The sequence below is a fragment of the Streptomyces sp. NBC_00016 genome (assembly GCF_045040885.1).
In the GTDB taxonomy this organism is placed as follows: Bacteria; Actinomycetota; Actinomycetes; order Streptomycetales; family Streptomycetaceae; genus Streptomyces; species Streptomyces coriariae.
On record NZ_CP108304.1, the window covers coordinates 2,115,969 to 2,173,639 of the forward strand.

The 57,671-nt window shown below is 70.3% G+C and carries 43 protein-coding genes and 1 pseudogene (1 of these 44 only partly in view); 14 read left to right on the forward strand and 30 right to left on the reverse strand.

The genetic code is table 11. The features are described 5' to 3' along the window. Positions 1 to 99: 99 nt before the first annotated feature. The 3 genes from OG933_RS09490 to sucC form a co-directional block, all read right to left on the reverse strand. On the reverse strand, positions 100 to 1,641 hold the full coding sequence (locus OG933_RS09490; protein ID WP_405626484.1) for an aldehyde dehydrogenase family protein: 1,542 nt from the start codon (positions 1,639 to 1,641) through the stop codon (positions 100 to 102). Positions 1,642 to 1,745: 104 nt separating this feature from the next. Further along, positions 1,746 to 2,639, reverse strand: a complete 894-nt coding sequence (gene sucD, locus OG933_RS09495) for a succinate--CoA ligase subunit alpha (protein ID WP_405626487.1) — start codon at positions 2,637 to 2,639, stop codon at positions 1,746 to 1,748. Between the two features lie 12 nt (positions 2,640 to 2,651). Beyond that, on the reverse strand, positions 2,652 to 3,782 hold the full coding sequence (gene sucC, locus OG933_RS09500) for an ADP-forming succinate--CoA ligase subunit beta (protein ID WP_405626489.1): 1,131 nt from the start codon (positions 3,780 to 3,782) through the stop codon (positions 2,652 to 2,654). A 198-nt stretch (positions 3,783 to 3,980) separates the two neighbouring features. On the opposite strand from sucC, the gene OG933_RS09505 reads away from it, so the two are divergent. The 4 genes from OG933_RS09505 to OG933_RS09520 all read left to right on the forward strand — a co-directional run bounded on the left by OG933_RS09505 (position 3,981) and on the right by OG933_RS09520 (position 10,587). Next, a complete protein-coding gene (locus OG933_RS09505) occupies positions 3,981 to 5,663 on the forward strand; it encodes a thiamine pyrophosphate-binding protein (protein ID WP_362527003.1) in 1,683 nt (560 codons plus the stop codon). Positions 5,664 to 5,682: 19 nt separating this feature from the next. Continuing rightward, complete coding sequence (frc, locus tag OG933_RS09510) at positions 5,683 to 6,924, forward strand: formyl-CoA transferase (protein WP_362527037.1); 1,242 nt, start codon at positions 5,683 to 5,685, stop codon at positions 6,922 to 6,924. 4 nt (positions 6,925 to 6,928) lie between these two features. Further along, positions 6,929 to 9,073: an acetate--CoA ligase family protein gene (locus tag OG933_RS09515; RefSeq protein WP_362527040.1), complete on the forward strand. Its 2,145-nt coding sequence runs from the start codon at positions 6,929 to 6,931 to the stop codon at positions 9,071 to 9,073. Positions 9,074 to 9,195: 122 nt separating this feature from the next. Continuing rightward, on the forward strand, positions 9,196 to 10,587 hold the full coding sequence (locus OG933_RS09520) for an OFA family MFS transporter (protein ID WP_405626491.1): 1,392 nt from the start codon (positions 9,196 to 9,198) through the stop codon (positions 10,585 to 10,587). Between the two features lie 248 nt (positions 10,588 to 10,835). Here the strand turns inward: OG933_RS09520 and OG933_RS09525 are convergent, their stop codons facing one another. The 19 genes and pseudogenes from OG933_RS09525 to OG933_RS09615 form a co-directional block, all read right to left on the reverse strand. Then, positions 10,836 to 11,882 (reverse strand): sugar phosphate isomerase/epimerase family protein, encoded by a 1,047-nt coding sequence (locus OG933_RS09525; RefSeq protein WP_405626493.1) that lies wholly within the window; start codon positions 11,880 to 11,882, stop codon positions 10,836 to 10,838. Between the two features lie 70 nt (positions 11,883 to 11,952). Then, positions 11,953 to 13,401 carry a nucleotide pyrophosphatase/phosphodiesterase family protein gene (locus OG933_RS09530; RefSeq protein ID WP_405626495.1) on the reverse strand — a complete coding sequence of 483 codons (1,449 nt, stop codon included), beginning with the start codon at positions 13,399 to 13,401 and terminating at the stop codon, positions 11,953 to 11,955. Beyond that, entirely contained in the window at positions 13,398 to 14,567 is a 1,170-nt protein-coding gene (eboE, locus tag OG933_RS09535) for a metabolite traffic protein EboE (protein ID WP_362522882.1), read from the reverse strand. Before eboE ends, OG933_RS09530 begins: the two co-directional genes overlap by 4 nt. 3 nt (positions 14,568 to 14,570) lie before the next feature. Next, the gene (locus OG933_RS09540) at positions 14,571 to 15,419 is read right to left on the reverse strand and encodes a TatD family hydrolase (protein ID WP_405626499.1); all 849 of its coding nucleotides are present in this window, start codon (positions 15,417 to 15,419) and stop codon (positions 14,571 to 14,573) included. Next, on the reverse strand, positions 15,389 to 16,249 hold the full coding sequence (locus OG933_RS09545) for an EboA domain-containing protein (protein ID WP_405626501.1): 861 nt from the start codon (positions 16,247 to 16,249) through the stop codon (positions 15,389 to 15,391). Before OG933_RS09545 ends, OG933_RS09540 begins: the two co-directional genes overlap by 31 nt. A gap of 179 nt (positions 16,250 to 16,428) precedes the next feature. Further along, positions 16,429 to 17,406, reverse strand: a pseudogene (locus OG933_RS09550) (sugar phosphate isomerase/epimerase family protein); the annotation flags it as partial. A gap of 83 nt (positions 17,407 to 17,489) precedes the next feature. Beyond that, on the reverse strand, positions 17,490 to 18,488 hold the full coding sequence (locus OG933_RS09555) for an SCO3242 family prenyltransferase (RefSeq protein ID WP_405626503.1): 999 nt from the start codon (positions 18,486 to 18,488) through the stop codon (positions 17,490 to 17,492). Positions 18,489 to 18,775: 287 nt separating this feature from the next. Further along, complete coding sequence (locus tag OG933_RS09560; protein ID WP_405626505.1) at positions 18,776 to 19,987, reverse strand: inositol-3-phosphate synthase; 1,212 nt, start codon at positions 19,985 to 19,987, stop codon at positions 18,776 to 18,778. A gap of 192 nt (positions 19,988 to 20,179) precedes the next feature. Beyond that, positions 20,180 to 21,562, reverse strand: a complete 1,383-nt coding sequence (locus tag OG933_RS09565; protein WP_405633312.1) for a ThuA domain-containing protein — start codon at positions 21,560 to 21,562, stop codon at positions 20,180 to 20,182. A gap of 14 nt (positions 21,563 to 21,576) precedes the next feature. Next, the gene (locus OG933_RS09570) at positions 21,577 to 24,075 is read right to left on the reverse strand and encodes a carbohydrate-binding protein (protein WP_405626508.1); all 2,499 of its coding nucleotides are present in this window, start codon (positions 24,073 to 24,075) and stop codon (positions 21,577 to 21,579) included. 129 nt (positions 24,076 to 24,204) lie between these two features. After that, positions 24,205 to 25,203 carry a sugar phosphate isomerase/epimerase family protein gene (locus OG933_RS09575; RefSeq protein WP_405626510.1) on the reverse strand — a complete coding sequence of 333 codons (999 nt, stop codon included), beginning with the start codon at positions 25,201 to 25,203 and terminating at the stop codon, positions 24,205 to 24,207. A gap of 21 nt (positions 25,204 to 25,224) precedes the next feature. Next, complete coding sequence (locus OG933_RS09580) at positions 25,225 to 26,433, reverse strand: Gfo/Idh/MocA family protein (RefSeq protein ID WP_405626512.1); 1,209 nt, start codon at positions 26,431 to 26,433, stop codon at positions 25,225 to 25,227. 518 nt (positions 26,434 to 26,951) lie between these two features. After that, entirely contained in the window at positions 26,952 to 28,013 is a 1,062-nt protein-coding gene (locus tag OG933_RS09585) for a substrate-binding domain-containing protein (protein WP_405626513.1), read from the reverse strand. A 17-nt stretch (positions 28,014 to 28,030) separates the two neighbouring features. After that, the gene (locus tag OG933_RS09590; RefSeq protein ID WP_362522901.1) at positions 28,031 to 29,047 is read right to left on the reverse strand and encodes an ABC transporter permease; all 1,017 of its coding nucleotides are present in this window, start codon (positions 29,045 to 29,047) and stop codon (positions 28,031 to 28,033) included. Further along, positions 29,044 to 30,615 (reverse strand): sugar ABC transporter ATP-binding protein, encoded by a 1,572-nt coding sequence (locus tag OG933_RS09595; RefSeq protein WP_405626515.1) that lies wholly within the window; start codon positions 30,613 to 30,615, stop codon positions 29,044 to 29,046. Before OG933_RS09595 ends, OG933_RS09590 begins: the two co-directional genes overlap by 4 nt. A gap of 161 nt (positions 30,616 to 30,776) precedes the next feature. Next, the gene (locus OG933_RS09600) at positions 30,777 to 31,958 is read right to left on the reverse strand and encodes an ROK family transcriptional regulator (RefSeq protein ID WP_142268154.1); all 1,182 of its coding nucleotides are present in this window, start codon (positions 31,956 to 31,958) and stop codon (positions 30,777 to 30,779) included. A 195-nt stretch (positions 31,959 to 32,153) separates the two neighbouring features. Then, positions 32,154 to 32,831, reverse strand: coding sequence for a GntR family transcriptional regulator (locus OG933_RS09605; RefSeq protein WP_020125645.1), 678 nt, complete (start codon positions 32,829 to 32,831; stop codon positions 32,154 to 32,156). Positions 32,832 to 33,058: 227 nt separating this feature from the next. Further along, on the reverse strand, positions 33,059 to 34,006 hold the full coding sequence (locus OG933_RS09610; RefSeq protein WP_020125644.1) for a beta-ketoacyl-ACP synthase III: 948 nt from the start codon (positions 34,004 to 34,006) through the stop codon (positions 33,059 to 33,061). Between the two features lie 293 nt (positions 34,007 to 34,299). Further along, the gene (locus tag OG933_RS09615) at positions 34,300 to 35,637 is read right to left on the reverse strand and encodes an OFA family MFS transporter (RefSeq protein ID WP_405626516.1); all 1,338 of its coding nucleotides are present in this window, start codon (positions 35,635 to 35,637) and stop codon (positions 34,300 to 34,302) included. 299 nt (positions 35,638 to 35,936) lie between these two features. Between OG933_RS09615 and OG933_RS09620 the strand changes: the two genes are divergently transcribed. Genes OG933_RS09620 through fdhD form a run of 5 tightly spaced genes read left to right on the forward strand, consistent with a single transcriptional unit; the run spans position 35,937 to position 42,423 of the window. Beyond that, positions 35,937 to 36,908 carry a 2-dehydropantoate 2-reductase gene (locus tag OG933_RS09620; RefSeq protein ID WP_405626518.1) on the forward strand — a complete coding sequence of 324 codons (972 nt, stop codon included), beginning with the start codon at positions 35,937 to 35,939 and terminating at the stop codon, positions 36,906 to 36,908. Positions 36,909 to 36,924: 16 nt separating this feature from the next. Further along, complete coding sequence (locus tag OG933_RS09625; RefSeq protein WP_405626519.1) at positions 36,925 to 38,850, forward strand: molybdopterin oxidoreductase family protein; 1,926 nt, start codon at positions 36,925 to 36,927, stop codon at positions 38,848 to 38,850. A 4-nt stretch (positions 38,851 to 38,854) separates the two neighbouring features. After that, a complete protein-coding gene (locus OG933_RS09630; protein ID WP_405626520.1) occupies positions 38,855 to 40,678 on the forward strand; it encodes an NAD(P)H-dependent oxidoreductase subunit E in 1,824 nt (607 codons plus the stop codon). 28 nt (positions 40,679 to 40,706) lie between these two features. Continuing rightward, entirely contained in the window at positions 40,707 to 41,567 is an 861-nt protein-coding gene (locus tag OG933_RS09635; protein WP_362522914.1) for a 2Fe-2S iron-sulfur cluster-binding protein, read from the forward strand. Positions 41,568 to 41,574: 7 nt separating this feature from the next. Further along, positions 41,575 to 42,423 (forward strand): formate dehydrogenase accessory sulfurtransferase FdhD, encoded by an 849-nt coding sequence (gene fdhD / locus OG933_RS09640; RefSeq protein WP_405626521.1) that lies wholly within the window; start codon positions 41,575 to 41,577, stop codon positions 42,421 to 42,423. 71 nt (positions 42,424 to 42,494) lie between these two features. On the opposite strand, the gene OG933_RS09645 is transcribed toward fdhD, so the two are convergent. Then, positions 42,495 to 43,022 carry an isochorismatase family protein gene (locus OG933_RS09645; RefSeq protein WP_405626522.1) on the reverse strand — a complete coding sequence of 176 codons (528 nt, stop codon included), beginning with the start codon at positions 43,020 to 43,022 and terminating at the stop codon, positions 42,495 to 42,497. Between the two features lie 19 nt (positions 43,023 to 43,041). Beyond that, positions 43,042 to 43,479: a MarR family transcriptional regulator gene (locus OG933_RS09650; protein ID WP_362522918.1), complete on the reverse strand. Its 438-nt coding sequence runs from the start codon at positions 43,477 to 43,479 to the stop codon at positions 43,042 to 43,044. An 83-nt stretch (positions 43,480 to 43,562) separates the two neighbouring features. On the opposite strand from OG933_RS09650, the gene OG933_RS09655 reads away from it, so the two are divergent. Then, complete coding sequence (locus OG933_RS09655; RefSeq protein ID WP_405626523.1) at positions 43,563 to 44,480, forward strand: zinc-binding alcohol dehydrogenase family protein; 918 nt, start codon at positions 43,563 to 43,565, stop codon at positions 44,478 to 44,480. 142 nt (positions 44,481 to 44,622) lie between these two features. Here the strand turns inward: OG933_RS09655 and OG933_RS09660 are convergent, their stop codons facing one another. Continuing rightward, positions 44,623 to 45,615 carry a bile acid:sodium symporter family protein gene (locus OG933_RS09660; RefSeq protein WP_405633314.1) on the reverse strand — a complete coding sequence of 331 codons (993 nt, stop codon included), beginning with the start codon at positions 45,613 to 45,615 and terminating at the stop codon, positions 44,623 to 44,625. Positions 45,616 to 45,796: 181 nt separating this feature from the next. Between OG933_RS09660 and OG933_RS09665 the strand changes: the two genes are divergently transcribed. After that, positions 45,797 to 46,708, forward strand: coding sequence for a LysR substrate-binding domain-containing protein (locus OG933_RS09665; RefSeq protein ID WP_405626524.1), 912 nt, complete (start codon positions 45,797 to 45,799; stop codon positions 46,706 to 46,708). 80 nt (positions 46,709 to 46,788) lie between these two features. Here the strand turns inward: OG933_RS09665 and OG933_RS09670 are convergent, their stop codons facing one another. Next, a complete protein-coding gene (locus OG933_RS09670) occupies positions 46,789 to 47,829 on the reverse strand; it encodes an Lrp/AsnC family transcriptional regulator (protein WP_362522925.1) in 1,041 nt (346 codons plus the stop codon). A gap of 120 nt (positions 47,830 to 47,949) precedes the next feature. Here OG933_RS09670 and OG933_RS09675 point away from each other — a divergent pair, with 120 nt between their 5' ends. The 3 genes from OG933_RS09675 (at position 47,950) to OG933_RS09685 (ending at position 52,569) form a co-directional block, all read left to right on the forward strand. Next, positions 47,950 to 49,449, forward strand: a complete 1,500-nt coding sequence (locus tag OG933_RS09675; protein ID WP_362522927.1) for an MFS transporter — start codon at positions 47,950 to 47,952, stop codon at positions 49,447 to 49,449. A 287-nt stretch (positions 49,450 to 49,736) separates the two neighbouring features. Then, positions 49,737 to 51,563, forward strand: a complete 1,827-nt coding sequence (locus tag OG933_RS09680; protein ID WP_405626525.1) for an AMP-dependent synthetase/ligase — start codon at positions 49,737 to 49,739, stop codon at positions 51,561 to 51,563. A gap of 169 nt (positions 51,564 to 51,732) precedes the next feature. Beyond that, a complete protein-coding gene (locus OG933_RS09685; protein WP_327185949.1) occupies positions 51,733 to 52,569 on the forward strand; it encodes an aldo/keto reductase in 837 nt (278 codons plus the stop codon). A gap of 67 nt (positions 52,570 to 52,636) precedes the next feature. Here the strand turns inward: OG933_RS09685 and OG933_RS09690 are convergent, their stop codons facing one another. The 4 genes from OG933_RS09690 to OG933_RS09705 all read right to left on the reverse strand — a co-directional run. Beyond that, the gene (locus OG933_RS09690; RefSeq protein WP_405626527.1) at positions 52,637 to 53,356 is read right to left on the reverse strand and encodes an SDR family oxidoreductase; all 720 of its coding nucleotides are present in this window, start codon (positions 53,354 to 53,356) and stop codon (positions 52,637 to 52,639) included. 163 nt (positions 53,357 to 53,519) lie between these two features. Beyond that, positions 53,520 to 54,485, reverse strand: coding sequence for a class I SAM-dependent methyltransferase (locus tag OG933_RS09695; RefSeq protein ID WP_405626528.1), 966 nt, complete (start codon positions 54,483 to 54,485; stop codon positions 53,520 to 53,522). A gap of 324 nt (positions 54,486 to 54,809) precedes the next feature. Beyond that, positions 54,810 to 56,534, reverse strand: coding sequence for a glycoside hydrolase family 6 protein (locus OG933_RS09700; protein WP_362522936.1), 1,725 nt, complete (start codon positions 56,532 to 56,534; stop codon positions 54,810 to 54,812). Between the two features lie 169 nt (positions 56,535 to 56,703). Beyond that, on the reverse strand, positions 56,704 to 57,671 hold the 3' portion of the coding sequence (locus OG933_RS09705) for a cellulase family glycosylhydrolase (protein WP_405626529.1). Its footprint extends 544 nt past the window's final position; 968 of the gene's 1,512 nt are visible here — the last part of the coding sequence; its start codon lies off the right edge, out of view — the gene reads right to left on this strand; it ends in the stop codon at positions 56,704 to 56,706.

A 57,671-nucleotide genomic window follows, 5' to 3' on the forward strand; every position in this document is an offset into this window, starting at 1 on the left:
GGACGGCCGAGGCACCATCGCAGCCTCGCTGTCCGGCTGTCCGGCTGTCCGGCTGTCCGGCCGTGCGGCCGTGCGGCCGTGCGGCCGTGCGGTGCTTGGTCAGGGCATCAGCTGGTAGTCCGGGAAGTTCCCGGGCAGCCTCTCCCCCGTCGGCCCCTGTGTCACCGCGCGCACCAGCAGCTCCCCGCCGACGAACGCGCCGCGCCAGGACGCGCCGAAGCCGCCGAAGAGCTCGTCGCGGTCGCCTCGGGAGCGGGCGGTGCCATGGCCGACCTTGAACGCGCGGATCTGCGGTGCCAGCCGTTCGTAGGTGCTCCGGTCGTCCGTGGACAGTGTGGCGACGAGTGCGCCGTTGGACGCGTTCATGGCGGCCAGCAGCTCCGCCTCGGTGTCGACCAGGACGATGGTGTCGACCGGGCCGAACGGCTCCGCGTGGTGCAGCGGCGAGGACGGCGGTGGTCCGAGGAGCGTGACGGGCTGGACGTAGGCCGAGGTGTCCTGGCCGGGCAGGAAGCGGGCGTCGGCCGGCCTGCCGCGGTGCAGCGGGACCGCGCCCCGGTCGACGGCCTCGGCGATCTGGTCGTGCAGCTCCTTGGCCTTGGCCGCGTTGATCACCGGTCCGAAGTCCAGTCGGGGATACGGGTCGTCGCGCTTCTCCACGGCCAGCGGGTGCCCGAGGGTCAGCGTGCGCACCGCCGGGAGGTAGGCCGCCAGGAACTCGTCGAACAGGGCCCGCTGGACGACGAATCGCGGATACGCCGTGCATCGTTGTTTGCCGTAGTCGAAGAGCTTGGGCACGACCGCGGAGAGGGTGTCCCAGTCCGAGTAGTTCCAGATGCCCCAGGTGTTGAGTCCTTCCTGTTCGAGTACGTGTCGCTTGCCGAGGTCGGCGACGGCCGCGGCCACCGCGGCGCCGGTGTCGCGGCCGCCGACGAAGGAGACGCAGCCGATCTCGGGCGCCCGGACCAGCGCCCGGGACAGCTCGCCGCCGCTTCCGCTGACGAGGGTGATCGGGACGCCCTCGCGTGCGGCGAGCGCACAGGCCAGCGTCAGACAGGCGACACCGCCGTCGGTCGGGGTCTTGGCGATGACCGCGTTGCCTGCCAGTGCCTGGACCAGCAATGCGTGAACGAGCACGCTCATCGGGTAGTTCCAGCTCGCGATGTTGGACACCGGGCCGTCCAGTGGTGCCCGCCCGTCCAGCATGGGTTCGATGCCGTCGACGTACCAGCGCACGCCGTCGACGGCCCGGTCGACATCGGCCTGCGCGAGCCGCCAGGGCTTGCCTATCTCCCAGACGAGGAGGAGGGCGAGGAGTTCGCGGTGTTCGGCGAGGGCGTCGAGGGTGGCGGCGATGCGGGCGCGCCGCTCCTCCAGCGGGACGTGCCGCCAGGCGCGGTGCTGATCCAGCCCGGCGCGGACGGCTCGGTGGGCGGTGACCCCGTCCAGCCGCGGCGGGCCGGCGATCGGGGCGCCGTCGACCGGGCTGGTGGCCGGCAGCGTCCGGCCGTCGGCCTGCCAGGAGGCGTTCCAGAGGTTGAGGACACGGTCCTCACGGAAGGCCTCGGGGGCGACGGCGAGGCACCGCTGCCAGGCGTCGGGCCAGGACGTGCCGGATTTGAGGGTGAGGGTGGTTGCCATGTGGGCTGCTCCGCTCTCGGTGCACGGTCGGGGGCGGGATGGTGCGTGGCCACGGAGGACGCCGGCCGGGCACCCGGCTCCGTTGGGTGACGAACCGTCATACTTCAGCGACGTCGGGCTCCTTCGTCCAGGAGGGCGAGTGCGAGACGCGCGGTCTCGGTCGGTGTGGCGCCCACCCGTACCCCCGCCGCTTCCAGCGCCGCCTTCTTGGCCTGCGCGGTCCCCGAGGAACCGGAGACGATAGCGCCCGCGTGTCCCATGGTCTTGCCCTCGGGCGCGGTGAAGCCGGCGATGTAGCCGACGACGGGTTTGGTGATGTGCTCGCGGATGTGGGCGGCCGCTCGCTCCTCCGCGTCGCCGCCGATCTCTCCGATGAGGACGACGAGTTCGGTGTCGGGGTCCTCCTCGAAGGCGGCCAGGCAGTCGATGTGGCTGGTGCCGACGACCGGGTCGCCGCCGATGCCGACGCAGGTCGAGAAGCCGATGTCACGCAGCTCGTACATGAGTTGGTAGGTGAGCGTGCCGGACTTGGAGACCAGGCCGATGCGGCCCGGCTTGGTGATGTCGGCCGGGATGATGCCCGCGTTGGACTGGCCGGGGGTGATCAGGCCGGGACAGTTGGGGCCGATGACGCGTGTTCCGCGTGCGGCGGCATGGGTGGTGAAGGCGACGGAGTCGTGGACCGGGACGCCCTCGGTGATGACGACGGTGAGACCGATCCCCGCGTCGGCTGCCTCGATGACGGCGGCCTTGGTGAAGGCGGGCGGCACGAAGACGACGGTGATATCGGCGCCGGTCGACTGCATACCGTCGACGACCGACCCGAAGACGGGCACCGCACGGTCGTCGAAGTCGACGGCCCGGCCCGCCTTGCGCGGGTTGACGCCGCCGACGATGTTCGTGCCGGCCGCGAGCATGCGCCGGGTGTGCTTCATGCCCTCGGCGCCGGTCATGCCCTGGACGAGGACCCTGCTCTCCTTGGTGAGGTAAATGGCCATGGCGTCGTCTCCTCAGACTGCGGTGGCGAGTTCGGCGGCACGGCGGGCGGCGCCGTCCATGGTGGTGGCCTGCTGGACCAGCGGATGCCGGTGCGTGTCGAGGATCGCCCGCCCCCGGGCCGCGTTGTTCCCGTCGAGCCGGACGACGAGCGGCTTGGTCAGCCGTACGGTGTCCAGGGCGCGCACGATGCCCTCGGCGACCGCGTCGCACGCGGTGATGCCGCCGAAGACGTTGACGAAGACCGACTTGACGGCCGGGTCGGAGAGGATGACCGACAGCCCGTCGGCCATGGTCTCGGCGGACGCGCCGCCGCCGATGTCGAGGAAGTTGGCGGGGCGGGCGCCGCAGCCCGCGACGACGTCGAGGGTGGACATGACGAGTCCGGCGCCGTTGCCGATGATGCCGACCTCGCCGTCGAGCTTCACGTAGTTGAGGCCCTTGGCCGCGGCCGCCGCCTCCAGCGGGTCGCCGTGCCCGGCGGATTCCGCTCCCCAACGCGACTGCCGGAAGGACGCGTTGTCGTCGAGGGTGACCTTGCCGTCGAGGGCGAGGATCTCCCCCTGCCGGGTGCGGACGAGCGGATTGACCTCGACGAGGAGGGCGTCCTCCCGGATCATCACCTGCCACAGCCGGACGAGGACGTCCGTGGTCTGCGCGGGCAGTCCGGCCGCGGCGGCGATCTCGCCGGCCTTCGCCGAGGTGACGCCCTCCGCCGGGTCGACGGGGATACGGGCGACCGCCGCGGGCCGGGTGGCGGAGACCTCCTCGATCTCCATGCCCCCCTCGGCGGAGGCGATCGCGAGGAAACGGCCGGCCGCGCGGTCCAGCACATAGGAGACGTAGAACTCCGTCTCGACGTCGACGGGTTGGGCCAGCATCACCGTGCCGACCGTGTGCCCCTTGATGTCCATGCCGAGGATCTGTCGTGCCGTCAGTTCTGCCGCGGCCGGGTCGGCGGCGATCCTGACGCCGCCCGCCTTGCCTCGGCCACCCGTCTTGACCTGGGCTTTCACCACCGCCCGCCCACCGAGCCGCCGAGCGATCCCACGTGCCTCCTTGGGCGAGTCGGTGACCTCGGCCCGTGGGACCGGGATGCCGTGCTCCGCGAAGAGTTCCCTTGCCTGGTGTTCGTACAGGTCCATCTCGGCTCCCGTCTGTGAAGTCGAATCCCGAAGTCCGCCGAGCCGTCGCGAGGCCGAACTCCGATGACCGAAAGTGCCGCACACCCCCTGGACACCACCCACCGGATGCGGGATAACAAGCTTCATACAGTATTCGTCGACTGTATGCAATGTACCGCGAGAGCCTTCCACCCCCCTACGAAGGGACGGGACTTCGCCATGCCCGACGACACCCAGGACGTGATTTCCGGTGGTCATCTCGTTGCCAAGGCACTCAAGGCAGAGGGGGTCGACCGCATCTACACCCTGTGCGGCGGCCACATCATCGACATCTACGACGGCTGCGTCGACGAGGGCATAGAAGTCGTCGACGTACGCCACGAACAGGTCGCGGCCCACGCCGCCGACGGCTATGCGCGCATCACCGGCAAGCCCGGCTGCGCGGTCGTCACGGCAGGACCCGGCACCACCGACGCCGTCACCGGTGTCGCCAACGCCTTCCGCGCGGAGTCCCCGATGCTGCTGATCGGCGGCCAGGGCGCGCTCACCCAGCACAAGATGGGGTCCCTCCAGGACCTGCCGCACGTCGACATGATGACGCCCATCACCAAGTTCGCGGCGGCCGTGCCGGACACGGCGCGCGCGGCCGACATGGTGTCGATGGCGTTCCGTGAGTGCTACCACGGTGCGCCCGGCCCCGCCTTCCTGGAGATCCCGCGCGATGTCCTCGACGCCAAGGTGCCGGTGGCGAAGGCCCGGGTGCCGCGGCCCGGTGCCTATCGCGCCTCGACCCGCTCGGCCGGCGACCCCGAGGCGGTCGAGAAGCTCGCCGATCTGCTCGTGCACGCCGAGAAGCCCGCGATCCTGCTGGGCAGCCAGGTGTGGACGACCCGGGGCACCGAAGCCGCCATCGAGCTGGTGCGCACCCTGAACATCCCCGCCTACATGAACGGCGCCGGCCGCGGCACCCTGCCCCCCGGCGACCCGCACCACTTCCAGCTGTCCCGCCGCTACGCCTTCTCGGGCGCCGACGTCATCGTGATCGTCGGCACGCCCTTCGACTTCCGCATGGGGTACGGCAAGCGGCTGTCGCCGGACGCGACGGTCGTCCAGATCGACCTCGACTACCGCACCGTCGGCAAGAACCGCGACATCGACCTCGGGATCGTCGGCGACGCCGCACTGGTGCTGAAGTCGGTGACCGAGGCCGCCTCCGGGCGCCTCAACGGGGGTGCGTCCAAGCGCAAGGAGTGGCTCGACGAACTGCGCGCGGCCGAGCAGAGCGCCCTCGACAAACGGCTGCCGCACCTGCGGTCGGACGCCTCGCCCATCCACCCCTACCGCCTGGTCAGCGAGATCAACGACTTCCTCACCGAGGACTCGATCTACATCGGCGACGGCGGCGACATCGTCACCTTCTCCGGTCAGGTCGTGCAGCCCAAGTCGCCGGGCCACTGGATGGACCCGGGGCCGCTGGGCACCCTCGGCGTCGGCGTCCCGTTCGTGCTGGCGGCCAAGCAGGCACGGCCCGACAAGGAGGTCGTCGCCCTGTTCGGCGACGGCGCGTTCTCGCTCACCGGCTGGGACTTCGAGACCCTCGTGCGCTACGACCTCCCCTTCGTCGGCATCGTCGGCAACAACTCCTCCATGAACCAGATCCGTTACGGCCAGGCCGCCAAGTACGGCCCTGAGCGCGAGCGGGTCGGCAACACCCTCGGCGACGTCCACTACGACAAGTTCGCCCAGATGCTGGGCGGTTACGGCGAGGAGGTGCGCGACCCCGCCGACATCGGCCCCGCCCTGCGGCGCGCCCGTGAGTCCGGGAAGCCCTCGCTGATCAACGTCTGGGTGGACCCCGACGCGTACGCCCCCGGAACGATGAACCAGACGATGTACAAGTGAGGTGCCCCGGATGACAGGGATGACAGGAACGGCGACCAAGGCTCTCGAAGGCGTTCGCGTCCTCGACATGACGCACGTCCAGTCGGGCCCGTCCGCGACCCAGCTGCTCGCCTGGCTCGGCGCGGACGTCGTCAAGCTGGAGGCGCCGTCCGGTGACATCACGCGCAAGCAGTTGCGCGACCTCCCGGACGTCGACTCCCTCTACTTCACGATGCTCAACTGCAACAAGCGGAGCATCACCCTCAACACCAAGACCGAACGCGGCAAGGAGATCCTCACCGAGCTGATCCGGCGCTCCGACGTCATGGTCGAGAACTTCGGTCCGGGCGCGGTCGACCGCATGGGGTTCACCTGGGACCGCATCCAGGAGATCAATCCGCGGATCGTCTATGCCTCCATCAAGGGGTTCGGGGACGGCCCGTACACCAACTTCAAGGCGTACGAGGTCGTCGCGCAGGCCATGGGCGGGTCGATGTCGACCACCGGCTTCGAGGACGGGCCGCCGCTGGCGACGGGGGCCCAGATCGGGGACTCGGGGACGGGTGTGCACGCCGTGGCGGGGATCCTCGCGGCGCTGTACCAGCGGGAGAACACCGGGCGCGGGCAGCGGGTCAACGTGGCCATGCAGCACGCCGTACTCAACCTGTGCCGGGTGAAACTGCGGGACCAGCAACGCCTGGCACACGGACCGCTCGCTGAATATCCCAACGACGACTTCGGCGACGAGGTTCCCCGGTCCGGGAACGCGTCCGGCGGTGGCCAGCCCGGCTGGGCGGTCAAGTGCGCGCCCGGCGGCCCCAACGACTACGTGTACGTCATCGTGCAGCCCGTCGGCTGGCAGCCGCTCAGCGAGCTGATCGGCCGCCCCGAGCTGGCCGACGATCCCGAGTGGGCGACGCCGGAGGCCCGGCTGCCCAAGCTCGGCAAGATGTTCCAGCTGATCGAGGAATGGTCCTCGACGCTGCCCAAGTGGGAGGTGCTGGAGCGGCTCAACGCCCACAACATCCCGTGCGGGCCGATCCTGTCCACCAAGGAGATCATCGAGGACGAGTCGCTCGTCGCCAACGAGATGGTGGTCCGCGTTCCGCACCCGCGGCGCGGCGAGTTCGTGACCGTGGGCAGCCCCCTCAAGCTCTCCGACTCCCCCGTCGAGGTGACCGGCTCACCGCTGCTCGGCGAGCACAACGAAGAGGTCTACGTCGGCGAACTCGGCCTCGGGGACGAGGAGCTGCGCCTGCTCAAGTCGAACGGGGTGATCTGACGTGATGGCCGAGGACCGGATGCTCAGGGTGCGTGCGCTGCTCGACGCCGTGCGGTCCGAAGGACGGACCGCGCTGACCGCGCCCGAGGGCAAGGTGGTCGCCGACGCGTACGGAATCGCCGTACCCGGCGAGGAGCTGGCGAGGGACGTCGAGGAGGCCGTCGCGTACGCGGCGCGCTTCGGGGGCCCCGTCGTGATGAAGATCGTCTCGCCGGACATCCTGCACAAGACCGACGCCGGCGGAGTGATCGTCGGGGTGGAGGGCGCGACGGACGTACGGGCGGCGTTCCACCGGATCGTCGAGAACGCGCGTGCGTACGACACCGGGGCCAGGGTCGAGGGCGTACAGATCCAGGAACTGCTGCCGAAGGGCCAGGAGGTCATCGTCGGGGCGGTCACGGATCCGACGTTCGGCAAGGTCGTGGCGTTCGGGCTCGGCGGGGTGCTCGTCGAGGTGCTGGGAGACGTCACGTTCCGGCTGGCTCCGGTGGACGCCGACGAGGCACTGTCCATGCTGGACTCGATCCGGGCGGCGGAGATCCTGCGCGGCGTGCGCGGGCAGGCCGGGGTGGACCGGTGGGCGGTCGCCGAGCAGATCCGCCGGGTGTCCCAGCTGGTCGCGGACTTCCCGGAGATCGGCGAGGTGGACCTCAACCCGGTGATCGCCACGGCCGAGGGCGCGATCGCCGCGGACATCCGCGTGATCCTGTCCGACACGCCGGTCACGGCGCGCCGACGCTACACGCGCGCGGAGATCCTCACCTCGATGCGCCGTCTGATGGAGCCGCGCTCCGTCGCCGTGATCGGTGCCTCCAACGAGCAGGGCAAGATCGGCAACTCGGTGATGCGCAACCTCGTCGACGGCGGTTTCGCCGGGGACATCCATCCGGTGAATCCCCGGGCCGATGACATCTTGGGCCGCAAGGCGTACAAGAGTGTCACCGACGTTCCCGGAGAGGTGGATGTGGCGGTCTTCGCGATACCCGCCAAGTTCGTGGCCTCGGCCCTGGAGGAGGTGGGACGCAAGGGGATCCCCAACGCGGTGCTGATCCCCTCCGGCTTCGCGGAGACCGGCGAACACGCCCTCCAGGAAGAGATCGTGGCCATCGGCGAGCGCTACGGCGTCCGGCTGCTCGGGCCGAACATCTACGGCTACTACTCGACCTGGCAGGACCTGTGCGCCACCTTCTGCACGCCGTACGACGTCAAGGGCGGGGTCGCGCTGACCTCGCAGTCCGGTGGCATCGGGATGGCCGTGCTGGGCTTCGCACGCACCACGAAGACGGGTGTGTCGGCGATCGTCGGGCTCGGCAACAAGTCGGACCTCGACGAGGACGACCTGCTGACCTGGTTCGGCGAGGACCCGCACACCGACTGCATCGCGATGCATCTGGAGGACCTCAAGGACGGCCGCGCCTTCGTCGAGGCCGCGCGGGCGACCGTACCGAAGAAGCCGATCGTCGTCCTCAAGGCGGGCCGTACGGCGGCGGGCGCGAAGGCGGCCGGCTCGCACACCGGGGCGCTCGCGGGTGACGACGCCGTCTACGACGACATCCTCCGCCAGGCGGGTGTCATCAGGGCGCCGGGGCTGAACGACATGCTGGAGTACGCGCGCGGGTTGCCGGTGCTGCCCACCCCCAAGGGGGACAACATCGTGATCATCACGGGCGCCGGCGGCAGCGGTGTGCTCCTGTCGGACGCCGTGACCGACAACGGCCTCACCCTGATGGAGATCCCGCCGGACCTCGACACGGCGTTCCGCGCGTTCATCCCGCCCTTCGGGGCGGCGGGCAACCCGGTCGACATCACCGGGGGCGAGCCGCCGTCGACGTACGAGGCGACCATCCGGCTGGGGCTCGAGGATCCGCGTGTCCACGCGCTGGTGCTCGGCTACTGGCACACGATCGTCACTCCCCCGATGGTCTTCGCGGAGCTCACCGCGCGCGTGGTGGGCGAGTTCCGCGAACGCGGTGTGGAGAAGCCCGTCGTGGCATCGCTCGCGGGTGACGTCGAGGTCGAGGAGGCCTGCCAGTACCTCTACGAACGGGGCGTCGTGGCCTACCCGTACACGACCGAGCAGCCGGTGGCGGTGCTCGGCGCGAAGTACCGGTGGGCGCGTGCGGCGGGACTGTTGGGGGGCGGTTCATGACGTGACCCAGGCGCGGGGCCGGCCGACGGTGCGCGTCGGCCGGCCCGGGTCCCGAGCGCACACGAAAGGCATTGGACAGGGGGCGCTGGCCAGAACTTTCGACGCAAGGGGTGCTGAGCGACATGACAACCACCGACTACTCCCCGTCCCTCCCCTACCGGGAGGTGACGGACCGCAACGGCCGTGTGTACCGGATCGGCGAGAGCGACCGGGACATCATGGGGCGACCACGCTGGACCATGGTGCTCTTTCCCTGGATGGGCATGCTGGGCATCAGCTCCTCGGAGTACGCGTTCACGTCGGCCGAGGACACACTGCACGATGCCCACCTGTGGAGCAGCGGGCACATCTTCTGGCTGATGGGCGTCTGGGTGTTCTTCCAGGCGGCCGTGGCCTTCCCGGCCGGGCAGCTGCGGGAGAGCGGCAGGCTGCCCGCGCGGTACGCGATGATGCTCGGCGCGCTGGGCACGGTCCTCGGCTATCTGTCCCTCGCGTACGCGCCGCATGTCGCCGTCGCCTATCTCGGCTTCGGCATGTGCAGCGGCATCGGCGCCGGCCTCGTCTACGCGACCTGCGTGAACATGGTCGGCAAGTGGTACCCGGAGCGCAAGGGCGGCAAGACCGGCATGGTCAACGGCGGTTTCGCCTACGGCTCGGTGCCCTTCGTGTTCCTGTTCACGTCGTACATGGACCTGAGCAACTACAAGGGCGTACTGGTGATGGTGGGCCTCACCTGCTGCACCGTCGTGGCGGTCGCGGGGTGGTTCTTCAAGGACCCGCCGAAGAACTGGTGGCCCGCGCACGTGGACCCGCTCAAGCTCACCGACGACCCGAAGATCCGCCGGGCACTGCAGAAGAACCCGCCGGCGGTGAAGCAGTACACCCCCAAGGAGGCAGCGCGTACCCCCGTCCTGTGGATGATGTGGTTCTGTCTGCTGTGCACGGCCGGGATCAACATCTTCGGTATCGCCTTCCAGGTGCCGTTCGGCAAGGACATGGGCTTCGCCGGAGGGATCGTGGCCACGGCCATGTCCCTGAAGGCGATCGTCAACGGCACCGGGCGCGGCATCATCGGCTGGATCTCCGACCGTTACGGACGCCGCCACACCCTGATCATCGTCTGCCTGGTGCTCGGTACCGCACAGTTCGGGGTGCTGGTCTCCGGCCAGATGGGCAGCATGCCGTTCTTCCTGTTCTGCTCCATGGTCTCCGGCTTCGGCGGCGGCGCGATCTTCCCGCTGTTCGCCGCGATGACCGCGGACTACTTCGGTGAGAACAACAACGCCAGCAACTACGGCATGGTCTACAGCTCCAAGCTCGTCTCGGGCCTCGTGGGCTCCGGAGTCGGCTCGATCGTGGTCGGCGCGTGGGACTACGAGGGCGCGTTCGTCCTGGCGGGCTGCATCGGGCTCGCCTCCTCGGTACTGGCGCTCTTCCTGAAGGCACCGGACAGGCCGGCGGCCGGTCGTCGAATCGTCCCCAACCCGCATCCGCTCGGCGAGGAAACGGCCTGACATGGCGACCGATCCCCGCGCGACCGACAGCTCTTCGTCATCGTCGTCCTGGGGATCGCGCGGTTCGGCGTGACCCGGGCGGGTTCCGGGCGGGTTCCGGGCGGATGAGGCCGGGGGCGAGCGGCTCGGCTGCTCAGCCCCGGCCCGCGGGCTGACGACGCACGCGCGCGTGGAGGCCCACCCCGTCATCTGCCGGGGTGGGCCTCCACGCGCGCGTGCGCCCGGTCAGCGCGGGTGGCGTCAGGCGCTCAGCACTTCTCACGCAACGAGTGCAGGTGCGCGCTCGACTTCCGTGCGAAGGCGAACGACTCGACCGGGTTGTCGTGCTCGGCCTGCCAGTGGTGGGCCGACCGCTCACCGCGCAGCCGGGTCACGGCGGAGATGAACCGCTGGTAGTCGATGTCGCCGTCCCCGACGTCGGTCATCCGGTACCCGAACTGGTTCGAGGGGTCGCTGACGCCGTCCTTGACGTGGAAGAGCGGATAGCGATGCGGCTGCCTCAGTACGTAGTCCAGCGGCTCGAAGGGCGCGGCCGTACCGTCGGCCCGCTTCGAGAAGCGGAACTGTCCGGCGTACGCCCAGAAGATGTCCATCTCCAGGAACACCAGGTCGGGGTCGGTCTCGGCGAGCAGTACGTCGTAGAGACGGACCTTGGGGTTGTCGGTCGCGAAGCCGAACTCGTCGGAGTGGTTGTGTTGGTAGAACTTCATGCCGCGGGCCCGCGCCGCCGCTCCGTACGTGTTGAACTCCTCGGCCGCGCGCTTCCACGCGTCGACGGTGGAGCCGTAGCGGAACGGCCCCGAGGCGGTGCCGATGTGCTTGAGGCCGAGGGCCTGGGCGTCGTCGAGGACCTTGGTGAGGTTCTGGGCGAAGGTGTAGGCGTTCGGGTCGTCGGCGTAGTAGCCGACGTGGCTGCCGATCGGCGTCAGTCCGTTGTCGCGTGCCAGCCGCTTGAGCTGGGCAAGGGTGATGGGGCCCGCGGAGCCCTGGGTGTAGCCGGCGAACTCGACCTCGTCGTACCCGTACTTCTTCAACTCGGCGAAGACGGGGGCGAATCCCAGCGTGGAGACCTTGTCGCGCAGGCTGTAGAGCTGGATGCCGAGCCGGCCGGGGGGCAGGACGGGACGGCCGCGGCCGGTGGTGGAGGCACCGGTGCCGGTGGCGGGTGCCGCACCGGCGGGCGAGGCGGCGGCCCCCAGCAGTGCGGCCGCGGGGGCTCCCGCGGCGACGCCGAGCATGCCTCGTCTGGTCAGGCGGTGGGTGAGTTCGGGGTCGATGTCGGAGATGCGGCTCATGTCTGGAACTCCTCGGGATCGGAGGGCGTTGTCAGTGGTGAGTGCTTCACTTGTGACAGTCGGCAACCGGTCAGCACAGACCGGCCAGTTGGAGCAGCAGTGCTTTCACGTCGGTGGCCGCGACGCGGTCGCCGAGCGAACGGGGGGTGGAGCAGATGAGGAGCGGACCGTCGTCGTCGCTCGCGGGAAGGCGGCCGTGGCTGCCGCGAATAGGTGACGGATCGAGGGGCACCACCGTCATGCGGTAGCGCAGACCGAGCTTCTTGCGGGCCAGCGCACCCGCCGCCTTGACCTTCACGTACGGGTCCAGGGGATCCATGAACAGCTCGGCCGGGTCGTAGCCGGGCTTGCGGTGGATCTCCACCAGCTGCGCGAAGTCGGGCGCGCGGGCGTCGTCGAGCCAGTAGTAGTACGTGAACCAGGCGTCCGGCTCCGCCACGGCGACGAGTTCGCCGGAGCGCGGGTGGTCGAGACCGTGCTCCTTCTTGCCCTCGTCGCCGAGGAGTTCACCGACCCCGGGCAGTTCCTCCAGCACCTCCCGTACACGGGGCAGGTCCTCGGGACGGCGCACGTAGACGTGGGCGAGCTGGTGATCGGCGACCGCGAAGGCACGGGACACCATCGGGTCGAGGTACTCCATGCCGTCCTGGGTGTGCACTTCGAGCAGACCCGCGCGGCGCAGGGCACGGTTGATGTCGACAGGCCTGCTCACCCGGGTGATGCCGTACTCGGACAGCGCCACGACGGTACGGCCCTGGGCCCGGGCGTCGGCCAGAAGGGGGGCCACGGCCGTGTCCAGGGCGGCGGCCGCCCGGAGGGAGCGGGGGTCGTCGGGGCCGAAACGCTGGAGGTCGTAGTCGAGGTGAGGGAGGTAGCACAGGGCCAGGTCGGGGTTGCGGGTGCGCAGGATGTGGCGGGTCGCGTCGACGATCCACCGGCTGGAGACCAGGTCCGCGCCCGGTCCCCAGAAGTGGAAGAGGGGGAAGGTGCCGAGTTTCTCGGTGAGTTCGTCGTGCAGGTCCGCGGGGCGGGTGTAGCAGTCGGGTTCCTTGCGGCCGTCGGCGTAGTAGATCGGACGGGGGGTGACGGTGTAGTCGGTGTCGGCGCCCATGGCGTACCACCAGCAGATGTTGGCGACCGTGTAACCGGGGTACGCCCGCCGGGCGGCGTCCCACAGCTTGTCGCCGGCCACGAGACCGTTGTGCTGACGCCACAGCAGGACGTCGCCGAGCTCGCGGAAGTACCAGCCGTTGCCGACGATGCCGTGCTCCGCGGGGAGCGTGCCGGTGAGGAAGGTGGACTGCGCGGCACAGGTGACAGCCGGCAGGACGGTCCCGAGCGGTGCGCGGGAGCCCGCCTGGGCGAGGGTCTTGAGGTGGGGCATGTGATCGAGCAGACGGGGGGTGAGACCGACGACGTCGAGGACGAGCAGGGGCACGGGCGTCTTGGGGGCAGAGGCGTGGGCGCGGGGTCCGGGCGGGTCCTGGGGCCCGGTGTCGCCGGATGCCGGGCTGCTCATGGGAGCTCCTTGAGGCCGAGGTCGGTCAAGAGGTCGCGTGCCAGGGCGAGTTCGGCGGCTATGCCGTCGGCGAGCTGGGCTCGGGCGCGGGGCCGCAGTTCGGGTGGGAGGGCCTGCCAGGTGTAGGTCTCGACCTCGAGGTGACGGGTCAGCGGGTGCGGGCCGCCGACCAGGCGGGTCAGCGCGGCTTTGAGGACGGGGAGCGTGGAGGTGAGGGGCGCGGCGGGGGCCGCGTGCAGAGGGACGTGGAAGTGGGCGCGCCAGGGTCCGGTGTCGGGCAGAGCGGCGGCGCCGAGTGCCTCGCCGAGGTCGTCGGTGCCGCGCAGGCCGGTGGCCGTGAGGGTGCGGGTCTGGTGCAGGAAGCGGGGTTCGTCGAACGCGGCGAGGGCTTCGCGGACGGCGGGCAGACGGGGGCGGTCGGCGTGCAGGGCGGCCGACAGCTGGGATTTGACGACGGGGACGCCGGCTTCGGCGAGCGCGTCCAGGGCGGTGTCCGGGTCTTCGAAGGAGGTGGCGAGATGGCAGGTGTCGACGCAGACACCGATACGGGGGTGGCCGACGGCCGCGAGCGGGGCGAGGGCGTCGGCGGTGGTCTCGACGGTGCAGCCGGGTTCCGGTTCCAGGCCGACCCGGACGGAGCGGCCGGTCAGCTCCTCCAGCGCGTCCAGCCGCTCGGCGAGGGTGCGCAGGGCGGAGTGGGCCGTCGCGGCGCGTGCCGCGTTCCAGGCGGTGCGCCAGCCGAGCGGGAGGGTGGAGATGGTGCCCTCGGTGACATCGTCGGGGAGAAGTCCGGCCAGGACACGGGCCAGTGCGGTGGTGTGCTCCAGGCGTTCAGCGTCCGCCCAATCGGGCTTGTACACCCGGTACTTGACCTCCTCGGCGCCGAAACCCTCGTACGGGAAACCATTGAGGGTGACGACCTCGAGCCCCCGCCGGTCGAGTGCGGTGCGCAGACCGCGCAGGGCCGACGGATCGGCGTCGAGGGACCGGGCGGCATCCCTGGCGAGCCACAGCCCGACACCGAGCCGGTCACGGCCGAGGCGGCGCCGGACGGGTTCGCAGTGGTCGCGGAGTTGTGCGAGGACGCCGTCGAGGGTCTCGGCGGGGTGGACGTTGGTGCAATAGGCGAGGTGGACGGTCGAGCCGTCGGGGTGACGGAAGCGCATCGTTCACTCCCCGCCGCGCAGGATGGAATTGCCCTCGTGGGTGGGGTCGGGGGCGGTCACCTCGAGGGCGAGACGGCCGCTGAGCCCGTAGAAGGCGACGGGGTTGCGCCACAGCACGAGATCGACGTCGTCCTCGGTGAAACCCGAAGCGAGCATGAGGTCGGCGACCCTGCGCGTCTTGAGCGGGTCGCTCCTGCCCCAGTCCGCGGCGCTGTTCACGAGGACCTTCTCCGGCCCGTACAGACGGAGGATCCCGATCATGCGGGTCTCGTCCATCTTGGTGTCGGGGTAGACGGAGAAGCCCAGCCAGCAGTCGGCGTCCTTCGCCTCCTTCACGGTGGTCTCGTTGAGGTGGTCGAGCAGGACCCGGTCCGGCGGCAGGGCGGATTCACGGACGACATCGAGGGTGCGGCGCAGTCCGGCGAGCTTGTCGCGGTGCGGGGTGTGCACGAGGGCCGGCAGGGCGTGGTCGGCGGCCAGCTGGAGCTGTGCGGCCAGGGCGGTGTCCTCGGCGGGGGTCATCGAGTCGTAGCCGATCTCGCCGACGGCCACGACGTGGTCCTTGACGAGATAGCGCGGCAGCTCCTCCAGGACGGCGGCGCAGCGCGGGTCGTTGGCCTCCTTGGGGTTGAGGGCGAGCGCGCAGTGATGGGCGATGCCGTACTGCGCGGCCCGGAACGGTTCCCAGCCGAGAAGGGAGTCGAAGTAGTCGAGGAAGGAGGCGGTCGAGGTACGGGGCTGCCCCAGCCAGAAGGCCGGCTCGACGACGGCACGGACGCCGGACGCGTGCATCGCCTCGTAGTCGTCGGTGGTGCGCGAGGTCATGTGGATGTGGGGGTCGAAGATGCGCATCTGGACTCCTTGCCGTGGGGGTGGGCCGGACGGTGGGAACCGCCCGCGCCAGGGGGGTCCGTGCGGTGGAGGTCTGGGGTGGGTTCGCCCGAGTCGGTCGAGGCCGCAGCCGTCGGATCGGTCAGAGCCGGCGGGTCGGTCAGAGCTGTCGGGTGGCTCAGGTCGGTCAGACCGGTCAGACCGGTCAGCGTCAGGACGCGGTGCAGATCGCGGGGTACGGGGCGGCCCGCGGCGGTGCGTTCGGTGGCGTAGTCGCCGAGCATGCGGGCGAGTTCGGCGTCGGCGCGCTGTTCGAGGCCCGCCACCTCGTCGACGGGCACTCCGGCGAAGAGGCACTTCAGGACGGCGTGGCGCCAGGCGTGGGCGTCGAGGTGACGGGCGGCGTAGGGGCCGACGGCGGCCGCGACGAGCCGGGTGTCATGGGTGCGCAGGGCGTCCTCGACCAGCGGGAGGGCGTCGGGCCCGGACACGAGGTGGGGCAGCGCGTGCAGGACCGCGCGACGTTCTTCGGCGGTGCCCTGGAAGTACACGCGGGCCAGGGACTCCGGGTCGGCGCGGGCCGCGCGGAGGATGAGGACGCGGGCGGCGTCGGCGTAACGACCGCCGCACCGTCGTCCGGCCTCCGCGAGGCGCAACTCCCACACCGAGATGGGCCCATGGGTGCCCGGATGGGCGGCGGCCTCGTCGAGAGCTCGGCGGAACCAGACGCGGGCGGTCGCCTCGAGATGGGTGTCGAGGTGGCGGTGCAGGACGTCGAGGGGTGCGCGGGCCGGGGTGGTGCCCGCGCGTTCCGCTTCCGGGATTGCCGGGGCGGCGTGGGGGTGGGTCATGGAGTACTCCCTTCTGGGGTGGCGGAGGGCTCGCCAGGTGGCGCGACGGGCAGGTTCGCTGCCCGGGACGGGCGGCTCGGGAGGGGGACGACGGCAGGTGGCCGCTGCCGGTCGGGAGGCCCGACGGCAAGGCCGTTGGCTGGGACGGCGGTGGGGCCGACGGCGGGCCCGACGGTGAGGCCGACGGTTGTGCGTGCGGTCGTACCGACGGTCGGGACCGGGGTGCAGGGTGACGTCGGATCGGCATGGTCGGTGACGGTGACTTGAGCGGATGCCGCCGCCTGGCGGAGGAACGGGAGGGAGGCTTCGGCGTGGTGGGGGCCGGCGTGGGAGTGGCGGGGCAGTTCGACGACCGTCAGCCCGCGGTAGCCGGTGTCGGCGAGAGCGGCCAGGACGGGCGGGAAGTCGATCTCGCCCTCCCCGAAGGGAAGGTGTTCGTGGACATCACGGCGCATGTCCTCGATCTGGACGTGGCGCAGCCATGGGGCCGCTGCGCGTACGCAGTCGGCGGGCGGGAGTGGCTCGAGGCACTGACAGTGGCCGATGTCGAGCGTGAGGCCGAGGAACGCCGGGTCGTCCAGAGCTCGGCGGAGCCGGTGGAAGTCGGCGAGGGTGGCCAGGAGGTGACCGGGTTCGGGTTCGATGGCGAGGGGGATGCCGGCGGACGCGGCGGCGTCCAGGACGGGGGCGAGACTCTCGGCGAGGCGCTGCCATGCGGTCTGCGGCGCTGTACCTGGCGGGAGGGTTCCGCTGAAGCAGTGGACGGCGTGCGCGTCGAGGTCACCGGCGATCCGGACGGCGCGGAGCAGCAGGTCGACGCGGCGGGCGCGATCGTCCTGCTCCGGGTCCAGGAGGGAGGGGCCGTGCTTGCGACGCGCGTCGAGGACATAGCGGGCGCCGGTCTCGATGGTGACGTCCAGCCCGAGGGCGTCCAGTCGGTGCGCGAGGTGTCGGACGCGGACGGCGAGGTCCGGGGCGAACGGGTCGAGGTGCATGTGGTCGAGCGTCAGTCCGACACCGTCGTAGCCGAGGTCGGAGAGCAGCGCGAGGGCGTCGTCGAGGCGGAGATCGGCGAGGCCGTTCGTGCCGTAACCGAAACGGAGCGGGAGCGAAGGAGGGCGCGAGGGCGAAGGCGGGGGCGAAGGCAGCGATGCCAGGGGCCGCGGCGAGGGTGGGAGCGGGGTGATCGCGTTCGGGGCCTTCTCGTCGGGGCCGCTCTCGCGGCTCGTAGGTCCGAGGCTCACGTGATGCTCACCCGCCTCGCGAGTCTCCGAGCGACCGGTGCCAGGGCGGCCGTCAGCAGCGCGGTGGCAGTGCCGGCGGTACCTCCCGAGCGGGCGATGAGAGCGGCCTGGAGGGGAATGGTGCCGCGGATGCCGGCGCCGACGGCTTGTTGGGTGAGAGGAGGGGACGGGTTGAGGGAGGCGTGCAGGTAGGAGCGGGCCGTGGTGCCGGCGTAGGTGGCGGCAAGCGCTGCGGTCAGCGGCGCGGGCGAGCGGTGTGCGGATCCTGGCTCCGGCCTCCCACGACGACCGTGCACCTGCCCGTCTGGTGACCGTCGGTTGGGTGGCGGGCCCAGTGTCGGCCGACGCTGCACCAGCCAGGTCAGTGCGCCTGTCGTGGCCAGGGCGGCCAGGGCTGCCGTCGGCGTGCCCTCGCGGGTCTCCTGGCGGGACAGGGTCGTGACCGCGAGCGTGTGCGTGGCCAGGAGTGCGGCGGAGGGGAGGGCCGGGCGTGCGCGCCCGCCGGTGGCCGCGGCACCGAGGAGGAGGTCCAGGCCACGGGCGGCGGCCATGGTGAACGGGCCTGCGGGCGTGTGCTTCAGGGCCAGGTCGTAGGACCAGACGGTGGCCGCGAGCGGAGCCGCGATCGTCAGGGCCGGGCGGCCCGCCCGGGCGGCCAGGGCGAGACCGGCGGCGGTGAAGGCGCAGGCCGCCGTGAAGGCGGCGGCGGGGCTCACGCGGCCGGAGGGGAGAGGGCGGTGGGGGCGATCGGCGGCGTCCTCCGCGCGGTCCGCCCAGTCGTTGAGAACCATGCCGGCCTCGTACAGACAGCAGGAGGAACCGATGGCGAACAGGATCCGGTGACCGGGGCACCGGGTGAGCGCGGCGGCACCCGCCAGCGCGTCGCCGGGGACGGTGAAGAGGGCCGGCAGCCGCAGCAGTTCGGCCCAGGCCCGCACGCGAGCGCGGCTCCGCTCGGAGGCACCGGCCACCGCGCCGGCCGGCCCGCCCGGCATACCGGCCTCCGAAGCCGCCCACCCGTCCGATGTGCCGGCCCCCGCAGCCACCTTCCCGTCCGAGACACGGGCCTCCGAAGCCGCCCTCTCCTCCGAGGCACCGGTCTCCGGAGTCGCCCACCCGTCCGACGTGTCGGCCTCCGAAGCCACCCTCCCGTCCGACATACCGGTCTCCGGAGCCACACAACGGCCCGACGCACCGGCCTCCGCAGACATCCCCCCGTCCGGTACGGTGGCCGACGCGTCCGCTCGCCTCTGAACTCCTCGCACCATGTCGCCCCCGCTCATCACGCCTCCTCGCCCGACCTCGTCGTGTGATCGGGTCGTGCCCCGGGCGTCTGGCGTTCGCCGGTTTCGCCAGTCCCGTCGCCCCCTCCCCCGCCGCCCCTCAGCCGTCGGGCGAACCGCTCCAGTTGCGCGTGCTGCTCAGCCAGGGCCGACGGCGCTTCGCCCACGGGGTCCTTGAAGAAGAAGGCGAGTTCGCCGAGCGGGCCGGACAGGCCGGCTTCGTGGGCCCGGGCGGCGAGGCGGGCCAGGTCGAGGACGAGCGGTGCCGCGAGCGCGGAGTCGCAGCCCTGCCAGATGGTCTGGAGGATCATGCGGGTGCCCAGGAAGCCGTCGAAGGCGACGTGGTCCCAGGCCGTCTTCCAGTCCCCCAGTACCGGAACGTCGTCGATGTGGACGCGGCCCTCGGGAGTGGTCCCGAGGGTGTCGGCGAGGACGCGTTCCTTGCCCGCGTTCTTCGCCTCGGCGGCGGCCGGGTCGGCCAGGGCGGCTCCGTCACCGCCGCCCAGGAGGTTCGTGCCGGACCAGGCCCGGACGGCCAGTGCCCGCTGGGCGAACATCGGCCCGAGGACGGAACGCAGCAGCGTCTGCCCGGTCTTGCCGTCACGGCCGGCGTACGGCAGCCCGCTCGACTCCGCCACGGGGACCAGCGCGGGGTGGTGCAGTCCCGTGGACGGGGTGAAGTTCACGTAGGGGCAGCCGGCGCGCAGGGCCGCGGCCGCGTAGAGGGAGCTCGGCGGCAGCTCGGAGCCGGTCGCCGCCGGTTCGGTCGAGGCCACGTTCACCACCACCGCACGTGCGAGACCGTGCCGCCGTACGAAGTCGCGCATGTCGGCGGCGAAGTCGCCGATCAGCCGCTCGTCGCTGCGGGTGTCTCCCGGAACGGGGCCTCCGGGTCTGATCTCCTCATCGGCAAGGGTGAGTTCGGCCTCGACCGCCGCGGGGAGGCCCGCCGGGAGGACTCCTCCGGCCGCCAGTTGCTCAGCACGCTTGGGCAGAGGGCAGCCGGTCGTGTCGTGTCCGCCGAAGACGAGGGAGGACAAGGTGGGCAAGCCGCTGTCGGCGAACGTGGGCATCTCGGTGACCAGGCCCGTCGGCGGGTGCAGGCCTGCCGTGACGGCGGCGCTGCCCGCGACCACGGTGGTGGCCACGGAACCGCGGGCCCCGATCAGCCAGACGCCGACGCGCGGGGGACGGGAGAGGGACGCGGACATGGGCTGCCTCCTTGTCGTGCGCGAACCCCGGAGTACGAGGCGGGAGGAAGGGAGAAGAACGGAGAGGAACACGAACGGGCCGCAACCGCAGGGAAGTTCGGCGCGGCGAAGGCCGGGGTGGTGACGGCCGGGGTGGTGACGGCCGGGGTGGTGACGGCGGGCGGGGGTACGGCGTCCCCCGCCCGCCGCCGTTCAGTGGCCCTGGCCGGGCAGTTCCCTGATCCGGACGTCACGGAAGGACACCTGGTCGTCGGCTCCGTGGTTCTGGAGGCCGAGGTGGCCGTCGCGCAGACTCCGCGCCGGATCGGTGTTGGTGAAGTCGTTGATCTTCACGCCGTTGAGCCAGACGCGCAGACGCTCGCCCTCCACCCGGATCTCGTACGTGTTCCACTCCCCCGGCGGGTTCAGCGCGCGGTCCCGCTTCTTCAGGTCGGCGGACCGGAAGCCGTAGACCGACCCGGTGGTCTTCTCGGGGACGTCGGTGGCGTCGATCTGGATCTCGTAGCCGTTGTCCACCGCGGACCACGGGTCGTCCGACGGCGGGAAGCCCACGAACACACCGGAGTTGTCGTCGCCGGGGTCGCTCGGGCCGGCGGCTGTGGTCCTCCAGTCGAGCTTCACGGAGTACGCCCCGAAGCTACGACCGGCATACCAGAGCAGACCCATTCCGCCCGTGGACGTCAGCGTGCCGTCGTCGGAGAGGGTGAAGGAGCCGGGTCCGGCCTGCTGCCAGCCGTCCAGGGACGTGCCGTCGAAGAGTGGACGGTATCCGTTCTCCGGTCGGCAGTCGGCCTGCACATCGGCGACCGCATACAGTATCCCGCCCAGCAGGTGTCTACGGAATGCAGGATCCGCGTACGACTCCTTCGTGTGACCGCCCCCGGTGTAGAAGGCGCGGCCGCCCTGATAGTTCTGACACCAGGCGATCGGGTGGTCGCCGTTCATGGTGCCGCCGGTGTACGACTGCTCGTCGAGCGAGGCCAGGACGTGTGCCCGCTCGCGCGGGTTGGAGCGGTAGTTGTACCACTCGTCGGTGCGGTTCCAGGTGCGGGCGAGCCCCGAGGTCGCCGGGTGGGCCCGGTCCTCGACGTCGACCGTCGCCGGCTGGATCGCCGGATGCGACTGGAACCAGGCGCCGGCGAGGCCACCGTAGAACTCCCAGTCGTACTCGGTGTCGGCCGCCGCGTGGACCCCGACATAACCGCCGCCGTGCCGGATGTAGCCCTCGAAGGCGGCCTGCTGTGCGGAATCCAGGACGTCCCCGGTCGTCGACAGGAAGACGACGGCCTCGTAGCGCCGCAGGTTCCCCGGCGTGAAGGCGCCCGCGTCCTCGGTGGCGTCGACCCCGAAGCCGCCCGCCGCGCCGAGCTCTCGCACCGCGGCGACGCCGTCCGGGATCGAGTCGTGCCGGAAACCGGCCGTCTTGGAGAAGACCAGTACCCGTTTCCCGCTGTTTCCCTTCCCCATGCCCTTGCTCCCACTGTCCTCGGAGTGCGAGGCAGCCGGGCCCGAGACACTGCCGAGGAGCAGCGCCGCGCCCACGACGACGGTGGCCAGTCGGCGGGTTGCATACATCACGTGCCCTCCTCTCAGCCGGTCGTGAAGGTGAAGTCGTCCACGTCGAAGAGGGCGCCGGAGCCGCCCTTGAAGACGAGGTGGAGCGTGGTGGTGCCGCGCGGGGTGCGGGACAGGTCGGCGCTGACGTCCTGGAAGGTCTCCCAGCCGCCGGTCACCGGGACGGTGGCCTTGCCGAGCAGGGTGCCGGTCGGCGAGCCGGCCCGGATCTCCAGCGTTCCGCCCGCGCCGCCCGAGGAGACACGTGCCGTGACCTTCGTGGCGTTGCCGAGGACGTACGGCGTGAAGGAGACCCAGTCACCGTTGTCGATGTCGCCGACCGTCTTGCCGCCGTGGGCGACGTCCTTGGTGATGACCGTGACACCGGACGAGTCACCGAAGTGCTCGGCCTGGCGGTGGCGGGGCTGAAGGACGTTCTGGTCGTGCGAGGTGAGCGGGGCCTGGCCGCCGCCTCCGCCGTCGGTGTACTCGGCGTCGAGGACTCCGAAGATGTTGGCGTCCTCGTCGTGGCCGCCGTCGGCGCTGGTCTGGAGGGTGCCGGTGCAACCGGTTGCCGACGTTACCGGGTGACCGTGGCTGTCGTGGCCGAGGACGAACGTGACCTCGACCTTGGAGCAGTCGATCGCCTTGCCGTCCTCGGGATCGGTGACCCGCACCTTGAACGGGATCGCGTCACCGAAACTGAACAACTGGCCGTCCTTCGGCGTTTCCAGCACCACCTTCGGCGCCGTGTTCCCCACCACGATCTGCACACTCGCGCCGCCGGTACGGCCGGAGCCGTCCTCGACGGTCAGGGTCGCGGTGTACGTGCCGTTCTTCTTGTACTTGTGCGTGGGGTCGGCCGCCGTCGAGGTGCCGCCATCGCCGAAGTCCCAGTGGTAGGTGAGCGCGTCGCCGTCCTGGTCGGCCGTTCCGGCGGAGGAGAAACGTACCTTCAGAGGGGCCTGTCCCGACGTGCGGTCGGCTGCGGCCTGGGCGACCGGGGAGTGGCCGTCGGTGGCGTTCTCGATGCGGTACAGACCGGAGTGCTCGTCGCCGCCGAACCAGGCGGTGCCGTAGTCGAGGACGTACAGCGCGCCGTCGGGCCCGAACGCCATGTCCATCACCTGGGTACCGGTCCACGGGACGTTGTTGATCGACTGCACGGCGCCGTTCGCGTCGCCGACGATGCGCTTGATCCAGCGCCGGCCGAACTCACCGGCGAAGAAGTTCCCGTCGTAGGCCTCGGGGAACTTCACCGGCGAGTCGAGCGCGGCGTCGTAGTGGTAGACGGGGCCGCCCATCGGAGACTCGGAACCGTCGCCGAACTCGGGTACCGACGGGCCGTTGTACGGAATCCAGGCGGGCTGGGCCGGGGGCAGGTCGGTGAGGCCGGTGTTGTGCGGCGAGGTGTTCTTCGGGGCGGCACAGTCGAAGGGCGCACCGGATACACCGGTCGCGAAATCGTATGCGATATACGGGTCATTGTCGCCCGTGCAGAACGGCCACCCGAAGTTCCCGGGCCCGGTGACCCGCGCGAACTCGACCTGACCGGCCGGTCCACGAGCAGGATCGGCCGCGCCGGCATCGGGGCCGTAGTCGCCGACGTAGAGGATGCCGGTGGCCTTGTCGACGCTGAAGCGGAACGGGTTGCGGAAACCCATCGCGTAGATCTCGGGCCGCGTCCTGTCCGTACCGGGCGCGAACAGGTTGCCGTCCGGGACCGCGTACGAGCCGTCGGTGTTCACCTTGATGCGCAGGATCTTGCCGCGCAGGTCGTTGGTGTTGCCGGAGGAACGGCGGGCGTCGAACGCGGGGTTGCGGTTGTCGCGCTCGTCGATGGGCGTGAAGCCGTCCGACTGGAAGGGGTTGCTGTCGTCGCCGGTGGACAGGTAGAGGTTCCCTGCCGCGTCGAAGTCGATGTCGCCGCCGACGTGGCAGCACAGGCCGCGCGAGGCCGGTACGTCGAGGATCTTCGTCTCGCTCGAGACGTCGAGCGTCCCGTCCGTCCCGAGCACGAAGCGGGAAAGGCGGTTGACGCCGTCGAAGGGAGCGAAGTCGGCGGCCGTTCCGGTCTCGGGGGCATCGCCCGCCGGGGTGTTCAACGGCGGCGCGTAGTAGAGGTAAATGAAGCGGTTGGCCGCGAACTCCGGGTCCACTCCGATGCCTTGGAGACCCTCCTCGTCGTGGGAGTAGACGTCGAGCTTGCCGGCCAGTCGGGTGTTGCCGGCGGCGTCGGTGAGCCGGAGTTCGCCGTCGCGCGAGGTGTGCAGGACGGAGCGGTCGGGCAGCACGGCGAGCGACATGGGCTCGCCTACCTCGGCCTCGCCCTTGGCGAGGGTGACCTGCTGGAAGTCCTCGGCTGCCGCGACCACCGGGTCGGCGACGGCTGCGCCGACCCGGGGTGCGGTGAGGGTGAGCGACGCGCCGGCCAGCAGGGCGCCGCTCAGCAGGGCGACGGCTCTGCGCAGCGATGGACGTCGTCCGCGGGTCTCGGCTCTGCGGGTGCCGGTGGTGGGGTCGTTCCCGTGCACGGATGCCTCCAGAGTGGGGCTGGTTGTACGGGCGGGTGCGAATGCCGGGATGCGCCGTCATCCCGGTGACGGATGAACAGTCGGGTGAGCCTGTGGGGGGGCTCGGTTGCCGCGCTTGGCTAAGCCGGCTCAGTTGCCGAACGCCGCGTCGAAGGACGCGGAGGGCGGCTCGAAGTCGAAGGCCCGCAGGCGTGCGAGGGCCTCGGGGGCGCCCTGGAGCCGGTCCATCCCGGCGTCCTCCCACTCGACGGAGATCGGGCCCTGGTAGTCGATGGAGCGCAGCATGCGGAAGACGTCCTCCCAGGGGACGTCGCCGTGGCCGGCGGAGACGAAGTCCCAGCCGCGTCGCGGGTCGCCCCAGGGCAGGTGGGAGCCGAGGCGCCCGTTGCGGCCGTCCAGTCGCTTGCGGGCCTCCTTGCAGTCCACGTGGTAGATGCGGTCGCGGAAGTCCCAGAGGAAGCCGACCGGGTCGAGGTCCTGCCACACGAAGTGGCTCGGGTCGAAGTTGAGGCCGAAGGCCGGTCGACGGTCGACCGCCTCCAACGTGCGTACGGTCGTCCAGTAGTCGTATGCGATCTCGCTGGGGTGCACCTCGTGCGCGAACCGCACTCCCTGCGCGTCGAAGACGTCGAGAATGGGGTTCCAGCGCTCGGCGAAATCCTCGTAGCCCCGCTCGATCATCGACTCGGGCGCGGGCGGGAACATGGCGACCAGATGCCAGATGGCGGAGCCGGTGAAGCCGATCACCGTGTCGACGCCGAAGGCGGCCGCGGCCCTGGCGGTGTCGGCGATCTCGGCGGCGGCTCGCCGCCGGACGCCCTCCGGTTCGCCGTCGCCCCAGATACGGGCGGGCAGGATGGCCTGGTGGCGCTCGTCGATGATGGCGTCGCAGACGGCCTGCCCCACCAGGTGGTTGGAGATGGCCCAGCACTTCAGGCCGTACTTGTCGAGGAGTTGGTGACGCGACTCCACGTATCCGGGATCCGCGAGTGCCTTGTCGACTTCGAAGTGGTCACCCCAGCAGGCGAGTTCGAGCCCCTCGTAACCGAAGTCGCGGGCGAGGCGGCAGACCTCCTCCAGGGGCAGGTCGGCCCACTGGCCGGTGAAGAGTGTGAACGTACGCGGCATGCTCCAGGCCCTCCTTGGTCCTCAGTCCGCTATCGGGGTGTAGACGGAGTTCTTCTCGGCGCTCTCCTCGACCGCCGCCAGGACGCGCTGAACCTGTAGCCCGTCGGCGAAGGAGGGTTCGGGGCGGCCGCCCTCGGCGACGGCGTGCACCAGGTCGCGGACCTGGTGGACGAAGGTGTGCTCGTAGCCGAGCCCATGACCCGGCGGCCACCAGGCGTTCAGGTAGGGGTGGTCGGGTTCGGTGACGAGGATGCGGCGGAAGCCGGCGTGTGTGCTCGGTTCGGTGGCGTCGTGGAACCAGAGCTCGTTGAGGCGTTCCAGATCGAAGGCCAACGAGCCGCGCTCACCGTTGAGTTCGAGACGCAGGGCGTTCTTGCGTCCCGTGGCGAACCGGGTCGCCTCGAAGGAGGCGAGCGCGCCGGAGGCGAAGCGAGCGGTGAACAGGGCTGCGTCGTCCACGGTGACCGTTCCGGTGCCGTGGGCGGAGACCGCGCTCAGGCCGCTCGTCGGACCACCGGGCAACGGCCGCTGCCGTACGAAGGTCTCGGTGATCGCGGAGACTCCCGCGAGCCGCTCCCCCGCGAGATGCTGTGCGAGGTCGACGATGTGCGCGCCCAGGTCGCCGAGCGAGCCGGAGCCGGCCAGTTCCCTGCGCAGTCGCCACGTCAGCGGGAACTCGCGGTCCACCAGCCAGTCCTGAAGGTACGTCACACGAACATGGCGCAGGGTGCCCAGCCGGCCTTCGGCCACCATCCGCCGGGCCAGGGCGGTGGCCGGGACCCGGCGGTAGTTGAAGCCGACCATCGCCAACTGACCGCGCGCATGCGCGGCTTCGGCGGCACGGGCCATGGTCTCGGCCTCCTCGACAGTGTTCGCGAGGGGCTTCTCACACAGGACGTGTTTGCCGGCGGCCAGCGCCGCCACAGCTATCTCGGCGTGGGAGTCGCCGGGGGTGCAGATGTCGACGAGGTCGATGTCGTCCCGGGCGATCAGAGCACGCCAGTCGGTCTCGGTAGCCGCCCAGCCGTGCCGGTCCGCCGCCGCCCGCACGGCGGAGGGGTCGCGGCCGCAGATCACGGCGAGGACCGGACGGCGGGGAAGATCGAAGACTCGGCCCGCGGTGCGCCAGCCCTGTGAGTGGGCGGCGCCCATGAACGCGTAACCGACCATCCCCACACGGAGCGGCTGCTTGCCCGCCTCCGGTCCTGCTGACTGCTGCGGCTGTTCCATACGGTTGTCCTCCTTGTCGTCGTGGCACGGTGGGGGGTGGGACGCCGTCGGGCACAAGGCCCGAGCCGTCCGGCGGATGCCCAGGGGGAGCTGGTGCCGCCGGACGGGGGCGGATGCCGCCCGGTGGGCGGGTTCGGCTCGAACGGGGCACGCTCGGGCACGGCAGGCTCGTCGGGCCGGGCCTTCCGGTCGACGGGATGGACGGGGTCGATGCGGTGGATGCGGTCGATGCGGTGGATGCGACCCATCGGACGGCGCACCGTCCCCGGACCCAGTGGCCTTCCACAGGGAGCGTTGACGACCGCGCCGGCGCCGTGCGGTGCCGGGGCGAACTCCAAGGAAGTCGGTGACTCCCGCACCACGCTCGCGGTTCAGGTCGCTCGGCAGAGCGCCCGGCGCACGGAGCCCGCGGCCGCTCGCTCGTCGCCCGTGTCCCGCACTTCGTATCCCGTAGCCGATATCCCGTGTACCGCTGCCGAACGGGGTGGCGTGCGACCGTCCCCCGGACAGAGCACGCCCTACTTGAAGCCGGTGGACATGTACTGGTCGACGTTGGTCTTGTCGACGACCGCCGAGTAGAGGGTGATCGAGGCGGGGATCTCGTACTCGGCGAGACCGCCGACGCCCTTGCCCTGGCCGAGCGCGCGGGCGAGGTCGATGGCGGAGGCGGCCATGGTCGGCGGGTAGAGAACGGTTGCCTTCAGGACACCGTTGTCCTGCTTGATCGCCTGGAATGCGGCAAGAGCGCCCGCCCCGCCGACCATCAGGAAGTCGTCACGTCCGGCCTGCTCGATGGCGCGCAGCGCACCCACACCCTGGTCGTCGTCGTGGTTCCACAGCGCGTCGAACTGGGACTGCGCCTGCAGCAGTTGGGCCATCTTGGCCTGCCCCGACTCGACCGTGAACTCGGCGGCCTGTCGGGCGACCTTCTTGATGTTGGGGTAGTTCTTCAGCGCGTCGTCGAAGCCCTGGGTGCGCTGTTTGGTGAGCTCCAGGTTGTCCAGGCCGGCCAGCTCGATCACCCTGGCGTCGGACTTTCCCTTGAGTTTCTCCCCGATGTAGTGCCCGGCGTTGAGACCCATTCCGTAGTTGTCGCCGCCGACCCAACACCGGTACGCCTGAGGCGTGTTGAATATCCGGTCGAGGTTGACGACGGGGATGCCCGCGCGCATCGCCTTCAGGCCGACCTGGGTGAGGGCCTTGCCGTCGGCGGGCAGCACGACCAGGACGTCGACCTTCTTGTTGATGAGGGTCTCGATCTGGCCGATCTGCTGGGCGGTGTCGTTCGAGCCCTCGGTGATCTCCAGCGTCACGTCGGAGTACTTCTTCGCTCGGCTCTCCGCGTTGTCGTTGATGGCGTTGAGCCAGCCGTGGTCGGCCTGCGGTCCGGCGAAGCCGATGGTGACCTGCTTGCCGGGCTTGTCGTCGGCGGCCGGCTGGTCGTTCGCGGCCGGCTCCTCATCCTTGGAATCGTTGCTGGTGCAACCCACGAGGAGGGTACCGGCCGAGACTGCGGCGGCCCCGAAGAGCATTCCTCTGCGACTGGTGAAGCGGTTCGTGAACGGTGTCGGCTCTGGCATGACGGTGAACCCTTTCCTCAGGTCGTGCTCGCGGTACGGCGCTGGACCAGCACGGCGGCGACGATGATCGCGCCCTTGGCGATCTGCTGGACGTCGCTCTGCAGGTTGTTCAGGGCGAAGATGTTGGTGATCGTGGTGAAGATCAGTACGCCGAGCACGGAGCCGGTGATGGTGCCGCGCCCCCCGGTGAGCAGCGTGCCGCCGATGATCGCGGCCGCGATGGCGTCGAGTTCGTAGAGGTTGCCGTTGGTGTTCTGTCCCGAGCCGGACAGGATGATCAGCAGGAAGGCGGCGATGCCGCAGCACAGGCCGGACAGCAGGTAGAGGTACAGCCGCTGACGGCGTACGTCGATGCCGGCGAGCCGGGCGGCCTCCGCGTTACCGCCGACGGCCACCGTGCGGCGACCGAACGTGGTGCGGTTCAGCACCAACCAGCCGATGACCGTCACGATCGCGAAGACGATCACAAGGGGCGGGACGCCGAGCACATAGGCGTCGCGCTCGCCCAGGTCGAGGACGCCGTCCACGGTCACGATCTGCGTCCGGCCGTCCGTGAGCTGGAGGGCCAGTCCGCGGGCGGAGGCCAGCATGGCGAGCGTCGCGATGAACGGCACCATCCCGCCGTACGCGATGAGCAGACCGTTGACCAGACCGCAGCCCAGTCCGACGATCACCGCCGTGAAGAGGATGCCCGCGAAACCGTATTCCTGGGTGGCGACCGTGGTCGCCCACACCGAGGCCAGCGCGACGATCGCGCCGACCGAGAGGTCGATGCCCCCTGAGGTGATGACGAAGGTCATCCCGACGGTGACGACACCGATCACGGACCCCTGGGTGAGGACGAGTTGCAGGTTGCGGGTGTCGAGGAACTCGTCCGGTCTGGTGATCCCGCCGATCACGACGAGCGCGGCGAGCACGCCGAGCAGGGAGAGGGTGCGGACGTCGGCGCGGGCCACTGTGGTGCGCCAGGCCGGGGGCGGGATCTGCGACACCTTGTCGGTGCTGTCCCGCGGTGGGGAGACGGGCTGCGTCATGACGCCGGGCTTCCTTCCATGACGAGATCGAGTACGCGGTGTTCATCCAGCTCACGGGCAGGCGCCGTGTGGACGACGCGGCCTTCGCGGAGCACCAGCACGCGGTCGGCGAGGCCGAGCACCTCGGGCACCTCACTGGAGACCAGCAGCACGGCGAGGCCTTCGTCAGCCAGTCGACGGACGACTGCATACAGTTCGGCGCGGGCACCGACGTCGACGCCGCGCGTCGGCTCGTCGAGGAGCAGGACCCGGCAGCCACGCAACAGCCAGCGGGCCAGGACCGCCTTCTGCTGGTTGCCGCCGGACAGCGTGCGCACGGGGGCGGACGGATTGTCGGGGCGCAGCGACAGCTCGCGCGTCGCGGCCCGCGCCGCACCCCGTTCGGCACGCCGGTCGATCCAACCCCCGCGCGAGAAGCGGGACATGGAGGAGACGGAGACATTGCGGGTGACGGACTCCAGCATCAGCAGGGCCTGCGCCTTGCGTTCCTCGGGGGCCAGGCCGAGCCCGGCCCGTACAGCCGCCCGCACGCTGCCCGGACGCAACGGCGTTCCGTCGACGAGTACTTGACCGGCACTCGGCTTCCGCGCTCCGTAGATCGTCTCCAGGATCTCCGACCGCCCCGAGCCGACCAGTCCGGCGAGCCCGACGATCTCCCCGGCCCGTACGGTCAGGTCGAGGGACGCGAACTCACCCTCCCGGGCGAGCCCTCGCACTTCCAGCACGGGTGTCCCGGCCGCAGACCCGGCACCGGTACCGGCCGCTCCTCCGGCACTGTCCGTGGCGGCGACCACGTCACCCGACGGCCGCTCGGGGAAGACGTACTCGACGTTGCGGCCCGTCATCAACGCGACGACCTCACGGGTCGGCGTCGTCTTCGCCGGGAGCCCGCCCGCCACCGCGCGGCCGTCCTTCAGTACGGTCACGCGGTCGCCGATGCGGCGGATCTCCTCGAGCCGGTGCGAGATGTAGACGACGGCCACTCCGTCGGCGGTCAGGTCGCCGACGATACGGAACAGGTTGTCGACCTCGTCGGGGTCGAGCGCGGCGGACGGTTCGTCCATCACGATGAGCCGCACGTCGTGGGAGAGCGCACGCGCCATGGAGACGATCTGCTGTTGCGCCGCCGACAACTCCCCGACCAATCGGGCAGGATCGATCTCGGCATGCCCGAGCCGCTTCAGCAGGGCGCTCGTCGAGGCGCGCGCCACCTTGCCCCGTACGACGAATCCGGCGGCCGTGGGTTCATGTCCCAAGTGGACGTTCTCGGCCACCGACAGGTGCTCCACCAGGTCGAGTTCCTGGTAGATGGTGGCGATGCCGAGGCGCATGGCGGCGATCGGGGAGCGCAGGGTGACGGGGTCGCCCTGCCAGCGGATGACGCCGTCGTCGGGCTGATGTGCGCCGGCCAGAACCTTGATGAGGGTGGACTTGCCGGCACCGTTCTGGCCGAGCAGACAGTGCACCTCACCGGCCTGGACGGCGAGGTCGACGCCGTCCAACGCCCGTACTCCGGGGAAGGACTTGGTGATGCCGGACATGCTGAGCAGGGGTGGTTCTGTTGCCATGTGGGTTCCCCTCGGCGGACGTGCGGGCCGGAGTCAGGGCAGAACAAGTCGTTGTTCTCAGGGCAGAGCAGGGCAGAGCAGTGCGGGGCGGGGCGGAACAGGGTGGAGCGGGGCAGGGCGGAGCGACACGCTGTGCTGGTGAGACCGTGCCGGGTAGCGGCTTACGCGGGTGAGAAGAGGTGGTCGCTGATCAGCCGGGCCGCGCCGATGACACCGGCGGTGGGGCCCAACTCCCCCAGAACAATGGGTAGGTTGCCGGTCGCCAGGGGCAGCGACTGGCGGTACACCTGGGTGCGGATCGCGGCGAGCAGGGTGTGGCCGAGGCCGGTCACGCCGCCGCCGATCACCACCAGACCGGGGTTGAAGAAGGAGACGAGTCCGGCGATGACCTGGCCGACACGGTTGCCGCCCTCGCGGATCATCTCCAGGGAGGTGGCGTCTCCCGCGGCCGCCGCGGCGGCGACATCGACGGCGGTGAGGCCGCCGTTCGTCGCCAGCCGTGCCGCGAGTTCCGCCGAGAGGCCCTGCTGGGCCGCCTCCAGCGCGTCCCGGGCCAGGGCCGCACCGCTGAAGTAGGCCTCCAGGCAACCCCGGTTGCCACAGGCGCACGGCCGGCCGTCGGGCACGGCCTGGATGTGCCCGATGTCGCCCGCGCTGCCGGTCGTACCTCGGTAGACATGGCCGCCGACGACGATGCCGCAGCCGATCCCGGTGCCGATCTTGACGCAGAGGAAGTCGGCGACGGTGCGGGCGACGCCCGCGTGCTGCTCCCCCATCGCCATGAGGTTCACGTCGTTGTCGACCATCACCGGGCAGCCCAGCTCCTGGCTGAGTGCCTCCCGCACGGGGAAGCCGTCCCAGCCGGGCATGATCGGCGGTGCCACCGGCACGCCTTCGGGGAAACGAACCGGACCGGGTACGCCGATACCGGCGCCGTCGAAGCCCTCGGCGAGTCCCGTCGCCCTCAACTTCGCGGCCATGGACAGGACTTGCTCGAAGACCGCGACCGGACCCTCACGTACGTCGAGGGGCTGGTTGAGATGTCCGAGGGTCTCCAGTTCGGCGTTGGTGACCGCGACGTCGACCGAGGTCGCGCCGATGTCGACACCGAGGAAGCGCAGCCCGGGGTTGAGCCGGACGTTGTGGGAGCGGCGGCCGCCGCGCGAGGCGGCGAGTCCGTCGGCCACGACCAGCCCCGTCTCCAGGAGCCGGTCCACCTCCACGGCCAGCTTGGACCGCGACAGGTCGACCTGATCACCCAGTTGGGCTCGGGAGTTGGGGCCGCCGTCGCGCAACAGCTTGAGCAGACGGGCCTGATGGGCGTTCGCGGGTCGCGCCGTCATACGTCTCACGAGCCCCTCCCCGCCTCAGTTCGGCCACCAGTGTCGGGCTTTCGAAGGGAACGTAGCAGCGCCTGCCGAACCTGGGAAGAAGCTGTGCACGGATTGCCGTCAACTTTCTCCACTCACAGGACAAAGAGCGGACCCGAGGCACCCGAAACCGGTCGAAGCCCGGTGAGACACCTGTCCCGAGCGGGCTCAGGACTTGGGGCGGTCGTGATACGAACGCCGGGTGTGCTCGGTGTGTTCACGCATCAGCCGGGTGGCCGACTGCTCGTCGTGGGCGGCGATCGCCGCGATCAGGTCGCGGTGCTCGATCCAGGACTGATGACCGCGCTGCCGGGCGATCGGCGTGTAGTACCAGCGCACCCGGCGGTCCACCTGGGCTGCCAGCTCGGCGAGCACCGCGTTGCCCGCGAGCTCGATGATCTTCGCGTGGAAGCGGGCGTTCAGGGCGACCGCGGTGTCCACGTCGTCACCGGCCACGGCCAGCATGCCCTGGGCCAGGATCTCGTCCAGGGCCTCGATGCCGGCCTTGTCCGCGCGCGCCGCGGCGAGCCGCGCGGCCTCTGCCTCCAACAGCGTGCGCACGGTGAGGAGTTGATCAGCCTCGTCCTCGGTCGGCTCGTGCACGAACGCGCCCTGGGCGGGCCTGAGGTCCACCCAGCCCTCGGTGTTCAGCCGCTGGAGCGCCTCGCGCACCGGCTGCCGCGAGACGCCGAGGTGCGTGGCGAGTTCGCTCTCGACGAGATGCTGGCCGGGCTGGAGGGCGCGGGTGGTGATGAGTTCGAGCAGTGCCTCGTAGACGCGGTCGCGCAGCGGGCCGGGGCGTTCGAGTTTGGGCACCGCGCCCTGCGGCAGTCCTGTCGACAACATCGGTCGGTCCCCCTCCTGGGCAACACCGGGCAACTGCAACCGGAAAGCCACATATCGATTGACGTACTCGGCTGTTCGCAGCCGGTCGACTGTCTACAGCCGAGTATCGATTGTCTTTCGTCTACAGTCTACGGCGCACAGTAGCCAGAGCCGGGCACAGTCGATCGCGTCACACTACGCCGCGCCCCACCCGCGGGAATCCATTCGAGACCGCACCCCACCTTCGCTCACGGGCAGCGCACGACCTGTCCCGCGTACGACAGGTTGCCGCCGAAGCCGAACAGCAGTACCGGGTCCCCCGTGGAGACGGCGCCCTGCTCGACGAGCTTGGAGAAGGCGAGCGGGATGCTGGCGGCGGACGTGTTACCCGATTCGGTGACGTCACGCGCGACCACCGCGTTGACGGCGCCGATCTTCTGCGCGAGGGGTTCGATGATGCGCAGGTTCGCCTGGTGCAGGACGACGGCGGCGAGGTCCGCGGGGGTGAGGCCCGCCCGCTCGCAGGCCTGTCGCGCCAGCGGCGGCAACTGGGTGGTGGCCCAGCGGTAGACGCTCTGCCCCTCCTGGGCGAACCGTGCCGGCTGCCCCTCGATACGCACCGCGTGCCCCATCTCGGGCAGCGAGCCCCACAGCACCGGCGAGATGCCGGGCTCCACTCCGTCGGGACAGGCCTCGATCACGGCGGCGCCCGCTCCGTCGCCCACGAGCACGCAGGTCGTGCGGTCGCTCCAGTCGGTCACCTCGGACATCTTGTCGGCTCCGATGACCAGGGCACGGGTCGCGGCGCCCGCGCGGACCGTGTGGTCGGCGGTGGCCAGCGCATGGGTGAAACCGGCGCAGACGACGTTGATGTCCATCGCGGCCGGCTGCGGGATGCCGAGACGGGCGGCGACCCGGGCTGCCATGTTCGGCGAGCGGTCGACGGCCGTGGAGGTCGCGACCAGCACCAGGTCGATGTCACTCGGCGCGAGGCCAGCCGCCGCGAGTGCCTTGGCGGCGGCGTGCGCGGCCAGCTCGTCCACGGGCTCGTCGGGGCCGGCGATGTGGCGCGTGCGGATGCCCACCCGGCTCCTGATCCACTCGTCACTCGTGTCGACCAGGCCCGCCAGATCCTCGTTGGTGAGCACCTTGGCGGGCTGGTAGTGGCCGACGGCGGCGATGCGCGAGCCGTTCATTGGGGGGTCCCCTCGTTGCCTTGGGTAGCGGGATCCACCAGTCTGATCAGTGACTCACGGGTACGAGGGCGCGTGAAGCGACAGGAAACCGGTTCCCGGGTTGTCGGCTTCCCCATAGCCCTCGGACGCCCGAGCAGCCGCCGAACGCATCCCCGCCGAGCACCCGCCCCCGAGAAACACTGCTACCCGGCTACTTCGTGAACAGCTGCGTCGCCTTCTGTACCAGCTCATAGAGCCCGTAGGCCAGCGGTGCGCCCACCCACAACCAGGCGAAGGCGATCAGTGGGCGCCTGTCAGGCTGCGGACTCGGGCTGCTGTCGTTCGACATCGGCGGCCTCCCTCTGGGCGGGGACATGATGGTGGCGGGCGTGGACGGGCCGGACGAGCTCGTTGGCGACGAAGCCGACGGCCAGCAACCCGATCATGATGAAGAGGGACAGGGTGTAGAGGGCCGAGCCGTGCTTTCCGGCGTCCTCCTGCCGGTCGGCGATCCAGTTCACGATCAGCGGACCGAGCACGCCCGCGGTGGACCAGGCGGTGAGCAGCCGCCCGTGGATCGCGCCGACCTGGTAGGCCCCGAACAGGTCCTTCAGATAGGCGGGGATCGTCGCGAAACCGCCGCCGTAGAAGGAGAGGATCACCAGCGCGCACAGCACGAACAGGGGTTTCGACGAGTCGCCGATCAGCGCGATGAGGGCGTACATCAGGGCACCGACACCCAGGTAGACCCGGTAGATGTTCTTGCGTCCGATCAGGTCGGAGGTCGACGACCAACCGATCCGGCCCGCCATGTTCGCCGCGGACAGCAGGGCGACGAAGCCGGCGGCCGCGGACACCGAGACCGGGGTGGAGGTGTCGGCGAAGAAGTCCGTGATCATCGGGGCGGCCTTCTCCAGGATGCCGATACCCGCGGTCACGTTCATGCAGAGCACGACCCACAGGCACCAGAACTGCGGAGTGCGCACCGCCCTGCTCGCCGAGACCTGGACGCCCTCGACGGCGCTGGGCCCGCCCGCGACCGGTTGCGCGCCGCGCGGTACCCGCACCAGCAGGACACCCAGCGTCATGAATACCGCATACGAAAGCCCGTGTACGAGGAACGCGAGGGCGATGCCGGAGCTGTCGGATCCGAACGACTCCAGCATCTGCGCCGACCAGGGCGAGGCGATGAGTGCGCCGCCGCCGAAGCCCATGATGGCGATGCCGGTGGCCATACCGGGCCGGTCCGGGAACCACTTGATCAGTGTGGAGACGGGCGAGATGTAACCGATACCGAGGCCGATTCCACCGACGAAGCCGTAGCCGAGGACGATCAGCCAGTACTGCTCGGTGGCGGCCCCGAGCGCGGAGATCAGGAAACCGGACGAGAAACAGACCAGGGCGACGGTCATCGCCCAGCGCGGTCCGTTGCGCTCGACCAGCGTGCCGCCGAAGGCGGCGGACAGGCCGAGCATGACGATGGCGAGCTGGAAGGGGAGCGCGCTCTGGGTGCCGCTGAGGCCGAGCGAGGATTCCAGCGGGGGCTTGAACACGGACCACGCGTAGGCCTGGCCGATGGAGAGGTGGACCGAGAGAGCGGCCGGGGGGACGAGCCAGCGGCTCCAGCCGGCCGGTGCGACAGGGGGACTCATGAGTCCTGAACGGTAGGAAGCGGCGCGGGCGTTGAAAAGGCGGCGCGTCGACAGTATGCGGTGAACGGTATCCAGGCTGCGCCGAACGGTCGGACCGACCGGTTTCCGTAACCGTTTCCGAGGTCGTTCCCGGACCTCGTCCGTTCCTCGTCCGTTCCCCTCACCGCCCCCGAGCTTGCCCGAACCGCCTCGGACGCTGCGCGAACCCTTGCCGCCCCATCCTCCATACTGTAGACAATATTTCGTCGACAGGATTCGACAGTTCCTCGGTACCCTCGACCGAACGGAGCTCCCTCGCAATGAAAGTCGCAGTCCTCGGCGCCGGTGCGATCGGCGCCTACGTCGGTGCAGCGCTCCACCGCGCCGGCGCCGACGTGCATCTCGTCGCCCGTGGACCGCATCTCGCGGCCATGAGGCGGGACGGGGTGCGGGTGCTCAGTCCGCGCGGCGACTTCACCGCCCGCGCCCACGCCACCGACGACCCGGGCGAGATCGGTCCGGTCGACTTCGTCTTCCTGGGCCTCAAGGCCAACTCGTACGCGGCGTGCGGGCCGCTGATCGAACCCCTGCTGCACGACTCCACCGCGGTGGTCGCCGCCCAGAACGGCATCCCCTGGTGGTACTTCCACCGCCACGGCGGCCCTTACGACGGACTGCGCATCGAGAGTGTGGACCCGGACGGCGCGGTCGGTGCGGTGCTGGCGCCCGAACGGGCCGTCGGTTGTGTGGTCTACGCGGCCACCGAGCTCGAAGGGCCTGGCGTAGTACGCCACTTGGAAGGAACCCGGTTCTCCGTCGGCGAGCCCGACCGCAGCGTCTCGACCCGCTGTCTGGCCTTCAGCGAGGCCATGCAGGCCGGCGGGCTCAAGTGCCCGGTGGAACCGGCCCTGCGCAACGACATCTGGCTCAAGCTGCTGGGCAACATCTCCTTCAATCCGATCAGCGCGCTGGCCCGCGCCACCATGCGGCAGATGTGCCTGCACGGCGGTACCCGCCAGGTCATCGAGACCATGATGCGCGAGACGCTCGCGGTCGCCGAGGCCCTGGGCTGCGAGGTGGGCGTTTCCATCGAGCGTCGGCTCGCGGGCGCGGAGAAGGTCGGCGACCACCGCACGTCCACGCTCCAGGACCTGGAGCGCGGAAAGCCGCTCGAACTCGACGTGCTCCTGGCGGCCGTCGTCGAGCTGGCGGAGATCACCGGCGTGGAGGTGCCCACCCTGCGCACCGTGCACGCCATCTCGGACCTGCTCGCGCTGAGGAGCGCCGCATGATCGCTGGGGAGCACGTATGAGGAAACGCGACCGGACCCCGAAGACCTACACCCGGCTCACCCGACCGCTCGTCAGAGATTCCCGCAACGAACCCTTTCGGGAGACGAGTTGGGAGGAGGCGCTGGAGCGCACCGCGCGGGGCCTGGAGCGCAACCGCGACGCGTTCGGCATGTTCTCCTGCGCCCGCGCGACCAACGAGATGAACTATGTGGCGCAGAAGTTCGCCCGGGTCGTCATGGGCACCAACAACGTCGACTCGTGCAACCGGACCTGCCACGCGCCGAGCGTCGCCGGCCTGTCGGCGGCCTTCGGCTCCGGTGGCGGGACGTCGTCGTACGAGGAGATCGAGCACACCGACGTCATCGTGATGTGGGGGTCCAACGCGCGTTTCGCGCATCCGATCTTCTTCCAGCATGTGCTGAAGGGGGTCAGGAACGGCGCCCGGATGTACGTGGTCGACCCGCGCCGGACGTCGACGGCCGAGTGGGCGGACAGTTGGCTCGGCCTCAACGTCGGCACGGACATCCCGATGGCGCACGCGATCGGCCGCGAGATCATCCACGCGGGTCTGGCCAACGAGGCGTTCGTGGAGCGCGCGACCAGTGACTTCGAGGCGTACAAGGTGCTCGTGGAGCCCTGGACGCTGTCGCTCGCGGAAAAGGTGACGGGCGTACCGGCTGCCGCCATCAGGGAGTTGGCGCATGCCTACGCCCGCGCCGAGCGTGCCCAACTGTGCTGGACTCTCGGCATCACCGAGCACCACAACGGCACGGACAACGTGCGTGCGCTCATCAATCTCTCACTGCTGACCGGGCACGTGGGCCGCTACGGCTCCGGCCTTCAGCCGCTGCGCGGGCAGAACAACGTCCAGGGCGGTGGCGACATGGGCGCGATCCCCAACCGCCTCCCCGGGTTCCAGGACATCCTCGACCCCGGTGCCCGGCTGAGGTTCGAGTCCGCCTGGGACACCGTCATCCAGCCGCACTACGGACTGAATCTCACCGAGATGTTCGAGGCGATGGAGGAGGGCTCGCTGAAGGCCGTCTACTGCATCGGCGAGAACCCCGCCCAGTCGGAGGCGGACAGCGAGCAGGCCGTACGCCGGATGCGGTCCCTCGACTTCCTCGTCGTGCAGGACATCTTCCTCACGAAGACCGCCGAGCTGGCGGACGTGGTGCTGCCCGCCACGGCCGGCTGGGCGGAGACCGACGGCACAACGACCAACAGTGAGCGCAGAGTTCAGCGGGTGCGGCGCGCCGTGACGCCTCCCGGCGAGGCGCGCGAGGACATCGACATCCTCTGCGACCTGGCGACACGGCTCGGTCACGAATGGAAGTACGCGGACGCCGAGGCCGTCTGGAACGAGCTCAGGTCGGTGTCCCCGGACCACTACGGGATGACGTACGACCGGCTGGAGACACATCAGGGAATCCAGTGGCCGTGCCCGAGCATCGACGGACTCGAACCCGCGCACCTGCACGGGCGGTTGTGGGAGAAGGAACCGGAACTGCGAGGTAGGCGGGCGCCGTTCGGAATCGTCCAGCACGATCCCCCGGTCGACCTCACGGACCAGGAGTACCCGATCCGGCTGACGACCGGGCGGCGACTCGACTCCTACAACACCGGTGTCCAGAGCGGGAGTTTCGCCTCCCCCCTGCGTCGCGGCGAGTACGTCGAGCTGTGCCCGGAGGACGCGGAGCACTACGGGATCGTCGTCGGCGAGGAGGTCCGGGTGAGCTCGCGGCGCGGATCCGTGGTCGCGCCGGTCTGGATCGACACCGCCCTGCGGCCCGGCCTCGCCTTCATGACCATGCACTTTCCCGACGAGGTGGACACCAACCAGCTGACGATCGAGGCGAATTGCCCGATCGCGGGGACGGCGGAGTTCAAGGCGTCGGCGATCCGGATCGAGAAGCTCCCGGCCCCGACCTACGTGAGGTGATGTCGTGGACCTGCACTTCGGTGACAGCAAACCGACGGACGACGAACGGGCAGCCGTGGACGCCGTTTTCGGCCCACCCGAGTCCTCGTGGGAGGGCGCCGACCGTTGCGACGCGGACCTGCGGTGGGCGCGGGGCGGACGAGAGGCCCGGGACCGCCGTGACCTGCTGCTGCCGGGGCTGCACGCGATCAACGACCGAATCGGCTGGATCAGCGAGGGCGCCCTCGACTATCTGTGCCGCCGCCTGACCGTGCCCCCGGCGGAGGCCTACGGCGTCGCCACCTTCTATGCGATGTTCTCGGTCAAACCGCGGCCGGCCACCGTGCTCCACGTGTGCACGGACCTCGCCTGCGCCGCCGCGGACGCCTCCGCACTGTGTGCCGGGATCGAGTCACGCCTGGGCACGGACAGTGGGGTGTCCGTCGAGCGCAGCCCGTGCCTCGGCCTGTGCGAGCGCGCCCCGGCGGCGCTCGCCGTCAGGGCCGGCGATCCGGTGCGTACGGCGGTGGCGGCGCCGGCGAGCGTCGAGGCGGCCGTACTCGCCGCGAGCGCCCCCGACTCGGCGCCCGAGGAGGAGCCGGCGGCGGGAGCGGTGCCCCAGGCAGGGGACCCGTCGCTGATCCTGCTGAACCGGGTCGGCGTGGTCGATCCGTCGTCGCTCGACGACTATCGGGCTCACGGCGGCTACACGGCCCTGCGCCGCGCCTTCGCGCTCGGCCCTTCCGGGGTCATCCGCGAGGTCACCGACTCCGGCCTGCTCGGTCGCGGCGGCGCCGCCTTCCCCACCGGACGCAAGTGGCAGGCCACGGCGTCCCAGCCCGACCATCCGCACTACCTGGTGTGCAACGCGGACGAGTCCGAGCCGGGCACCTTCAAGGACCGCGTGCTCATGGAGGGCGACCCGTACGCGCTGGTGGAGGCGATGACGGTCGCGGCGTATGCGGTCGGCGCGCACAAGGGGTACCTGTACCTCCGCGGCGAATATCCGCGCGCCCTACATCGTATGCAATATGCGGTCGACTGTGCACGCGCTCGCGGTCTCCTCGGCGACGACATCCTCGGCCAGGGCTACGCCTTCGACATCGAGATCCGGCGGGGCGCCGGCGCGTACATCTGCGGCGAGGAGACAGCCCTGTTCAACTCCATCGAGGGGTACCGGGGCGAGCCGCGCTCGAAACCACCGTTCCCCGTGGAGAAGGGCCTGTTCGGCAAGCCGACGGTCGAGAACAACGTGGAGACGCTGGTGAACGTCCTGCCGATCCTCACCATGGGCGCTCCGGCCTACGCGGCGATCGGCACAGCCAGGTCCACCGGCCCCAAGCTGTTCTGCGTGTCGGGCAGCGTCGAGCACCCCGGCGTGTACGAACTCCCCTTCGGAGCGACGCTGGGCGAGCTCCTGGCCCTCGCCGGGGTGCGCGAGAACCTGCGTGCCGTGCTCCTCGGCGGCGCGGCCGGCGGCTTCGTACGGCCCGACGAACTGGACATCCCGCTGACTTTCGAGGGCACCCGGGAGGCGGGCACGACGCTCGGTTCCGGGGTCGTGATGGCCTTCGACGACACCGTCCCGCTGCCCCGACTGCTGTTGCGCATCGCCGAGTTCTTCCGGGACGAGTCGTGCGGGCAGTGCGTGCCCTGCCGGGTCGGGACCGTACGGCAGGAGGAGGCGTTGCACCGGATCGTGGAACGGACCGGCTCCGACGCCGCCACCGACATCGCCCTGCTGCGCGAGGTCGGCCGCGCCATGCGGGACGCCTCGATCTGCGGCCTGGGCCAGACCGCGTGGAACGCCGTGGAATCCGCCATCGACCGTCTGGGGGCGTACGAATGACCGCGACCGTCCGCACAGGAGCCGCTCCATGACCGCGATACCGCTGGGGGTGCCACGACGACTGGTGGAGTTCACGATCGACGGGCAGGAGGCCAGGGTTCCCGAGGGATCGACGATCCTCGACGCCTGCCGGGCCGCCGGGAAGGACGTCCCGACCCTGTGCCAGGGCGACACCCTCACCCCGAAGAACGCCTGCCGGATCTGCGTCGTGGAGGTCGAGGGCTCCCGGACCCTGGTGCCGGCGTGCTCCCGCAGGGCGGAGTCCGGCATGGACGTCCGTACCGACACCGAGCGCGCCCGGCACAGCCGCAAGATCGTTCTTGAGCTGCTCGCGTCCTCGGTCGACCTGTCCACGACACCAATGGTTGCGGAATGGATCAAGGAGTACGACGCGAAGCCGGATCGTTTCGGCCCCGACGCGGCCCGGCTGAACGAGGAACCGAAGATCGACAACGATCTGTATGTACGCGATTACGACAAGTGCATCCTCTGCTACAAGTGCGTGGACGCCTGCGGTGACCAGTGGCAGAACACCTTCGCGATCTCTGTTTCGGGACGCGGTTTCGACGCCCGGATCGCCGTCGAGCACGACGCCCCGCTGACCGACTCGGCGTGCGTGTACTGCGGGAACTGCATCGAGGTGTGCCCGACCGGAGCGCTGTCGTTCAAGTCCGAGTACGACCGGCGAGCGGCCGGAAACTGGGACGAGTCGGCACAGACCAGGACCACGACCGTGTGCGCCTACTGCGGGGTGGGCTGCAACCTCACGCTCCATGTGCAGGACAATGAGATCGTGAAGGTCACCTCACCGCACGACAACCCCGTGACCCACGGGAATCTCTGCATCAAGGGCCGCTTCGGCTACCAGCACGTACAGAACCGGGGCTGATCACGACATGGGACGAGTCACCGAACGACGCAAGGTGATCCGCATCAGGGACGGGGCGGTCTCCGCCCGGCCGGACACCCTGGTCGCCGAGGAGCCACTGGAGATCCGGCTCAACGGCAAGCCGCTGGCCATCACCATGCGCACGCCCGGTGACGACTTCGCGCTGGCGGCCGGTTTCCTCGTCAGCGAAGGCGTACTGGCTGCCGCATCCGACCTACTGAATATTGTCTACTGTGCGGGCGCGACGGTCGACGGATCCAACACCTACAACGTGGTGGACGTCCGGACGGCCCCCGACGTGCCGATGCCCGACATCACCCTCGAGCGGAACGTCTACACCACCTCCTCCTGCGGTCTGTGCGGCAAAGCGAGCCTGGACGCGGTCCGCACGACGGCCCGCTGGCCCATCGCCGACACTCCCCCGCTCCGGATCGAGCCCGAACTGCTCGCGAGCCTCCCCGACCGGCTCCGCGCGGCCCAGCGGGTCTTCGACCGGACCGGAGGACTGCACGCGGCGGCCCTGTTCTCCGAGGACGGCGAGCTGCTGGACGTACGCGAGGACGTGGGACGGCACAACGCGGTCGACAAGCTGGTCGGCCGCGCCCTCCAGAACGGTGACCTGCCCCTGTCGCGGACGATCCTCCTGGTGTCGGGCCGGGCCTCGTTCGAGTTGGCGCAGAAGGCCGTGATGGCGGGCATCCCGATGCTCGCGGCGGTCTCGGCACCCTCCTCCCTGGCCGTGGATCTGGCCGCGGAGACCGGGCTGACACTGGTGGGCTTTCTGCGGGGCAGTTCCATGAACGTGTACGCGGGTGAGGACCGCATCACCCTGCGGACCGCGGCCGCCCAGGGCTGACCCGGTTCCCCGCGGCACGGCGGCGGGGCCCCGGCCGGCGGGGAGCGCCCCCTGCGCCGCGGGGCCCCGCCTCAGCCGCTCGTGAATCGCACGTCGGCCGCGCGCGCCACGGTCCCCAGTCGAGGGAAGTCGAGCCTTACCGAAGCCTCGTGTTCGGCCCCGGTGAGAGCGGACATCGCGTCCTCGACGAAGACCAGGTCGTAGCCGAGGTCACCGGCGGCACGGGCCGTGGACTCGACCCCGAGGTTGGTGGCGATGCCGCCGAACACGAGGGTCGTCACGCCGTGTTCGCGCAGTCGATCATCCAGGCCGGTCCCGTAGAAGGCACCGATCGTCCGCTTGACGATCTCCAAGTCGCCCTCCTGGTAGAGCCCTTGCACCAACCCGCTGCCGGGCGGCTGCTCGGTGACGCCGGGACGTTCGACGCGAACGAGGACGACGAGCGCGCCGACCGATCGGAACGCCGCCGCCAACTCCTCGGCGGCAGCCACTACTTCGGTTCCCTTGTGGGGCTCCAGGGGCAACGCGGCGATGCGGTCCATCAGGTCGACGAGGACGAGGGCGCTGCGCGCGGGGACGAGTGGAAGAGCTGCGGTCATGACGGAACGTTATCCGCCGTCAGCCCTCCGTACCGGAAATCCGGATCAACATGCCCATCAAATGTTCGCGCTCGGCGGCGGAAAGCGGGGCGAGCAACACGTCGTTCGCCTCCCGGGCGGCCCTCTCGCAGCGCCGGAGCAGCCGTCGTCCCTCTTCGGTGAGTGACACCGCGTTCTTCCGGCGGTCGTTCGGATCCGGTTCACGCACGGCGAGTCCCGCGAGCTGCAGGTCGTTGAGGATGCCGACCAGGTCCTTGGGGTCGAGCCCGACACTGCGGCCGAGGTCGGCCTGGGCGACAGGGGCGAGGTCACGAACGGCGGAGAGCACCACGTGGTGCCACATCTTGAGACCCTCGACGGCGAGGGCCTCCGCCACCAGGGCGCGACCCCGGGCGGCGACCCGGCCCAGGAGCCAGCTGGGCAGCGAGCGAATGGCGGAGAGGGGCGCTTCGGGCATGGTCACACCCTACCGACAATTCATTGGACTCCCCAATGAAATCCCGGATACCGTTGGGGCTCCCAATGAGTTCTGGAGGTGTGATGCGCCGCGTCCGATACGGCTCCACCGGCGGCCCCCTGTTCCTGGAGGAGGCGCCTGTCCCCGAACCGGGCCCCGACGAACTCCTCGTGCACTGCGAGGCGATCGGCGCCACCCTTCCCGTCGTCCGCAAGGTCGCGGAGGCCGCGGAACCGATACCGCTCGGGGGCGAGATCGCCGGGGAGGTCATGGCCGTCGGGAGCGGGGGCAGCCGGTTCCGGGTGGGTGATCGCGTGACCGGCCTGTGTTTCGGCCACGGCTACGCCGACTTCGCCCTCCTGCACGAGGTCATGGCCTCCCCCGTCCCGGACGACGCCGGCGCGGTCGACGCGGTCGCCCTGGTCCGCAGCGGCCTGGTCGCGCTGGGCGCCCTCACCGCCGCCCGGCCCGAACCGGGCGAGGCGGCCCTCGTCACCGCCGCGGCGAGCGGGGTCGGCCACCTCGCCGTACAGCTCGCGCGGACACGCGGCGCGACCCGCGTCGTGGGTGCCGTGTCCGACCCCGCGAAGTCCGACTTCGTGAGGTCGCTGGGCGCCGACGACGTCATCACCTACGACCAGGACGACTGGGGCGACCCCGTCGACTACGCGCTCGACGCGGTCGGCGGCGAGCTGCTCACGCCCGCCATCGCATCCCTCGCGCCCGGCGGACGACTCGTGGCGTACAGCTCCGGAGGCGGAACGATCCAGGCATACGACCTGCTGGTCGGTGCCAAGTCCGTGATCGGCTTCCAGATGGCCCACATCGCGCGCGGGAAACCGGAGTTGTACGAGCGGTGGCGCCGAGAGCTGTGGCAGCTGTTCGAGGAGGGGGCGTTGAAGCCCGTCGTACACAAGGAGTTCTCACTGGAGGACGCCGCCGAGGCGCACGCGACGATCGAGTCACGGGCCAATGTGGGCAAGGTCGTCCTGGTGCCGTGAGCTGGGGTCGACGGAGGCCAGGATGCGGTCGACCGCACATTGCATACCGTCGCCCCGCGTGCGCCCACGGACCACCGCCGACTGTCTACAGGCGACCGGCGACCGGCGACCGGCGACCGGCGACCGGCGACCGGCGAGAATCTCACGTCGCAGCCGCCGGTGCCCTCTCGTCCACAGGTTCCCGGGACGCCTCCAGCGGATCCCTCGCCCGGCGTTTGGCGATGACCGCGCACACCATCAGCTGCATCTGATGGAAGAGCATCAGCGGCAGCACCGCCAGTGACGCATGCGCGCCGAACAGGACGCTTGCCATGGGCAGCCCGGAGGCGAGGGACTTCTTGGAGCCCGCGAACTGGATGGCGATGCGATCCTCGCGGTTGAACCGCAGCGCCTTGCCGCCGTACCAGGTCAGGACGAGCATCACGGCGAGCAGAACGGCCTCGACGATGAGCAGCCCACCCAGCCGTACGGCGCTGACCTGGTGCCAGATGCCCTGGACCATGCCCTCACTGAACGCCGTGTAGACGACCAGCAGGATCGAGCCTCGGTCGACGAGCCCGAGCACCTTCTTGTGCCGTGTGACGAACCCGCCGATCCAACGGCGCAGCAGCTGTCCCGCGACGAACGGCACGAGCAGCTGGACCACGATCTCGACCAGCGAGTCCGCGGAGAAGCCACCGCCGCTGCTGCCGAGCAGGGCCGCCGCGAGCAGCGGGGTGACGACGATGCCGACCAGCGAGGAGAAGGAGCCCGCGCAGATCGCGGCGGGCACGTTGCCCCGGGCGATGGAGGTGAAGGCGATCGACGACTGGATGGTCGACGGCACGAGGGTGAGGAAGAGCAGCCCCTGGTAGAGCGGGTGGGTGAGGAGCACCGGGACGAGGCCGCGCGCGGCCAGACCGAGCAGCGGGAAAATCAGGAAGGTGCAGGCCAGGACGGTCACGTGGAGCCGCCAGTGCTTCAGCCCGTCCAGCGCCTCACGGGTGGAGAGTCGGGCGCCGTAGAGGAAGAAGAGGAAGGCGATCGCGGCCGTGGAAGCGCCCGAGGCCACATCGGCGGCGGCGCCGCGCGCCGGGAGCAGCGCCGCGAACCCGACGGTGCCGAGCAACAGCAGGATGTAGGGGTCGACCGGCATCCGACTCGGCCAGTGCAGGCGTTTCACGGTGCTCCACGTGCTGTTCGATGGGCGGGCGTCCGGGCTCGGAGAGCCCCTCCCCATCGTCCTCCTCCGCATCGTGATCGGGAATCCGGTATACCGCTCTCACTGTCATCATGCATTGCGATAACCAGGCCCCCGACGGGCTACTGTGGCGCTCGTGTACGAGCCCTCCCATCTGCGTACTTTCCTCGCCGTCGCCCAGACCCTGAGCTTCACGCAGGCCGCGCGGCGGCTCGGGCTGCGTCAGTCCACGGTGAGCCAGCACGTACGACGCCTGGAGGAAGCGACCGGGCGGGCGCTGTTCACCCGGGACACGCACTCCGTAGAGCTGACGGAGGAGGGCGAGGCGATGCTCGGGTTCGCGCGCCGGATCCTGGACGTCCACGAGCAGGCCTCGGCATTCTTCACCGGCACCCGGCTGCGCGGCCGGCTGCGCTTCGGCGCATCCGAGGACTTCGTACTGACCCGGCTGCCGGAGATCCTGGAGGGCTTCCGCCACGACCATCCCGAGGTCGACCTCGAACTGACGGTGGAGCTGTCGGGCACCCTGCACGAGCAGCTCGCCGCCGGGAAACTGGACCTGGTGCTGGCCAAGAGACGTCCCGAGGACCCTCGGGGGGAGTTGGTGTGGCACGACGGACTGGTGTGGATCGGCGCGGAGAGGCTGCGTCTGGACGCCGACCGCCCGGTCCCGCTCATCGTGTTCCCGCCTCCTGGCATCACCCGCGCCCTCGCTCTGGAAGCACTGGAGCGGCAAGGGCGGGCCTGGCGGATCGTCTGCACGAGCGGCAGCCTCAACGGCCTCATCGCGGCGGCCCGGGCCGGCCTCGGTGTGATGGCCCACTCGCGAGGCCTGATCCCGCCGGGCCTGGTGCGGATCCCTGAGCGGGCTGGGCTGCCGGAGCTGGGGCAGGTCGACTTCGTGCTGGTGCACGGACGCAGACGCACCTCGGCCCAGGGCGCTGCGGACGCGCTCGCGGCGGCCGTCCTGGCGGGCGGCGACCGACTGCACCGACGGGCGGCAGGGTCCGGTCGACGGCTCGACCTGCCGGGAGGCGGCGTCGGCTGAATGGTCGACATGCGGTATGCGGCATGTCGCACATTGCATACCGAATCCCACATACCGCCTACGGCAGGCCCGCCTACCGCCTACCGCCCAGCATGCTGATACGTCAGCTGCTTCACGCGCCGCATGAACGGCGTCGCCTCCACGTGCTGGACGCCCTCCAGCCGCCCCAGAGGCCCGCTGAGGTAGGCGTAGAGACCCGCCGTGCCCCGGACCACCGCCGTGACGACGATGTGGGAGGGCCCGGCCGTGGCCGAGGCGAAGGCGATCTCGTCGTGGGTGGCGAGCGCCTGCCCGACCTCATGCATGGCGGAGGGCGCCGTGGTGATCCACAGGACGGCGGCGAGGGGGTAGCCGAGGAACTCGGAGTGGTACTCGACGTCGATGTAGACGGCGCCCGAGGCGAGCAGGGCGGCCAGGCGGCGTTTGACGGCGGACTCGGAGCGACCGGTGGCGCGCTGCAGTTGCGGATAGGTGGCCCGGCCGTCCCGTTCCAGGACGGCGAGCAGCGGCTCGTCCTCGGGTTCGATCCGGGCCGGGCCCGCCGGCCCTGTCAGCCCCATCAGCCCCGTCGGTCCCACCGGCCCCACCGACGCGTTCGCGTCGTGGCGCGGCGTAAGAGCGGCGATCTGCTCCTTGTCCAGCGCACCGAACTTCCGCAACCAGCCGGTCGGCCCGCCGTAGAAGCGGTGGAGGAGCTGCTGGGCGCGGATCTCCACGACGCTCGGGGTGCGCGGGAGCTTGCCGAGGAGCAGGTCGTCGTGGTCGCCGGGATGGCGGGGCCGGGTCATGCAGACGATCTCGGTGCCGCCGGAGCCCAGCCCGATCCAGTAGGTGTCGGGGCGTTTGGCGAGCGCGTCGGCGATGACCGTGGCGCTGTCGGGTGCGCAGCGCAGCCGCAGCATCCACTGGTCCTGGCCGAGGCGTTCCGCGTCCCGGACGGCGACGACCCTCAGGCCGGCCTCGGCGCTGAGCCGGCGGAAGCGGCGCGCGACCGTCTGGTCGGAGACGCCCAGGACCCCGCCGATTCTGCTGAAGGAGGCCCGCCCGTCCACCTCCAGCGCCGAGAGCAACTGGAGATCCAGTCCGTCCAGCTTGCCATGGGTGTGGAATTCCGTCTCCATCGCACTCTCCCCCGTCGGATTCCGTCGGCAGGACACCGGATACCACGGTGATCGGCCGCGTCTCGTCCATCGTACGGAGCGCTTCGCATCCATCGCAGAAGACATATCGAGGAGTGGGACATGCGCACTTGGGGGCCGCTGACAGCGGTGTGCCTGGGCACGTTCATGTTGTTGCTGGACGTGACGATCGTGATCGTGGCACTGCCGGACATGGCGCGGGCGTTGCACGCGTCGCTGAGTGATCTGCAGTGGGTCGTCGACGGGTACGCGCTGGCGCTGGCCGCGCTGCTGCTGGGGGCCGGGGCCACCGCCGACATCCTGGGGCGCCGCCGGGTGCACGTGGTCGGGGTGGTGGTGTTCGCGACGGCGTCGCTGCTGTGCGGGCTGGCGAGCGGGCCGGACACCCTCGTCGCCGCTCGGGCCCTCCAGGGGGTGGGGGCGGCCGCGATGCTGGCGACGACGTTGCCGCTGCTCGGCTCGGTCTACCAGGGCCGGCAGCGGTCGGCCGCGCTCGGAGTGTGGGGCGCGGTGAGCGGCGCGGCCGCGGCGGTCGGGCCGGTGCTGGGCGGGCTGCTCGCCGAGGGGCCCGGCTGGCGATGGATCTTCTACGTGAACCTGCCGGTGAGCGTGGTCGCGGTGTGGCTGACGCTGAAGGCGGTGCCGGAGTCCAGGGGGCCGCGCGGGATGCGGGTGGACTGGGCGGGCACGGCGACCTTCGCGGTCTTCGCGGGCGGGACGGCGTACGCCGTCGTACGGGCCGGCGAGGACGGCTGGACGGCGTCGGCGACGCTCACCTCGTTCGGGCTCGCCGCGCTCGCGCTGGTGTGCTTCGTGCTGGCGGAGCGGCGGGCGGCGCATCCACTGCTCGACCTGTCGCTGCTGCGCCGGCCCGCGTTCGTGGGGGTGATGGTGGGCGCGCTCGCCTTCAACGGCGTGGCGTTCGGCGTGACGCCGTACCTGTCCATCTGGATGCAGACGCTGCTGGGGATGAGCCCGGTGCGCGGTGGACTCACGCTGCTCCCGATGACGGTGGCGGCGATGGTCACGGCGGTCGTGGTGGGTAAGCGGTTCCACGGCGTTTCTGCCCGGCTGACCATCGGTGGCGGGCTCCTGCTGATCGGCGCGGGCTGTTTCTGCCAGGCCGTGCTCGGCGCCGGTTCGGACTGGACGGCCCTGGTGCCCGGGTTCGTGCTGGTGGGCATAGGAACCGGTTTCGTCGCGCCTACCGTCGCCGGGGCCGCGCTGGCCGCGGTGGAACCGGCGCGGGCCGGGATGGCGGGCGGAGCCGTGAACACCGTACGGCAGCTCGGGTACGCGCTCGGGGTCGCGGTATTCGGCACCGTGGTGACCTCCCGGATGACCGACACCCTCCCGCACGACGCTTCCCACGCGCTCGCGGGCGGTGGCGCCGGCGCGCTGCGGGGCACGTTCTCCGAGCACACCCTGCGGTCGGCGTTCGCCTCCGGGCTCGACGCGGCGCTGGTGACGGCGGGCTGCGCGGGCCTGGTGGCCGCGGCACTCGTCCTCGTCCTGGTCAGGACACCGCGCGCGGCCGTGGCCGGCACGGCGCAGGCGGATGCGACCGCGCCGTCGAAGGAGGGGGCGGCCCCCCGGCCGTGACGGAGCCCCCGCCCGTGGTCTCGACAACGGGGGTGGGGTGGCGCGGGCCGTGACCGCGGCGGGAAGGGGCGGGCAGAGTAAGCGGTACGGGCAGATTCGGTGGAGATTACGGTGCCGAAACTTACTCTTCCGTCAGTTTTCTGTCCGACCCTTCCCCATGTGAGCCCATTTTCCGGCACTGACCAGCGCAGACGAGAGCATCACTCGTTTTCCGCCCCCCTCCCCTCCCGCCGTCGGGTGGGGTAGCTTTCACGGCGCTGTGCGGCCATGAGAAGCGGGGTGCGGGTTTGCGCGAGTTCACCAACCCTCCGTTGGCGTTGGCACCGCCGGTGGGCGGTCTGGCCGACGTCGTGTTCCGGCACGCCCAGGAGGACCCGCACTACGTCGCTCTCGGCCGCAAGGACGAGGGGGGCGAGTGGCGGGACGTGACCGCCGGTGAGTTCCGCGACGAGGTCCTCGCCCTGGCCAAGGGGCTCCTCGCGCAGGGCATCCGCTTCGGCGACCGTGTCGCGATCATGTCCCGCACCCGCTACGAGTGGACGCTCTTCGACTTCGCCCTGTGGACGATCGGCGCCCAGGTGGTGCCGGTCTACTCGACCTCCTCGGCCGAGCAGTGTTTCTGGATGCTCTACGACGCCGAGTGCACGGCCGCGATCGTCGAGCACGAGGACCACGCGATGACGATCGCCACCGTCATCGACCGTCTCCCCCGGCTGCGGCAGCTGTGGCAGCTCGACTCGGGCTGCGTGCAGGAGCTGTACGACGCCGGCGCCGCCATCGAGGACGACGTGGTGCACCGGCACCGGGAAGCGGTTACCCCCGACTCGACCGCGACGATCATCTACACCTCGGGCACGACCGGCCGGCCCAAGGGCTGTGTCATCTCGCACGGCAACTTCATGTTCGAGGCGGACACCGTCATCGAACGCTGGGAGCCGGTGTTCCACTCGAAGAAGGGCGACGAGGCGGCGACCCTGCTGTTTCTGCCGCTCGCGCACGTCTTCGGGCGGATGGTGCAGATCGCCGCGATCCGCGGCAAGGTCCGTTTCGGCCACCAGCCCCAGCTGCACGCGGCCGCCCTGCTCCCCGACCTGGCCGCTTTCAGACCTTCGTTCTTCCTGGCCGTGCCGTACATCTTCGAGAAGGTGTTCAACGCGGCCCGCCGCAAGGCGGAGCGGGAAGGCAAGGCGGGGCCGTTCGCGAAGGCCGTCGACGTGGCCGTGAACTACGCCGAGGCGGTCGAGGCGAAGGCCTGGGGCATCGGTCCCGGCCCCTCGGCGGGGCTGCGGATGCAGCACCAGCTGTTCGACAAGCTCGTCTACTCCAAGGTGCGCGCGGCGATGGGCGGCCGGGTGCGGCACGCCATGTCCGGCGGCTCGGCCATGGACCGCAAGCTCGGCCTGTTCTTCGCCGGCGCGGGCGTGCAGATCTACGAGGGCTACGGCCTGACCGAGACGACGGCGGCCGCGACCGCCAACCCGCCCGGACGCACCAGATACGGCACCGTCGGCCAGGCGATCCCCGGCATGACCGTGCACATCGCGGACGACGGCGAGATCTGGCTGCGCGGCGGAAACGTGTTCCAGGGGTATCTCAACAACCCCAAGGCCACCGACGAGACCCTGCACGACGGCTGGCTGGCCACCGGTGACCTGGGATCACTCGACGAAGACGGTTACCTCACCATTACCGGCCGCAAGAAGGAGATCCTGGTGACCTCCGGCGGCAAGAGCGTCTCGCCGGGGCTGCTGGAGGAGCGGGTGCGTGATCATCCGCTGGTCAACCAGTGCATCGTCGTCGGCAACGACCGGCCGTTCGTGGCCGCTCTGGTCACCCTCGACCAGGAGGCCGTCGAGCACTGGCTTCAGATGCGCAACAAACCACAGCTGACCCCGGTCGAGCTGGTGAGCGACCCGGATCTGGAGGCGGAGGTGCGCCGATCCGTCGTGGCGGCCAACACGCTGGTCTCGAAGGCCGAGTCGATCCGCACCTTCCGCATCCTCGCCCAGCCCTTCACGGAGGAGCACGGGCTGCTCACCCCGTCGCTGAAGCTGAAGCGCAAAGCCATCGAAAACGCTTACGCGAACGAGGTCGACGCGCTGTACCGCTCGTAAGGTTTCCGGCGGCGGCGTGAAACACGTTTCCGACCGGCTCCCGAAAACGGGCGAGGCAGGCTGCCGAACCGGCTCCCGAGACGAATTCGGGGGTCAGGAATGCATCACTCGCCGTGCTCGTTGACGATGGGAGTACCAATTTGACGGACAACCGAAGGATCAAGAGCTCGTGAGCAGCAAGGTCCCCCCGATCATCCTCAACAACGGCGTGGAGATGCCCCAGCTGGGCTTCGGTGTCTGGCAGGTGCCGGACGACGAGGCGGAGCAGGCGGTCTCCACCGCGCTGGAGGCCGGGTACCGCAGCATCGACACAGCGGCGATCTACGGCAACGAGGAGGGCACCGGCAAGGCCATCACCTCCTCCGGCGTGCCCCGCAACGACATCTTCGTCACCACCAAGCTCTGGAACAGCGACCAGGGGTACGACTCGACGCTCCGCGCGTTCGACACCTCGCTGGAGAAGCTCGGCCTGGACTACCTGGACCTGTACCTCATCCACTGGCCGCTGCCCTCCCGCGACGGTTACGTGGACACGTACAAGGCGTTCGAGAAGCTCCTCGCGGACGGCCGGGTACGTGCCATCGGCGTGTCCAACTTCCTGCCGGCGCATCTGGAGCGGCTGATCGGCGAGACGTCGGTCATCCCGGCCGTCAACCAGATCGAGCTGCACCCGCACCTGCAGCAGCACGCCTCGCGCGAGTTCCACGCGGAGCAGGGCATCGCCACCGAGGCGTGGTCCCCGCTCGGCCAGGGCAAGGGCCTCCTCGAGGTCCCGGCGGTCGTGGCCATCGCCCAGAAGCACAACCGCACCCCGGCACAGGTCGTGCTGCGCTGGCACCTCCAGCTCGGCAACGTCGTGATCCCGAAGTCCGTGACGCCGTCGCGGATCAAGGAGAACATCGACGTGTTCGACTTCAGCCTGGACACCGAGGACCTGGCGGCGATCAGCGCCCTCAACGAGGACCGGCGCATCGGTCCGGACCCGGCGACGTTCGACGTCGGCTGAGGTTTCCCCGCATGCGTCGAGGGCGCCCCCCGATCCGGGGGGCGCCCTCGACGTGTCGGCAGGCCGGTCAGTTGGGCTGGCCGATCGGCCGTACGACGACGGTGTTGATGTCGACGCCCGCCGGCTGCCCGATGGCCCACACGACGGAGTCGGCGATCTGGTCGGCGGTCAGCAGTTGCCCGGGCGGCAGGCTGCCATAGCTGTCCCAGAAGGGGGTCTCCACCCGGCCGGGCGCGATCAGCGTCACGCCGACCCCCCACTCGGTGACCTGGCGGCGGGTGTTCTCCGCGAGGCCGGTCACCGCCCACTTCGTCGCCCCGTAGATGTTGCCCGGGGTGGGCACGAAGCCGGCGACACTCCCGATCAGCACGATCCGTCCCCGGGTCTCCTTCAGCGCGTCGATCGACGCGCGGATGAGGAGCGCGGGTCCGAGTACGTTCGTCAGGACCATGTCGGTCCATCCGGCCGGGTCACCCTCGGCGACCGAGTCGTGGGTGGCGGTCCCCGCGTTCGCGACGACTGTATCCAGTCGCCCGTATGCATCGAGCGTACGGTCGACCGCCGACTGTACACAGTCGTAGTCCGCGGCATTCCCGGCCACCGTCAGCAGCCCCTTCGGCTCACCGAGTTCCGCGGCGAAGGCGCGCAGCCGCTCCTCGCCGCGCCCGGTGACCGTGACCCGGTACCCGGCGTCCAGCAGCTGCCGTGCGACGGCGGCGCCGATGCCGCTGCCGCCGCCGGTGATCAGTGCGACCGGAGAATCCGAAGTGTCCGAGACGTTGCTCATGGTGTGCCCCCCATTTGCGTCGGCTGCGCGTCCTGGCTGCGTACGTCGGCTGCACCGTGTCGGTGGCCGCTCGTTGCTCGACGTCCGTTGCGCGGCACGCAGTCCATCACTTGGAGCGCTCTCCAAGTCAAGCCCTGCCAGACCGACTTGGCACTCGGGCCGTCTACTGGACCGGCTTCACCGCCGTGTGCACGGTATGCGCGGCGAGCACGAACACGTCCGCCCTGCGGTGCACACCCGCCTCGTCCTGCGGGTCGAGCAACCGGTCCAGCACGGCGCGGTCATCGGAGCCCAGGGTGTCACCGAAGACGTCCCGCAGCCGCGACAGGGACGCGGCGACATAGGCGCGGGCCCGGCCGGAGGCGGGCGCGGGCAGGTCGAGCAGGAAGCTGCGGCTGCGGGCGTGCTTCAGACCGGCCGCGCCGAGCAGCGTCGCCCAGTCCTCGGCCTCCTCGACGCAGCCGGGCAGGTCGGCCCGCATCCGGGCGAACCACTCCTCCTGCAGCGCGTCGAGCCGTGCCTCCAGGCCGGGTCGCCCGAGACCGAGGTCCCGCGGCAGGAACCGGGTCGGCAGACCGCCCTCCATGATCGCCAGCGTGCCGCCGGGCGCGAGGCGCTCCGCGAAGGCGGCCAGAGCGGCGCGCTGGTCGCCCAGGTGGTGCAGACTGCGACCGGCCCACAGCAGATCGGCCGGGTAGTCCAACTCGGCAAGCACATCGGGAAGTTCACCGGTCAAGGTATCGAAACGGTCGCCGTACCCGAGCCGGTCGGCTCGCTGCCGCGCCCGCTCCAGCAGCGGCGCGGAACCGTCCACCGCCGTGACCCGCGCACCGGAGAACGTCTCGGCGAACAGACAGGAGACGACCCCGGGGCCGCTGCCCACGTCCACGATCAGCCCCGGCTCGGTCACCTCCCTCCCGAGCCAGGACAGGGCCCGCTCGTACAGGGGCGTGAAGAGTTCGGCCTGCGCTTCGAGATGCGGTGCCATCTCGGCCCAGTCGATGTCGGTGTCCTGGCCGTGGCCGTGGCCGTGACTGTGGCCCTGCCCTTCACCGTGCGTAGCACCAGGGGCGTGGCCCTGGTGCGGGGTGTGCCGGTCGCCGCGGGGCTCGTGTGGGTGGTGCGCCATGGTGTCAGCCTCTCGTCCGGTGTGCCGTCAGCGTGCGCCGACGCACCGGTCCGGGGCCACCTTTGTTGCCGGTGCGGCAAAAGGCGTGATGCCGACGGCAAACCGGATCGCGCCTGTCCGGCCGCTCCCGACGAGCTGGAGCGACCGGACAGGAACTGCTCACCGGTGGAGTTCGCGACCGCCGGGGCCGGTCGGCCCGGGAGGGCTGTCCCCCCGACCCCGACGGATCACCGTCGACTCACCTCACCGTCGTCTCACCTCGATGTCGTCCCACCGCACTGTCGTGCACTGTCGTGCGGAGCGACTCGCGTATCGGCCACGGACCTACAGCGGCGGGTACGCGTTCTGCATCAACTGCTGGAACTGGGCCGAGAACCAGTGTCCGGACAGCGGCGCGTTCGCCAGGGCACCCGACAGGTTGTTGCCGTTGCGCGGGTTGCCCGTGTACGTCGGGTCGCACATCCGGTCGAAGCCCTTGCCCTCGTCGTTCGGGATGGCGGAGCTGGAGCCGTCGGACTCGCCCGGCGGCTTCATCCACACATACGCGTCGATCCCGGCGGCCGGAGCCGCCTGCGGACGCTCGCCGAGGCCGGCGCCCGACTGGTTGCACCAGTTGCCGATGTGGATACGACGGTCGTAGCGGCCGCCGTCGACGTAGGTGTCGACGCTGGTCGTGGCGCCCGGTCCGGTGGGCCGGGCGGTGCCGCCCCAGCCGTTGCGGGAGGTGTCGATCAGCATGCCGATGTTCGACCGGAAGCCGGCGGTGACCAGCTGGTTCCGGAACGCCTGGGCGTACGACTGCTCGTCGACGTACCGGTTCCAGTCCACCCACTTGGACTCACGGACCGACTTGCCGGCCACGGAGTCGTTGATGGTGTAGTTGTTCTCCTTCAGGGCGCTGTAGTTCGCCGTGTTGGTGATGAAGCCGTGTACGTCGTCGACGGTCGCACCCTCGGCGGTGGCCGCCTGGTAGAAGAGCTGGGCGGAGGGGGCGAAGTTGTCGTCCCAGCCGAGCCAGCCGTGGTGACCGGCGTCGATGTAGTTGTAGACGTTGGGGATCGCGCCGAGCTTGTCCAGCGCGTAGCCGACGCCCTTCACATAGTTGCCGTTGGCCTTCATGGTGTCGCAGGCCGCGGTGGCGGTGGGCCGGCTGCCGGTGTTGGTGACGAGGTTGGGCAGCGAGTCGATCTCGATGGTGGTGACGATCCGCAGGCCGGCGTACTTGCTGTCGGCGAGGATCGTCGCGATCGGGTCGATGAACTGCGTCTTGTACTTGTCGATCTCCGTCGGGCCGAGTTCGCCGTTGGAGGCGAGGGCGGCGCAGTCACGTCCGGGAAGGTCGTAGACGACCAGCTGGACGACTTCCTCACCGCTGCCCTTCTGGGCGAGAGCCGCGTCGAGGTGGGCGCGCAGCCCCATGCCGCCGTTCACTCCGTTGATGGCGGCGATACGGTCGAGCCAGACGCCGGTCGGCTGGCTGGAGATGCGGCTGCCGCCCGTCTCGGCGGCGGCCTTCGCCGACCATTCGGGGTTCACGTACACCTTGGCGCCGACGTAGGGGTTGTCGACCTTGGTGGACGGGGTGCCGGGGTCCGTCGGGGTGCCGGGGTCCGTCGGGGTCCCGGTACCGCTGTCGACGTTGCAGGTCACGCCGTCGAGGGTGAACGTGGTCGGGATCGCGTTGGTGCCGCTGTAGGTGCCCTGGAATCCGAAGCTGACCGAACCGCCCGTCGCCAGCGTCCCGTTGTAGGTCTCGTTGTTGGCGGTGACCGCCGTACCGGCCTGGGTGATCTTCGCGTTCCACCCGTTGGTGACCTTCTGGGTGCCGGCGTACGCCCACTTCACCGACCAACTCGACTTCGCGGCGGAGTTGTTGGTGACGGTGACGGCGGCGGTGAAGCCGCTGCCCCAGTCGTTCTGCACTTTGTAGTCGACGCTGCACGGGATGGCGGCGATGCCCGGATCGCCGGGGACGACGGCGAGCGCCGTCCCGGAGGCGCCGGCGACCAGCGCCAGCGCGGCGAGTACCGCTGTTCTGCTACGGCTCATGAGTGCGGGTTCCTTCTCGGTTGCGGGTGGTGTCCGTTTCTTCGGTGGTTCTGATCGGCCGTCGATCGCGTTCGAACAGACCTGATTCGGCCCGGCTTGATCGGCCCGGCTTGATCGGCCCGGCTTGATCGGTCCGACTGATCGGTCCGTCTGATCGGTCCGGTGGCGCCTATCCGTCGAGTGCGCGCAGATGGTCGCGCAGGCCGGCCCCGTACGCCGTGGGCGTCCCGTCGTAGCCGGAGATCAGGGACGGACCGGTGGAGCAGTCCCAGGTGTTCCAGGTCCAGCCCAGGTACGAAAGGCCACGGTCGTCGAACCACTTCATGACCTGATCGACGAAACCGTGCGAGCAGGTGTTCTCCCCGATCTCCCCTGCCACGAGCGGCACTTGGGCCGCGACGGGGGCGAGGGTGGAGTTCCAGCAGCTCTCGTTCGCGCAGGTGTTGAAGTTGTAGACGTGATACGCGGCGGCGAGATTGCCGGTCGGGTCGGTGGGTTTGTACGTCAGCCACTGGCTCAGGTCGTTGGAGTACGCGAGCCCGCCGGCCAGGATCACGTTCCTGGCGCCGGTCGCCCGTACGGAGTCGACGAGATCCTGCATACCGGCGACCTCGTACCCGATGCCGGGACAGGTGCCGCCGTCCCGCCAGCACTGCCACGCCTGGGTGGTCGTGGAGGTGGCGCGGTCCGGGTAGGGCTCGTTGAACAGGTCGAACACGACGGCCTGGTCGTTCTTGAAGGTGTTGGCCACCGAGGTCCAGAACGACGGGGTGTACTGCATGTCGGGCATCGGCTTCTGGCAGCTGGCGTGCACATCCGAGCAGCCGGCCGAATTGCCCGTGTACTGACCGTAGTTCCAGTGCAGTTCGACGATCGGCGTCATGCCGTGCGCCTCGACGCGGGTCACCAGCTCCTTGACGGCGTTGACGTAGTTGGTGCCGCCGTACGCGGAGCCGATGTTCGAAAGGCCCAGCCAGCACTCCTCGTTGAGCGGGATGCGCACGGTGTCGACGTTCCAGTCGGCGATCGCCTTGACGGAGGCGTCGTCGACCGGTCCGTCCCAGATGCCGCGCCCCTGTACGCACATGAACTCGCCGCCGGAACGGTTCACGCCGAGCAGACGACGGGTGTTTCCGC

Coding starts and splice junctions, on each gene's coding strand:
- OG933_RS09490 (WP_405626484.1), bottom strand. CDS start 1,641: ATGGCAACCACCCTCACCCTCAAATCCGGCACGTCCTGGCCCGACGCC.
- sucD (WP_405626487.1), bottom strand. CDS start 2,639: ATGGCCATTTACCTCACCAAGGAGAGCAGGGTCCTCGTCCAGGGCATG.
- sucC (WP_405626489.1), bottom strand. CDS start 3,782: ATGGACCTGTACGAACACCAGGCAAGGGAACTCTTCGCGGAGCACGGC.
- OG933_RS09505 (WP_362527003.1), top strand. CDS start 3,981: ATGCCCGACGACACCCAGGACGTGATTTCCGGTGGTCATCTCGTTGCC.
- frc (WP_362527037.1), top strand. CDS start 5,683: ATGACAGGAACGGCGACCAAGGCTCTCGAAGGCGTTCGCGTCCTCGAC.
- OG933_RS09515 (WP_362527040.1), top strand. CDS start 6,929: ATGGCCGAGGACCGGATGCTCAGGGTGCGTGCGCTGCTCGACGCCGTG.
- OG933_RS09520 (WP_405626491.1), top strand. CDS start 9,196: ATGACAACCACCGACTACTCCCCGTCCCTCCCCTACCGGGAGGTGACG.
- OG933_RS09525 (WP_405626493.1), bottom strand. CDS start 11,882: ATGAGCCGCATCTCCGACATCGACCCCGAACTCACCCACCGCCTGACC.
- OG933_RS09530 (WP_405626495.1), bottom strand. CDS start 13,401: ATGAGCAGCCCGGCATCCGGCGACACCGGGCCCCAGGACCCGCCCGGA.
- eboE (WP_362522882.1), bottom strand. CDS start 14,567: ATGCGCTTCCGTCACCCCGACGGCTCGACCGTCCACCTCGCCTATTGC.
- OG933_RS09540 (WP_405626499.1), bottom strand. CDS start 15,419: ATGCGCATCTTCGACCCCCACATCCACATGACCTCGCGCACCACCGAC.
- OG933_RS09545 (WP_405626501.1), bottom strand. CDS start 16,249: ATGACCCACCCCCACGCCGCCCCGGCAATCCCGGAAGCGGAACGCGCG.
- OG933_RS09555 (WP_405626503.1), bottom strand. CDS start 18,488: ATGCCGGGCGGGCCGGCCGGCGCGGTGGCCGGTGCCTCCGAGCGGAGC.
- OG933_RS09560 (WP_405626505.1), bottom strand. CDS start 19,987: ATGTCCGCGTCCCTCTCCCGTCCCCCGCGCGTCGGCGTCTGGCTGATC.
- OG933_RS09565 (WP_405633312.1), bottom strand. CDS start 21,562: ATGTATGCAACCCGCCGACTGGCCACCGTCGTCGTGGGCGCGGCGCTG.
- OG933_RS09575 (WP_405626510.1), bottom strand. CDS start 25,203: ATGCCGCGTACGTTCACACTCTTCACCGGCCAGTGGGCCGACCTGCCC.
- OG933_RS09580 (WP_405626512.1), bottom strand. CDS start 26,433: ATGGAACAGCCGCAGCAGTCAGCAGGACCGGAGGCGGGCAAGCAGCCG.
- OG933_RS09585 (WP_405626513.1), bottom strand. CDS start 28,013: ATGCCAGAGCCGACACCGTTCACGAACCGCTTCACCAGTCGCAGAGGA.
- OG933_RS09590 (WP_362522901.1), bottom strand. CDS start 29,047: ATGACGCAGCCCGTCTCCCCACCGCGGGACAGCACCGACAAGGTGTCG.
- OG933_RS09595 (WP_405626515.1), bottom strand. CDS start 30,615: ATGGCAACAGAACCACCCCTGCTCAGCATGTCCGGCATCACCAAGTCC.
- OG933_RS09600 (WP_142268154.1), bottom strand. CDS start 31,958: ATGACGGCGCGACCCGCGAACGCCCATCAGGCCCGTCTGCTCAAGCTG.
- OG933_RS09605 (WP_020125645.1), bottom strand. CDS start 32,831: ATGTTGTCGACAGGACTGCCGCAGGGCGCGGTGCCCAAACTCGAACGC.
- OG933_RS09610 (WP_020125644.1), bottom strand. CDS start 34,006: ATGAACGGCTCGCGCATCGCCGCCGTCGGCCACTACCAGCCCGCCAAG.
- OG933_RS09615 (WP_405626516.1), bottom strand. CDS start 35,637: ATGAGTCCCCCTGTCGCACCGGCCGGCTGGAGCCGCTGGCTCGTCCCC.
- OG933_RS09620 (WP_405626518.1), top strand. CDS start 35,937: ATGAAAGTCGCAGTCCTCGGCGCCGGTGCGATCGGCGCCTACGTCGGT.
- OG933_RS09625 (WP_405626519.1), top strand. CDS start 36,925: ATGAGGAAACGCGACCGGACCCCGAAGACCTACACCCGGCTCACCCGA.
- OG933_RS09635 (WP_362522914.1), top strand. CDS start 40,707: ATGACCGCGATACCGCTGGGGGTGCCACGACGACTGGTGGAGTTCACG.
- fdhD (WP_405626521.1), top strand. CDS start 41,575: ATGGGACGAGTCACCGAACGACGCAAGGTGATCCGCATCAGGGACGGG.
- OG933_RS09645 (WP_405626522.1), bottom strand. CDS start 43,022: ATGACCGCAGCTCTTCCACTCGTCCCCGCGCGCAGCGCCCTCGTCCTC.
- OG933_RS09650 (WP_362522918.1), bottom strand. CDS start 43,479: ATGCCCGAAGCGCCCCTCTCCGCCATTCGCTCGCTGCCCAGCTGGCTC.
- OG933_RS09655 (WP_405626523.1), top strand. CDS start 43,563: ATGCGCCGCGTCCGATACGGCTCCACCGGCGGCCCCCTGTTCCTGGAG.
- OG933_RS09660 (WP_405633314.1), bottom strand. CDS start 45,615: ATGCCGGTCGACCCCTACATCCTGCTGTTGCTCGGCACCGTCGGGTTC.
- OG933_RS09670 (WP_362522925.1), bottom strand. CDS start 47,829: ATGGAGACGGAATTCCACACCCATGGCAAGCTGGACGGACTGGATCTC.
- OG933_RS09675 (WP_362522927.1), top strand. CDS start 47,950: ATGCGCACTTGGGGGCCGCTGACAGCGGTGTGCCTGGGCACGTTCATG.
- OG933_RS09690 (WP_405626527.1), bottom strand. CDS start 53,356: ATGAGCAACGTCTCGGACACTTCGGATTCTCCGGTCGCACTGATCACC.
- OG933_RS09695 (WP_405626528.1), bottom strand. CDS start 54,485: ATGGCGCACCACCCACACGAGCCCCGCGGCGACCGGCACACCCCGCAC.
- OG933_RS09700 (WP_362522936.1), bottom strand. CDS start 56,534: ATGAGCCGTAGCAGAACAGCGGTACTCGCCGCGCTGGCGCTGGTCGCC.